The following is a 54,822-nucleotide window of genomic DNA, read 5'->3' as shown; positions in this document are numbered from 1 at the left end:
GGAGAGAGCGGCCCGTTCGCTTGAATGGAATTATTCCCTGGGCAACGCCCCTTATCCCAAACCGACGGGCAAATTGATAATCCTCAACCCCCAGGTCGCCTTGCCAACCGATCCTGGGGTCTATGCCCTTGGTTATGTAACGGAACCACGCCCATTGGCTGACAACGTCGGTGGATTTCCGAACGACCAGTTTCTTGTCGGCCACTGGGCATTCGCGGTTGGTGGGGTCAGCTAGCTCAAGTGTTTGTCGTGTCCAAGCCGCCGCTTTGCCTTGGGCTTTATCGGGTATATGCAATTGAAGATGGGTGTGGAGCCGTGTGTTAGGTGGCCGCTCCCAAACGTAGACGTAAACACAGGGGATTTGTTGATAGTCGCACCAGGCGCGGTATCGCGCCAGAAACAGCCGAAAGGCGTTTTGGCTACGGGCGTCCGATCCACCAAAGCTGATCGTAAGTTCGGCGTTCATCAGCCAACCGTATGAGTTGGCCAATTGCACAGCGTCATAAAGCCGGAAGAATTCAGCGGCTGATATGTAGCGGGTGCCTTTGGACCTGATTGGCATCCCGCTGAATGGAATGTACAGGTTGTCGGGGCCACCCCGCAGTTCCGCCCACTCGGCAGGGGCGGGACGGTCATTGAATTTGCTGGCCTTAGTTTTGGCTGACACGCCGGTCTCCTATTGCTCACGCACCGAAGGCCGGTGCGTGAGGTATAGGGTTCAGCCTGGGGGGTAGATAACCGACATCTGTGAATTTGTGCCTTAGAACCGCGTATCCTTTTCGTCATGTGGCAAAAAGGATACGAAATGCTCCCTTACCAGCAGCCGAGCCTCCCCATTCCACCTCGCGACGTCCTTGAGCGCTTCGACGTTCACGAGCCCTTGGACACACGTTTCCAATCATGTGCGCGCTTGCTCCAAGCCGTTTGGCGTGAGCGAAAGGGCTTTGATGTTGGGAGTTATACGCGAGCGGACGCAGTTCCCCGCGTACTCGGGAGTCGCCTCCACACCTCTGCTGCAAGAGCCGGCGTCAACTATCTCCGGCCCGACATCGCCAAACTGGTGCGCCGTGAAATGGCTTATCGTGAGCGCGGCGCCCTCATCGATGAAGCCAGAGTTTTGGAAAACCTGCTCAGCAGTTCGGCGCTCGTGTTCAACCTGTTCGGCCCGATGAAGCTCGACTTGGCTTTGGCCAAAAAGGTTTTGGGGACGGCCTTTGGCGTCAAGGCCAAGCAGGTTGACGGGGTCTACTTCGAGACTTCGCCAGGGCGAGGGAACCATGCATACATCGGCGACTATACAGCCCTCGACGTGCTCATCGCGTACACCGGCGAAGATGGCAAATCCTGCTTCCTCGGCGTTGAGGTCAAATACTCGGAGTGCCGGCCCGGCACGTCAACCCCGGTAAAGGATAGACACTTGGAGGTAGCACGCCGGTCGAACCTCTTTGTCGATCCGGACGACGGCTCACTCCACCAGGCCCCACTGCGCCAGTTCTTCGCTGAGCATGCACTTTGCTACACGATGGTTCACGAGCGGCCTCACTTCGAGCGCGGAACGTTCGTAGTGGTGTCCCCCTCGCTCAATCATGAGATGGCGGCGACCATAGAGGCCTACAAACGGCATTTGAGTCCGTCGGGCGCTGACGTGTTGCCGTTCGGCGTAGTAAGCCTTGAGGCGATGGTCGCCGCCATATTCGACGCTGGTGAGGCCGAGCTAGGCCGCAGGCTGGACGAGCGATATCTCGACTTCCGCCCGATTTTCGACTTGATCGAGGAATGGGAACCCCAATTCGACGGGGCAGTGTAAGAGTCCGATGTGCGGTCGGGAATAATTCGACCGCACATCACTGCTAAATGGGGAACGCAGTGGGGAATGCGCCGACAACTCAATAATTATCTAGCGATTTCCTATGGTTAGCGGATGACTTTGGCGGAGAGGGAGGGATTCGAACCCCCGATGGGCTTGCACCCATGCCGCATTTCGAGTGCGGTGCATTCGACCACTCTGCCACCTCTCCGCGGTCATGGTCGGCCGTTGCCGGCGCGGCGCACTAGATAACGGCTGAACGGGCAGGTTACAAGGCCAAATCCGCCGGAAACTCAGCTTGCGTCACGGGCTGGCCCGGAGTGATGCGGTCCCGACCACGGTGGACGATGCCAGCCACTTCGCCGGCCATCAATCCGGCCAAGATTTCGAAGTCGGGTTAACGAGGCGTGGGGACGCCAGTCCGGCAGTGCCGGCGACCTCCTGATAGGAATTTTTTCTTGACGGGGTGAAGGCAACTATGGTAGATATCTGGTTATGGTGCTGAGTTGCGCCAGGGACCCGCCGCACAGGCGGGTTTTTCCGTTCAAGGCTCCATCACCAGCGCCCCGACGAAGGCTCCGAAGGAACCCGTTAGCCCGGATTCGTTGCCCTGAGAATCTGGCCGTTTGCCTTGACTCGCAACAAACCTTCGGTTAGGGACAGCGCGCAATCGGCGTGGAGGGTTCTTCCGCGCCGCTTGTTTTTTGAACCCGCAGACTGACAAAAAGACGGCCGAACCGCCACAGGCGGTTCATCGAGGCCGACCGAACAGCGAAAGGCAAAAAATGTTCGCAGTCATCAAAACGGGCGGCAAGCAGTATCGCGTCGCCGCCAACGATCTCCTGAAGATCGAAAAAGTCGAAGCCAATGTCGGCGACATCGTCGAGATCGGCCACGTGCTCGCGCATGGCGAGGGCGAGAATGTCACGTTCGGCGCGCCGTTCGTCGACGGCGCGGTCGTCACCGCCGAAGTCGTCGAGCAGGGCAAGAACCGCACGGTCATCGCTTTCAAGAAGCGCCGCCGCCAGAATTCGCGCCGCAAGATCGGCCATCGCCAGTTGCTGACCACGGTCAGGATCTCCGAGATCCTGCTGGGTGGCGCCAAGCCGGCCAAGAAGGCCGCTGCCAAGGCGGAAGCCAAGGCCGAGGTAGCCGCCGACGCGGCGCCGAAGGAAGCCAAGGCCAAGAAGGACGCCCCGAAGGAAGAGGCAAAGGCCGAGACCGCGGCAGCGCCGCTGTTCAAGGCGCCGAAGGGCGAGCCGGACGATCTGACCGTGATCAAGGGCATCGGCCCGGTCGCCGCCAAGGATCTCAACGAACAGGGCATCATCACCTTCGCGCAGCTCGCCAAGCTGACCGAGAAGGATGTGGCCAAGATCGACGAGAACATGCCGTTCAGCGCCGACCAGATCAAGGACTGGCGCGAGCAGGCCAAGGAACTGGCGAAGAAGTAAGGCCAACCGGCGCGAAACGTCGCCGGATCGGACTTGAAACGGAACGCGAACGCGTTCATAAGACCATTCAAGCGCCCCTGGGCGCATCGGAGTTAGTTAGATGGCACACAAGAAAGCTGGCGGCTCGTCGCGCAACGGTCGCGACTCGCATTCCAAGCGTCTGGGCGTGAAGAAGTTCGGCGGCGAAGCCGTCATCCCGGGCAACATCATCATTCGTCAACGCGGCACCACCTGGCATCCCGGCGTCAACGTCGGCATGGGTACGGATCACACGCTTTTCGCGCTTGAAGCCGGCGCCGTGACGTTCAACAAAAAAGCCAACGGCCGAACCTACGTATCGGTCAACCCGATTACCAAAGCAGCGGAGTAGCCGGTTCCGCGCCACAACACCGGCAGCCCATCTCGGGAACCGGTGTCTGGAAGCCAGAAGGTTTGGCAAAGCCAGGAAAAGGATCAAGGGAGATGGGTTTCCATCTCCCTTTTTTCTTGTGCCTGGAGGACTTTGACATGGTTGCCGAAGCGGAAGACTCAGAAGACGAAAGTTATGCGATCGATTGCCCAGTGCTGGTCACCGAGCGGCTGGTGATGCGGGCTCCGCGCGAAAGCGACATCGCGCAACTGGTCGAGCTCGCCGACAACCGTCATGTCGCCGAGATGCTGGCGCGCATGCCGCATCCCTATGGCGAGGCCGAGGCACGCGCTTTCCTGGCCATGGCCAAGTCGCGCCGCGCCGGTATCGCCTATGCGCTGACGCTGGCGGGCACCGAAACCTTCGTTGGCTGCGCCGGATTGAATACCACCGACCGCGGACTGGAGCTCGGCTACTGGATCGGTGAGCCCTATTGGAAGCGCGGCTTCGCCACCGAGGCGTCGCACGCCCTGGTCGATCTCGCGTTCCAGCGGACAAACATCCAGGTGCTTCATGCCTCGACGCGGGTCATCAATCCGGCCTCGCGCCGGGTGATCCACAAATGCGGCTTCCAGTATGCGGGCCAGGGCATGCTGAACTCGATCGTCGCCGGCCAGGTGCCCGTCGAGCGTTACCGCCTCGACCGGAAGACATGGACCAGCCTGCGCAACTGGGTACATTTTTGATGTGTGCCGATATTCAGGTGAGGCCGGCCTGCAAACGCTGATTTTCTGCGCTTCCGGTGCTCGCGTACCTTAAGTACGCTCCGCTCCGGTTCTCGAAAACCAACGTTTTCGGCTCGGCCTGACCTGAATCTCAGCACACATCGGCGCTGGGCCTCTGGTCAAAGGTTCGGAAAGAAACGTGCATCGATTTGGGCTCAGCCCAGTTCGGCCCATACCGGCAGATGGTCCGAGCCAACAGCCTTTCGGTCGACCCACAGGCGCTTCAGCGACCGGGCAAGCGAGGCGCTGGTGAAGACATAGTCGATGCGCTTGCGGCGGTCGGTATTGCCGGGGTCCTTGGGGTCGACCCAGCTGACGAGATCGTCGCCGGCGACATTGAGGCGCACGGCGGCATCGACGGCGAAGTCGGCGGTCAGCGGCATGCCGAATTCGTGGTCCGGCCGGCCGGCGAGTTCGACATATTCGGGCGATCCGGCCAGCATGTTGAAGTCGCCCATGCCGACGAAGGCCTCGGGGTGCGGCAGTTCCGGCAGGCCGATCTCGGCGACGCCGGACAGCGCGCCGCCTTCAAGCGCATAGTTCAACAGGCGCCGGCGCAGGAACTGGATCTGGCTGGCGCGCTCGACCGGGCTGCGGTGATCGAGATGGATGGAATAGAAGCGGATGAAACCAAGCGGCGTCTCGATCAGCGCCTCCAGCGCGCCGCGCTGGAAGTTCATCATCTCGAAGCTGCGGCTTCGCGGCAGGAGCAGGTTGCGCGACAGATGAATGGGCGTCTTCGAAAGCACCATGTTGCCGAGTTGGAAGGTGGTGGTGATGGCGCGGCCGTTTTCGATGCGCGAGCCGATATTGGCCTCGAAATTGCTGCCATAGACGGCGAAATAGTCGGGCAGCGCCTCGCCGATCTCGGCGACCATGTCGCGTCCGCCGTTCCTGGGATTGTTGCGGGTGACCTCCTGCAGCGCGATCACGTCGGCACCGCGCACCGCGTCGGCAATGCGCGCGACATCGTACTGCCCGTCAAGACCGATGCCGTACTGGATGTTGTAGGTTACAAGCTTCATCCGTCATCTCCGGCCAACCCCGCGCGGCCACTGTCACAAAACGGCCTCGCCCTTCGCCGCGCCTTGGTTTAGAGCAAGGCGCAAGGTTTAGAGCAATGCCGCAAGGCCAATAAAGAAACTGCTGTCCGATGAAATTTCTCGATCAAGCCAAGGTCTATGTCCGCTCCGGCGACGGGGGCGCGGGTTCCGTGTCGTTCCGGCGCGAGAAGTTCATCGAGTTCGGCGGACCGGACGGCGGCGATGGCGGCCGCGGCGGCGACGTCTGGCTGGAAGCGGTCGACGGGCTGAACACGCTGATCGACTACCGCTACCAGCAGCATTTCAAGGCCAAGACCGGCACTCATGGCATGGGCCGCAACATGACCGGCGCCAAGGGCGCCGACGTCACGCTGAAAGTGCCGGCTGGAACGCAGGTGTTCGAAGAGGACAACGAGACGCTGATCTGCGACCTCACCGTGGTCGGCCAGCGCTTCCTGCTGGCCAAGGGCGGCAATGGCGGCTTCGGCAACCAGCACTTCAAGACCTCGACCAACCAGGCGCCGCGCCGCGCCAATCCGGGTCAGCCCGGCGAGGAGCTCAACATCTGGCTCAGGCTGAAGCTGATCGCCGATGCCGGGCTGGTCGGGCTGCCCAATGCCGGCAAATCGACCTTTCTCGCCTCCGTCACCGCCGCCAAGCCGAAGATCGCCGACTATCCCTTCACCACGCTGCATCCCGGCCTGGGGGTGGCACGCATCGATGCGCGCGAATTCGTCATCGCCGACATTCCCGGCCTCATCGAAGGCGCGCATGAGGGCGTCGGCATCGGCGATCGCTTCCTTGGCCATGTCGAGCGCACGCGCGTGCTGCTGCACCTGGTGTCGGCGCAGGAGGAGAACCCCGGCAAGGCCTACAAGACCGTGCGCGCCGAACTCGAAGCCTATGGCCACGGCCTGACCGACAAGGCCGAGATATTGGCCCTTTCACAGGTCGATACGCTCGATGCGGATGAGCGCAAGAAAAAGATCGCCTCGCTGAAGCGCGCCGCCGGCCGTGCGCCGATGCTTCTGTCGGCGGTCACCGGCGAAGGGGTCGAAGCGGTGCTGCGCGCGCTGATGGCGGTGGTGGCCGAAGCGCGCGACGCGATCGCGGCGCCGGTCGACACGCGCTGGGAAAAATAGCATGACCGTGCAGTCGCTGAAGAAATACCGGCGCATCACCGTCAAGATCGGCTCGGCGCTTCTGGTCGACCGCACGGCCGGGCTGAAGCGCGACTGGCTGGCCTCGCTGGCCGACGACATCGCCGTGCTGGCTCAAGGCGGCGCGGAAATCCTGGTCGTCTCGTCGGGCGCCATCGCGCTTGGCCGTACCATTCTTGACCTGGGAAAAAGGGCGCTGAAGCTCGAGGAGAGCCAGGCGGCCGCAGCCGTCGGCCAGATCGCGCTGGCCGGCGCCTGGTCGGATGCGCTCGGCAAGGGCGGGTTGAAATCGGGCCAGATCCTGCTCACGCTTGGCGACACCGAGGAGCGCCGCCGCTACCTCAACGCCCGGGCGACGATCTCGACGCTCTTGAAGATGAAGGCGGTGCCGGTCATCAACGAGAACGACACCGTGGCGACCTCCGAGATCCGCTATGGCGACAATGACCGGCTGGCCGCGCGGGTGGCGACGATGATGGGCGCCGACCTTTTGGTGCTGCTCTCGGATATAGACGGTCTCTACACCGCGCCGCCGGCGCGTGACCCGGAGGCCAAATTCGTCGCGGTGGTCGATCGCATCACGCCTGAGATCGAAGCGATGGCGGGTGCCGCGGCTTCCGAACTGTCGCGCGGCGGCATGCGCACGAAGCTCGACGCCGGCAAGATCGCCACCGCGGCCGGCACCGCCATGATCATTACCTCTGGCACGCGGCTTTCGCCGCTGATGGCGATCGAGCGCGGCGAGCGCGCCACCTTCTTCCGGCCGAGCGCCAACCCGGTGAAAGGCTACAAGAGCTGGATCGCCGGCCAGCTCGAACCGGCGGGAAGGCTCACCGTCGATGCCGGCGCCGTCGGGGCGCTGACATCGGGCAAGTCGCTGCTGCCGGCCGGTGTGAAGCTGGTCAGCGGCAATTTCTCGCGCGGCGATACGGTGGCGATCCTGTCGCCCGAGGGTCGCGAGATCGCCCGCGGGCTGGTTGCCTATGATGCCGCGGATGCCGTAAGGATCGCAGGCCTGAAGACAACCGAAATCGAGACCGTGCTCGGCTACGAGGCGCGTTCGGCGATGATCCACCGCGACGACCTTGTGGTCAGCCTCGCGGGCGACCAAGTAACGAGCGGAGGATGAGCCATGCTGAAGCTGCATGAAAAATCCCGGAACGATACAGTGGCGACCATGGCCGACCTCGGCCGCCGTGCCCGCGCCGCCGCACGACCGCTGGCCATCGCCACGACAGCCGCCAAGAACGCGGCACTTGCCGCCATGGCGCAGGCGATCATCGCCCGCGAGCGAGCCATACTCGACGCCAACGCCAACGACATCGCGAACGGGCATGAAGCCGGCCTCTCGGCGTCCTCCATGGACCGGCTGAAACTCAATCCCGCCCGCATCCGCGCCATGGCCGAAGGCATTCGCGAAATTGCCGAACTCGGCGATCCGGTCGGTGACGTGATCGCCAGTTGGGAGCGGCCGAACGGCCTCAGGATCGAACGCGTGCGCACGCCGCTCGGCGTCATCGGCGTCATCTACGAGAGCCGGCCGAACGTCACGGCGGATGCCGGCGCGCTCTGCCTCAAGGCCGGCAACCCGGTGATCCTGCGCGGCGGCTCGGATTCGCTGAACTCGTCGTCGGTGATCCACGCTTGCCTGGTCGACGGCTTGAAGGCAGCCGGCCTGCCGCAGGACGCCATCCAGCTTGTGCCGACCGCCGACCGCGCCGCCGTCGGCGAAATGCTGAAAGGCCTCGGCGGCAATCTCGACGTCATCATCCCGCGCGGCGGCAAGAGCCTGGTCGAGCGGGTGCAGACCGAGGCCCGGGTGCCGGTCTTCGCGCATCTCGAAGGCATCTGCCATCTCTATGTCGACCGCTCGGCCAAGCTCGACAGGGCAGTCGGCATCGCCGTCAACGCCAAGATGCGGCGCACCGGTGTCTGCGGCGCGGCCGAAACGCTGCTGGTCGACCGTGCGGTTGCCTCCACCCACCTGGTGCCGATCCTCGACGCCTTGCGCGCCGCCGGCTGCGAGATCCATGCCGATGCCGAGGTGCTGAAGCTGTTCTTCGACGCCAAGCCGGCGACCGATGCCGACTGGGTCACCGAATATCTCGACGCCGTCATCGCGGTGAAGCTGGTCGACGGTGTCGCTGGCGCAATCGAGCATATCGAGACTTTCTCCTCCCATCACACCGAGGCGATCGTCGCCGAGGACGCGCAGGCGGTGGAACGGTTCTTCAACGAGATCGACTCGGCGATCCTGCTGCACAATGCCTCAACGCAGTTCGCCGATGGCGGCGAGTTCGGCATGGGCGCCGAGATCGGCATCGCCACCGGCAAGATGCACGCGCGCGGGCCCGTTGGCGTCGAGCAACTGACCTCGTTCAAATACCGCGTGCGCGGCTCGGGACAGGTGAGGCCTTGACGCTTTTCGTCCAAAGGGCCTGAAGCTTGCGCCCAGCCACCCCCCTCTGTCCTGCCGGACATCTCCCCCGCAAGGGGGGAGATCGGCTGACATTTTTGGTTTCGCCGATCTTCAATGCTCCAAGATTTGTGCCTTCACCGAAGCTGCTAATCTCCCCCCTTGCGGGGGAGATGTCCGGCAGGACAGAGGGGGGTGCCTAGCGAATGCTTTCCCTGCCTGAGCAACCTATCTCGTCCAGCTACCTCAAAATGCCGCATGCCGGCAAAGGCCTTGCCGTCGGCCTGTTCGGCGGCTCGTTCAATCCGCCGCATGCCGGCCACGCGCTGGTCGCCGAGATCGCGCTCAGGCGGCTGGCGCTCGATCAGTTGTGGTGGATGGTCACCCCGGGCAATCCGCTGAAGAACACGCACGAGCTGGCGCCGCTGGCCGAACGGCTGTGCCTGTCCGAGAAGATCGCCAAGAACCCGAAGATCAAGGTCACCGCCTTCGAAGCGGCGCATCATGTGCGCTACACCGCCGACGCGCTGGCGCTGGTCAAGGCGCGCAATCCCGGCGTCGACTTCGTCTGGATCATGGGCGCCGACAGCTTGCGCGATTTCCACCGCTGGCAGCGCTGGCGCGAAATCGTCATGACCTTCCCGATCGCGGTCATCGATCGTCCGGGCGCGACGCTGTCGTTCCTGTCGTCGGTCGTGGCCAAGACCTTCGACTATGCCCGCATCGACGAAGGCGATGCGCCAAGGCTCGCCCGCATGAAGGCGCCCGCGTGGACCTTCATCCACGGCCCGCGCTCGTCGCTGTCGTCGACGGCTATCCGCGAGCAGGCGAAGGGCTGATCGGCACAGCGCCCTTTCTTCGCAAGGAGGAAGGCAAGTCCGGCAATGTCGCTTTTGCGGCGGCCTTTCGTCATCGAATGGATGATCTTGCGCTGATATGACCACTCTCGTGAAAAGCCAAACCGAAACGGAACCGAGGCACGGCGACACGCCCACGCCGCTGATCGCGATTGCCAGCGTCGTGGTGTCGATGGCGCTGATCGCCATCGGCAACGGGCTGATGTTCGCCTACATTCCTGTCCGGCTAGGCGTGGAAGGCTTCGATCCGACCTGGGCCGGTCTGATCGTCACCGGTCTGTCGGCGGGTGGTCTCGCCGGCTGCATCCTGACCGGACCGCTGGTGCGCAGGGTTGGCCATGCCCGCGCCTTCATGGTGCTGTCGGCGCTGATCGCGCTGTCGAATGCCGCAATCGGCGCCGGGCCGCACCCCCTGTTGTGGATCGCGGCGCGCGCGCTCTACGGCTTTGCAATATGCGGGCTTTTCATCGTCGCGCAGAGCTGGCTCAACGATGCCGTGGCCAATGCCATACGCGGCAGGGTAATGGCCGTCTTCTACGTCGCCTATGTCGGCGGGCTCGGCATCGGCTATGCGACGCTGGCGCTGGTCGACATCAGGACGGCGGATGCATCGCTGATCGGCATAGCCTTCACCGCGCTATCCATCCTGCCCGTCGGGATGACCCGGCTGGCCCAGCCGCCGGCGCCTCAGGCGGCATCGGTGGCGCTGCGCCGGGCCTGGCGGATTTCGCCGGTCGGCGTCGCCGGCATGCTGGCGGTCGGCGGCCTGTCGATGTCGATTTCCGGCTTCGCGCCGATCCACGCCACCGCGAAGGGGTACAGCCAGGCCGACGTGGCGCTGCTGCTTTCGGTGATGCCGCTCGGCACGCTGATCCTGCAGGTTCCGCTCGGCTGGATTTCCGACCGCACCGATCGCCGCTATGTGCTGGTCGCGGCATCCGCGATCGCCGCGGCGGCAGGGATGTTTGCGCTCGGCTTCGACGGCGGTACGCTGGCGGTGCTGCTGGTGATTTATGTGATGTGGGACGGCGCCTCGGAATCGATCTACTCGTTGGCCAGTGCCCACGCCGCCGACCGCGCCGGCAAGGACGACATGGTGGCGCTGTCGAGTTCGCTGTTATTTGCCTGGTCGCTGTCCGGCTTCATCGTGCCGGGCATCGTGACCGCGTTGTCGGCCGTCTTCGGCACGCAGGCCTTCATCTATGTAACAGTGGTCATCGCCTGCGTCTTCTGCCTGTTCGTGCTTTTGCGCGTGTTCACCACGCGGCCGGTGCCGGCAACCGAAACCGGCAGCTTCGCGCCGATGACGGCGCAAGCGCCACTGCCGGTGGAACTGGCCTTCGCGCCGGACGAACAGCACCGGCACGGGAGCGATTGACTATTGCCGGCGGGTTTCCGGGGCCGGAGCCTGCGGTGGCGGCAGCGGGATCGATATGCGTTCGCGGTCGAATTCCTGCTTGGCCCGCTTGGTGAGATCGGCCTGGGTGGCGAAGAAATCCGCCGATGATGTCCAGTAACGCAAGGTGATCGAGACGGTGCTTTCGCCCAATGCCGCGACAAAGGCGGTCGGCGCCGGCTCACGCCTGATGCGGCGCTCGGCGGCGGCGATCGCAAGCAGCGTCTTCTGGGCGCGGTCGATGTCGTTCCAGGAGCCGATCGAGAGGGTGATGTCGCCACGCCGCACGCCGTTGCGCGAAAAATTGCGCACCGGCTGGTTCCACAGCGTCGAGTTGGGCGCCAGGATGTAGACGCCTTCGGCGCTCCGGAGCTTGGTGGCGAAAAGGCCGATTTCCTCGATCGAGCCGGCAATGGACCCGACTTCGACGGATTCGCCGATGCGGAACGGCCGCAATGCCAAAAGCATGATCCCGGCGGCAATGTTCTGCAGCGTGCCTTGCAGCGCCAGGCCGATGGCCAGGCCGATGGCGCCGATCGCGGCGATGATCGAGGCCGTCTGCACGCCGAACTGGCCGAGCACCATGATGACGACCAGGACGAGGATGGCATAGCGGACGATCTTGGAAAAGAAGTGCCGCAGCGTCTGGTCAAAGCCATGGATGTGGCCCAGGCCGGCAAAAATCGAACGCTCGGCAAAGCCGGCGACGATGTAGCCGACAACCAGAAGGATGACGGCGCCGACCGCCGAAAGGGAATAGGAGACAATGAGCGCGCTGAGCTGAGAGAGCCCCGCCTGCACGGTCAGGAGGGCATTTTGCGGGTCGATCGGCATAATGGGATTCCGGTTGATCAATCAGCCGATAACCCCTGCGGAACGCCTGGGTTCCGATCTTTTGCGTGTCGCGCGGAACAAGCGGAGCCTCAATGAGTTCGCATGGAAGCGGGGCTCCGTCTTGAAACTGCAACGGAACTCTGCCTATCTAAGCGGTGTCACCCGCTTTCAGGGGTGATTTGGTTGTTCTTGCTGCGAAAGGAAATACACTGAGAACAGCACTGCGGAAGAAGGCCGACATCGTGCCTTCGCCGGCCGGGATCAGCGTAAACGACGCCGTGTCCCGCGCCATCAAGACAGTCCTTGCCAGTCTGGAAGACTCCAAGGCCGAAAACATAGTCTCAATCGACATCCAGGGAAAATCGAGCCTCGGCGACTACATGGTCGTCGCGTCGGGCCGATCGCACCGTCATGTCTCGGCTGTTGCCGATCATCTCCTCAAGGCGTTGAAGGATGCCGGCCTCGGCACGGCGCGCGTCGAGGGGCTGTCCGGCGCCGACTGGGTCCTGATCGATTCAGGCGACATCATCGTCCATGTCTTCCGCCCCGAAGTCCGCGAATTCTACAATCTCGAAAAGATGTGGCAGGCGCCGGACCTCGAGGAAGAGACCTTGCACTGAGCCGGTTGGTTGGATGCGTGCCGTGGTTCCAGGCCCAATGACGATTTGCGGGCGACACGCATCGGCGGCCCTCTGAGGCGAGGATGAAGATTACCGTTCATGCCGTGGGCCGGATGAAAAGCGGCCCCGAGAGAGAACTCGCCGACCGCTATTTCGAGCGTTTCTCCAAGAGCGGCCCGGCTGTCGGCCTCGAATTCTCCGGCATCGCCGAGATCGCCGAAGGCCGCGCCCAGAACGCCGATGAACGCCGGCGCGATGAAGGCGCAAGGCTGCAGGCGCAGTTGCAGCCCGGCTCGGCGCTGATCCTGCTCGACGAGCGCGGCAAGAACCTGTCCTCGGAAGATTTCGCCGGCCGCATCGGCCAATTGCGCGACGCCGGCCGCAAGGCGCTGGCGCTGGCCATAGGCGGCGCCGACGGCCACGATCCATCGTTGCGCGCCCAGGCCGAGCTGGTGATGTCTTTCGGTGCGCTGACATGGCCGCACCAATTGGTGCGGGTGATGCTGGCAGAGCAGCTCTACAGGGTCTCGACGATCCTGTCCGGCCACCCCTATCACAGAGCCTGAAGGTCGCATCGCACCGAATTCCGCCCCAATGCCGCGCAAGATCACCGCTTCGGGCCGGCTTTCCCTATTTTGCTCACCGGTGTGCGAAACCGCTGCACAGTTTTGGGCGATGCGCATTAATATGGTTGATGGTTCGTTAACGAAGCCGCAGATAGAGTCCATCCCGCATGGCTGAAGGCTGGAAATCGACGACGGGCTCATCGACAGCGGGCTCCTGGCGCGCGCGCTGCGGCATCGCGGCGGCGGTGGTCATCCTGTCGCTCAATGCCGCGTGGGCCGAGAACACGCTCGACACGGCCCCCGATCCGGACCAGAGCCGCGCCGAATACGAACAGATCTCCAAGGAGATAAGCCTGTCGTCCGAGCGGCTGGCCAAGCTGGCCGCCGACATCGCCGCAGTCAAGAAGGACCACGCCTCGATCACCGCCGCGCTGATCCAGTCGGCAATGACCGAGCAAAAGCTTGGGCAGGACATCGAGGACATCGGCGCCAAGCTGGAGGGGCTGAAGACCCAGCAGCAGAAGATCCGCGCCTCGCTGATGGCGCGGCGCGACGTGCTGGCGGAGGTGCTGGGCGCATTGCAGCGCATGGGGCTGAACCCGCCGCCGGCGATCCTGGTCAAGCCGGAGGACGCGCTGTCGTCGGTGCGCAGCGCCATCTTGCTTGGCGCCGTGGTGCCTGAATTGCGCCAGCAGACCGACAGGCTCCTGGCCGACCTCAAGGAGCAGACAAGAGTGACGGCCTCGATCGAGGCCGAGCGGGCACGGCTGACGGCGGCAGTCGGCGAGCAGACTGCGGAAAAGAAGCGGCTCGGCATGCTGCTGGAAGCCAAGCAGAAGCTCGAAGCCGACACGCAGGCGCAGTTGTCGGCCGAGCGACAGCATTCCGAGGAGCTCGCGGCCAAGGCCAGCAGCCTGAAGGAATTGATCGCCTCGCTCGAAGCCCAGGCCGAACGCAACCGCAAGGCCGCGGATGCCGCAAAGGCCGCGGAGGCCGGCCAAGCCGGCGGCGACAAGGCGGGCGGCGACAAGGCGGGCAGGGATAAGGCGGGCGGCGATATGACGGCGTCGCTGCCGGTTCCCGAGGCCAACCGGCTTGCCGCTGCGGCACCCTTCTCGGCGCTGCAAGGACAGATCGCGCTGCCGGTCATCGGCCGCATCAAACGCCGGTTCGGCGCCGAAGACGGTAACGGCGCGGTGATGCTTGGGGACATGGTTGCGACACAATCGGGCGCCATCGTCACCGCACCGGCGGATGGGAATGTGCTTTATGCGGGGCCGTTTCGCTCCTACGGTCAACTCTTGATCCTGAATGCCGGCGACGGTTATCATGTCGTCCTGGCGGGGATGAGCAGAATCAGCGTCGCAACCGGCCAATCAGTGCTCGCAGGAGAGCCGGTCGGTGCGATGGGAGAGGCCCGGGTGGCAAGCACCTCGGCTTCGAAGAATGGAAATGCCACGCCGGAGCTCTATGTCGAGTTCCGCAAGGATGGAAAACCCGTCGATCCGACCCCATGGTGGGCGGACCGTTTTTCTGGAAGGACGTGAAATGATGCGGAAACTGTCGCTTCTGTTTGCCGGTGCGCTGATGGGCGCGTCCGCCATGAGCCTGGTCTATGGCGCGCCCGGCTCGGCAGCGAACGCTGCGGGGTCGGAGACCTACAAGCAACTGGCGATCTTCGGCGATATCTTCGAGCGGGTGCGGGCGCAGTATGTGACACCGCCCGACGACAAATCGCTGGTCGAGAACGCCATCAACGGCATGCTTGCCTCGCTCGACCCGCACTCCTCGTACATGAACGCCGAGCAGGCGCAGGACATGCGCGTGCAGACCAAGGGTGAATTCGGCGGCCTCGGCATCGAGGTCACCATGGAGAACGACCTGGTCAAGGTGATCACGCCGATCGACGATACGCCGGCCGCCAAGGCGGGCGTGCTGGCAGGCGATTACATCGCCAAGATCGATGGCGAGGAGGTTCGCGGCCTGACCCTGAACGACGCGGTCGACAAGATGCGCGGCCTGGTCAACACGCCGATCAAGCTCACCATCCTGCGCCAGGGCGCCGACAAGCCGATCGAGCTGACGGTCGTGCGCGACATCATCAAGGTCAAGGCGGTCAAGTTTCGGGTCGAGAACGACATCGGCTACATGAAGATCACCTCCTTCACCGAAAAGACCTATGACGACCTCGAGAATGCCATCGACACCATCAAGAAGCAGGTGCCGAACGACAAGCTCAAGGGCTATGTGCTCGATCTGCGCCTCAATCCCGGCGGTCTGCTCGATCAGGCGGTGAGCGTATCGGATGCCTTCCTCAACCGTGGCGAGATCGTTTCGACGCGGGGCCGCGATCCGAAGGACGTTACCCGCTTCGACGCCAAGTCCAAGCAGGTCGACGATATCGGCGGCAAGCCGCTGATCGTGCTGGTCAATGGCGGATCGGCGAGCGCGTCCGAAATCGTCGCCGGCGCGCTGCAGGACCTACGCCGCGCCACGGTGGTCGGAACGCAGTCCTTCGGCAAGGGTTCGGTGCAGACCATCATCCCGCTTGGCGAGAACGGCGCGCTCAGGCTGACGACGGCGCTCTATTACACGCCGTCCGGCAAGTCGATCCAGGGCAAGGGCATCACGCCCGACATCAAGGTCGACCAGCCGCTGCCGCCGGAACTGCAGGGCAGGGACCTGACGCGCGGCGAATCCGACCTCAAGGGCCACATCAAGGGTGCCGACGAGAGCTCGACCGGTTCGGGCTCGGCAGCCTATGTGCCGCCGGATCCGAAGAACGACCTCCAGCTCATCTATGCCGAGCAGCTTCTGCGCGGCCAGAAGACCGATCCGTCCTTCCCGCCCAATCCGCAGAAGGCTGTCCTCAACCAGTAACAGGTGGCGGCCAACAACGGGTCTGGCCGCCCGATGGAAGCAATGCGATGCTGCCGGGACCGAAAGGTTCCGGCAGTTTGATTCGGGGGTAACGCGAATCCCTCGATACAGGGCGCCAGGGGTGCGCCGGGGTTGAAGAATTCGCGCATGTCTCTTCGAAAGGTTCCATGTTCGAAGCCATGCGGACGGGGACAGGGCTTGGCTGATATCGGCAAGGACATCGAACGACCGCTCGGACTGACTGTCCGTCCGCCGCGCGCCGCCGGCAAGGTCAGCGTGGGTGCGCTCGTGGCTGCGTTCGTCGTGCTGGCCGTTGTCGGCGTCTCCGGCGCGATCGCGCTCAGGGACAAGCCGTTTCGCAAGCCGCAGGAAGTCGCGGTTTCGACGCCGAAAGTGGTGCCGGAGCCGACCGCTGCGCCGTCCGCTCTAGCGCCGGTCACGACGCCAAAGGCGGAAATGCCGGCCAAGGCTGGAGGCCCGCAGATCATCCATGTGCAGACAGAGGAAGGCGATGGTCCGCCCAAGGCGGCAATCGTCATCCGCGATCCGTCGACCATCGGCCAAAACCTGAAGATCGCGCATATTCCCGACAGGGCGCTGATCGAGGCCAGCGATGCCGGCCCCTTGCCGGTACGCGCCGCAGACGGCCGGCGGCCCTTCGATGTCTATGCGCGGCCGTGGTCAGGCGCGCGCGGCGCCCGCGTGGCGATCGTCATCGGCGGGCTCGCGGTCTCACAGACCGGCACCCAGGCGGCCATCGCCAAGCTGCCGGCGGAAGTGACGCTGGCGTTCGCGCCGCAAGGCAACAGCATCGGCCGCTGGATGCAGGCCGCCCGGCAGAGCGGCCACGAGATCGTCATGCAGGTGCCGCTCGAACCGTTCGACTATCCCAATGTCAACCCTGGGCGCAACACGCTGACGGTGGCGGCGAGCGCGGAAGAGAACCTGAAGAACCTGCGCTGGGCACTGTCGCGGACGACGAACTATACCGGTGTCATGAACTATATGGGCGCGCGGTTTTCCGCCGACCCGGCGGCAATGGAACCCTTCATGGCCGAGCTCGGCAAGCGCGGGCTCGCCTATATCGACGACGGCTCGTCGGCGCGCAGCCTGGCGCCGGATCTGGCGCTGAAGGACGGCGTGCCCTTCGTCGCCGGCGACACGGCGATCGACGCCGTGCAGGATCGCGGCGCCATCCTGAAGAAACTGGACAGCCTGGAGGCGACCGCCCGTGCCAAGGGCACTGCGGTCGGCATCGGCTCCGCTTTCGACCTGACGGTCGACACGGTGTCGTCATGGGCGGCCGAGGCCAAGAAACGCGGCATCGAGATCGTGCCGATTTCAGCGGTGGCGATCGATCCGCAAAAGGGCTAGCCACCGGGAAACAGCTTGAAAGACTGAATGATGCCGAAGACGAAGAAGGTCGACCGCGAGACGCTGCCCTACCGTCCCTGTGTCGGGCTGATGATCCTCAACGCCGAGGGCCTGGTCTGGGTCGGCCATCGTATCGCCGAGCCGGACAGCGAATTCGCCGGCACCACGCAGCTCTGGCAGATGCCGCAAGGCGGCATCGACAAGGGCGAGGAGCCGCTGCAGGCGGCGGAGCGGGAGCTCTATGAGGAGACCGGCATGCGCAGCGTCTCGCTGCTCGCCGAGGCGCCGGACTGGATCAACTATGATCTGCCGGACCACCTCGTCGGCGTCGCCTTCAAGGGGCGCTATCGGGGTCAGACGCAGCGATGGTTCGCCTTCCGCTTCCATGGCGATACCAGCGAGATCCAGATCAATCCGCCGCCCGGCGGCCACACCGCCGAATTCGACAAATGGTCGTGGCGGCCGATGCAGGAGCTGCCCGACCTGATCGTGCCGTTCAAGCGCAAGGTCTATGAAGACGTGGTGACGGCGTTCCGTCACCTTGTGCCATAGCCGGACGGGCCGCGGCCGCGGTTCAAACGCCCGCGGTTGCCGCGCCGGTTCGACCGCCTTATTGATGTCCATCCGCCACAAGAAGGGCCGCCATGCACGACGCCCCCAAAAGATCGCTGCCCGAGGAAGCCGACGCCACAAGCGAGGCTGCTGCCGGGGCCATCCTCACCATCGACCTTGGCGCGATCCGCGAAAATTACCGGCGGCTGAAGGCGCGGCTGGGCGGCGTGCGCTGCGCGGGCGTGGTCAAGGCCGACGGCTACGGTCTCGGCGCCGCGCAAGTGGCATCGGCGCTGATGAAGGAAGGCTGCGACATCTTCTTCGTCGCGCTGCTGTCCGAAGGCATCGCGCTGCGCAAGGCGGTGGGGGCCGGACCGGACATCTACGTGCTGAACGGGCTGCCGCCGGGTTCCGAGCCGGAAGCGGTGGCGGCTGGCTTGTGCGCCGTCATCAACAGTGGCGCACAGTTGCAAGCCTGGCGCGCAGCGGCACACCGCGCCGGGCGCCGGCTCCCGGCTGCCGTCCAGGTCGACAGCGGCATGTCGCGGCTTGGAATGGCGCCAGCCGAGGTCGAGGCGGTGGCCGGGGACGTCGGCGCTTTCGATGGCATCGACGTCAGATATGTGATGAGCCACCTGGCCTGCGCCGATGAACCGCGCCACCCGGCCAATGAACAGCAGAGGCTGGCATTCGAGCGGTTGCGTGCCATGCTACCCGTGGCGCCGGCCTCGCTTGCCAACTCCTCCGGCATCTTTCTAGGCCCGCTTTATCATTGCGATCTCGCCCGGCCCGGTGCCGCCCTCTACGGCATCAACCCGACGCCTGGCCAAGCCAACCCGATGCTGCCCGTGGTCGGGCTGCAGGCCAAGGTGGCGCAGACGCGCAGTGTCCAAAAGGGCACTGGCGTCGGCTATGGCCACAGCTACCATGCGCAGGGCCCGCTCAGCCTGGCGACGATTTCATTCGGCTATGCGGACGGCTGGCTGCGCCGCTCCGCTTCGGCCGCATGGTTCGAGGCGGTGCGCCTGCCTTTCCTCGGGCGCGTGTCGATGGATTCGATCATTCTCGACATTTCCGCCTTGCCGCCCGGCCGGCTCGGAGAGGGCGACCTGGTGGAGTTGCTAGGGCCCTCACAGAGCGTCGACGATGCTGCCGACCATGCCGGCACCATCGGGTATGAAATCCTGGCCAGCCTCGGAACGCGTTTTCACCGGCGCTATCTGGGCGGTTGAGCGGTTTGGCCGCGCTTGACAAGCGGGCGCCATTCGGCAAGCTTTGGCACATGAGCAAGCTCGCTTATATCAAAACCTTCTTCAGGGTCTGCCCGATCGCGGGATCGTAGCCCCGGCGCGGCCGCCTTCCGGCGTCCGTCCGTACCGGGGCATCCATACATCCACAATCGCCATCAAGCCGAACAGCCCTTCGCGGCTGCCGGCCTTTCATCACGCCGCCGCCAGCGCGCCGGCAGGCGCGCATCCGCTCGATGCGCCGGTCCATGAGGTTTGCCATGCAACACGCGAAAGAACTGCGTCCAAACAGCCATCTTCTGATCAGCGACGCCGACCATGACAGGCTGACGGGCTTGGCCAGGGCTTTGCTCGATCGCGCGCCCGAGACGGCCGAGGAGCTGCTTTCGGAAATGGACAGGGCCGTCGTCACGAACGCGGCGGCGATGCCGGCCGGTGTGGTGCGAATGGGTTCGACGGTGATCGTGCGCGGCGAAAGCGGCGACGCCCAGCGCATCATGCTGGTCTACCCGGGTGAGGCCGACATAGCCGAGAACCGCATCTCGGTGCTGACGCCGATGGGAACCGCGCTCATTGGCGCGAGTGTTGGGCAGGCGGTTTGCTGGAACGGTCGTGGCGGTCGGGAACTGTCAGTGACCGTCGAGGCCGTCGATGCGCCGGCTTCCGGCCCGCAACGAGCTTGATGGCGAGGCGGTGATGACGAGCACGAATTGTTGCCTGACGACGAAGGACTTCGCCGTTCTCGAAGTCATGCTGGAGCGCCGACGGGCGTTCGCGGATCCGATCGTGCGCATGCTCGAACACAAGCTTTCAGGCGCCGATGTCGTGCCGATCGATTCGGTCGGCCCCGACATCGTTACGCTGAACAGCAGGGTGGTGTTCGGCGTCGATGCCGGTCCCGCCGAAACGCGAACCCTGGTGCAGCACGAGGTGCGCGGGCCGGTCGGCTCGAGCCTGTCGGTCGCAACGAGGCGCGGGCTCTGCATGCTTGGCATGGCGCAAGGCCAGACGGCAACGGTCGAACACGCCGACGGCAGGCGGGAGTCGATCCTGATCAAGGCCGTGCTTTACCAGCCTGAAGCTGCCCGGCGCACGATCAAGCAGAAAGACCAGGCTGACGCGCGGCGACCGCACGGGCCCAGGCTCGTCTACAGTGCCGCAGCCGATTGGCGGCCTCTTGGCGAGACGGCCGGAATGCGGCAGACAGAAGAAGACGACCCCGGTCCCTCGGCGGCGTGAATAGGCAACGGCGCGTGGTCTCGAAGATCGACATCGATTTTCGCTCGGGATCATGCGCAAATCGAAAATACGGCCGCGTCCACGGGCGTCCTGAGGACGCTCGGCGCGGCAAGGAGTGAATGAATGAAAATCATGGTGCTGGGCAGTGGCGTGATCGGGGTGACCACGGCCTATTATCTCGCCGAGGCTGGCCACGAGGTGACCGTGATCGACCGCCAGAAAGGGCCGGGACTGGAAACCAGCTTCGCCAATGCCGGCGAGATTTCGCCCGGCTATGCCTCGCCTTGGGCCGGGCCCGGTATCCCCCTCAAGGCGATCAAATGGCTGCTGATGAAGCATGGTCCGCTGGTGGTGCGGCCGGCCTTCGATCCACATATGTGGACGTGGCTGGTCAAAATGCTGCGCAACTGCACCGCCGAACGCTACGCGGTCAACAAATCGCGCATGGTGCCGCTGGCCGAATACAGCCGCGACACGCTGAAGGCGCTGCGCGAGGCAACCGGCATAGCCTATGACGAGCGGACGCAGGGCACGCTGCAGCTGTTTCGCACGCAAAAGCAGCTCGACGGCACATCAGGCGATGTCGAGGTGCTGAAGAGATATGGCGTGCCCTACGAAATCCTCGACCAGGACGGCTGCATCGCGGCGGAACCGGCTCTGGCCGCGGTGCGCGAAAAATTCGTCGGCGGCCTGAGGCTGCCGGGCGACGAGACCGGTGACTGCAAGATGTTCACCGACAGGCTGGCCGAGCTTTGCGTGGCACGCGGGGTCAAGTTCGAATACGACACGACGATATGGCGCGTCATCCGCAGCCGCAACCGCGTCAACAATATGAGCACCAGCAAGGGCTGGCTGACCGCCGACGCCTATGTGATGGCGCTGGGCAGTTATTCGTCGGACTTCATGCGCCGGATGAAGCGGCCGATCCCGGTCTATCCGGTCAAGGGCTATTCGATCACGGTGCCGATCAAGGATGCCGCCGCCGCGCCGGTGTCGACGGTGATGGACGAAACCTACAAGGTCGCGATCACGAGGCTCGGCGACCGCATCCGCGTCGGCGGCACGGCCGAGATTTCCGGGTTCGACCTCCGGCTGCACGAATCGCGACGGCGCACGCTCGAACACTCGGTCGGCGACCTGTTCCCGGGAGCCGGCGCCATGCGGGAGGCGACGTTCTGGTGCGGCCTGCGGCCGATGACGCCGGACGGGCCGCCGCTGATCGGGCGCACGGAGCTTTCCAATCTCTACCTCAACACCGGCCATGGAACGCTCGGCTGGACCATGGCCTGCGGCTCGGCCAAGGTGCTGGCCGACATCATCTCGAACAAAGTGCCCGATATCGACGCCCGCGCGCTGGCGCAGGAGCGCTATCTGAAATAGACGCCGCCCGCTCGCCATCGGCGGGCGCGGCCGGGGAATATCGCGTCAGAACGCCTGTTTCACCCAGCCCTCGTCGAACAGCAGCCGGTAAGCCCACCGGATGGTCACTTCGGTGGCGACCGATTGGAATGGGCGAGATACTCGTCATCTGGCGAAGAAGGCGGGGTCGAGCACCATCATGCCGTTCTCCGTGTCGTGGAAGAAGCTGCGATGGCCGACATGCGTCAGACGAAAAGATTTCTCTCCCGCTCCACCGCCTTTGTGATGAAGGAGGCAACGATCTGGACGCGGCGCAGCGGCCTGACCGATTCGTGATAGACCAGCCAGTAGGCACGGCGGATGGGCGCCACCACGTCGACGGCCACCAGTTCCGGCATCGAGCGGGCGACGAAAGTGTGCAGGATGCCGATGCCGGCGCCCGACCGAACCGCTTCGGCCTGCCCGAGCGCGGAGGAAATGGCGAAGCTGGTGCGCCAGTCCGCGCTGAATTCGGCGGCGTAGTCGAGCGATGGGCTGACGATGAGGTCCGGCACATAGCCGATCAATGTGTGCCGTCCCAGCTCGGCAGCGGTCTGGGGCAGGCCGTGGGCTTCAGCATAGGCACGTGAGGCAAACAGGCCGAGCGAGTAGTCGACCAGCTTGCCCGCTACCAGCCGGCCCTCGGTCGGGCGCTCGACGGTGATGGCAATGTCGGCCTCGCGGCGAGACAGGGAGAAGGAGCGCGGCACTGGTACGAGCTGAATCGTCAATTCACGGTGCAGCGCGGTCAGTGCGCCGAGGCGCCGGGCGAGGAACGCGACGCCAAACCCGTCCGGCGCGCCGATCCGCACCGTGCCCGAAACGTCGTCGCCTTCGCCTGATATTGTCGAGCGGGCGGCGATCATGTCGCCCTCCATGCGCTCGGCGATATCGAGGAAACGCTCGCCGGCGGGCGTCAGCTCGCTGCCGGTGGTCAGCCGGCGAAAGAGTTTCGTGCGCAGCGCGTCTTCAAGTGCGGCGATGCGGCGCGAGACGGTGGCGTGGTTGAGTTCCAGCCGCCTGGCGGCGCCAAGGATTTGCCCGGCGCGCGCCACGGCGAGAAAGATGCGGACGTCATCCCAGTTCATTTTACCCTCCCTTTGTGGGAGGTCGATCCGCGTAGCGGAGCGGGGTAGGGGCGACGCCGGCGCTTGATCCCCACCCCGTCGAACGATCTCCGCTCCGCTCCGACCGCTCGCCGACCTCCCCACAAGGGGGAGGGTGAAGGCAGGGGAGATGTCCGGCAGGACAGAGGGGCGTGAAGGAACTCAATCTATCAATCCGTGAACGTCGTCTTCGTGATCCTTCCCATTTGCGAGAATTGATGCTCTCCCGTCAACCGGTGTCTATTTTCCGCACAACGGTTGCGTTCTCCCTCGCGTTGCCATCGGCGTGCCAAAGGCGGACAATGCACCATCACAAACCCAGGGAGAGACATCATGATCGAATACGGTCATTTCATCGGCGGCAAGCGTGTCGCCGGCACCAGCGGTCGCAAGCAGGACGTGATGCAGCCGATGGACGGCTCTGTGCGCGGCACGGTGGCGCTGGCCTCGCAGGCGGAACTGCGCGCGGCGGTCGAGAACGCCAAGGCGGCGCAGCCGAAATGGGCCGCGACCAACCCGCAGCGCCGCGTGCGCGTCCTTATGAAGTTCCTTGAACTGGTCGCCCGCGACTATGACGAACTGGCCGACATCCTGGCGCGCGAGCACGGCAAGACCATCGCCGATGCCAGGGGCGACATCCAGCGCGGCCTCGAAGTGGTCGAGGTCTGCATCGGCGCGCCGCACATGATGAAGGGCGAATTCACCGACGGTGCCGGCCCCGGCATCGACGTCTATTCGATGCGCCAGCCGCTCGGCGTCGTCGCCGGCATCACGCCGTTCAACTTTCCGGCGATGATCCCGCTGTGGAAGATCGCGCCGGCGATCGCCTGCGGCAACGCCTTCATCCTGAAGCCTTCCGAGCGCGACCCGGGCGTGCCGATCCGCATCGCCGAACTGTTCATCGAGGCGGGCCTGCCTGCCGGTATCCTCAATGTCGTCAACGGCGACAAGGAAGTCGTCGACGCCATCCTTGACGACCCCGATATCAAGGCTATCGGCTTCGTCGGCTCGACGCCGATCGCTCATTACATCTATTCGCGCGGCACTGCGTCAGGCAAGCGCGTGCAGTGCTTCGGCGGCGCCAAGAACCACATGATCATCATGCCCGACGCCGACATGGACCAGACCGTCGATGCACTGATCGGCGCCGGCTACGGCTCGGCCGGCGAGCGCTGCATGGCGATCTCGGTGGCGGTCCCGGTCGGCAACGACACCGCCAACCGGCTGATGGAAAAACTGGTGCCGCGCGTCGAAAGCCTGAAGGTCGGCCCCTCGACGGATTCCGCCGCCGATTTTGGCCCGCTGGTCACCGCTCAGGCGCTGGAGCGGGTGAAGGGCTATGTCGATATCGGCGTCAAGGAAGGCGCCAAGCTGGTCGTCGACGGTCGCGGCTTCAAGATGCAGGGCTACGAGAACGGCTACTATATGGGCGGCTGCCTGTTCGACAACGTCACGTCGGACATGCGCATCTACAAGGAAGAGATCTTCGGGCCGGTGCTGTCGGTGGTGCGCGCGCCGACCTACGAGAACGCCATCAAGCTCGCCAATGACCACGAGATGGGCAATGGCGTCGCCATCTACACGCGCGACGGCGACGCCGCGCGAGACTTTGCTTCCAGGGTTCAGGTCGGCATGGTCGGCGTCAACGTGCCGATCCCGGTGCCGATCGCCTACTACACGTTCGGTGGCTGGAAGGCGTCGTCCTTCGGCGACCTCAACCAGCACGGTCCGGACGCGTTCCGCTTCTACACCAAGACCAAGACGGTCACCTCGCGCTGGCCGTCCGGCATCAAGGACGGAGCCGATTTCGTCATCCCGACGATGAACTAGCCGGACGCTTGTCTGCTTGCGCGTCCTCGCCTTCGGCTGCGGGGCGCGCGGGCCGGCATCAAGGACGGGGCCGATTTCGTCATCCCGACGATGAACTAGCCGGACACTTGTCCGCTTGCGCGTCCTCGCCTTCGGCTGCGGGCGCGCGGGCCGGCATCAAGGGCGGCGCCGATTTCGTCATCCCGACGATGAACTAGCCGGACGCTTGTCCGCTTGCGCGTCCTCGCCTTCGGCTGCGGCCGCGCGGGCCGGCAGGACCACCCAAAAATCTACGGCCCGAGTCCCCTGGCTCGGGCCGTTTATTTTGCAAACGCTAATGTGATGGAACCGGCGAGGGCGCCAGGACTTAGAGCTACGATCCTGCCCTGGAGGAGGCATGGCAGGCAACCAGAGCGCCGACGGCTGACCGTTAGCATCGCATCGTCGGGCGCAAGGAGGTGTCCGATGGCACAACGTCTTATGTCCATGCTGCTATGCGCCGCGGCGGCGCTATCGATAGGGCCGGCGAATGCAGCCGGCCAATGTGCGGCACGCGCCGACATCGTCAAGGCGCTCGGCGAGAATTTCCACGAAAGCGAGGCCGGGCGTGGCCTGATCAATCCCAACGTGGTGCTTGAGGTGTTCGTTTCCGAACAGGGCAGTTGGACCGTCCTCGCCTCCGACACCAAGGGCCAGAGTTGCATCCTGTCCGTCGGCGAGGGCTGGGACAGCCCGACGATCAAGGCGGCCTTGCCAGGAGCCTGAGCCTCATCGCGTCGAAGCGGTTCAGGCGACGCGTAGTCTTGGGCATGCACTGTCCTGAACCGAGGTCGGTGTCGGGCGGTATGCTTCAACGTGTGGCGGCCGCCTCGGCATGGGCGCGCAGCAATGCCATCAGCCGCTTGGCATCCTTCGCGGCGGCTTCCTCGTCACCGTCGACAATCGAGCGGATCAGCGCGACGTGATGCTCGGCCGATTCCGCCAGGCCGGTATCGGCCTTGTAGCGGAACCAGAAGCGGCGGCTATGGGTCTGCAGCGGGGCAGCCAGCCTGGCCGCGAACGGGTTGTCGGCAGCCCGCGCCAGCGCCTCGTCCAGCGTCTTGTCGGCCTGGATGAAGGCAAGCACGTTGCCGGAGATGACAGCCTTCTGCATGGCAAGCGCGGCATCGTGGAAGAGGTCGGCTGCGTCGCGGGTGACGAAGCGCGCCGCGGAGCGGGCCAGCACCACCTCGACGCCGCGGCGCGCGTCGAGGACGCGCAGCCAGTCGCCGGGGTGCAGCGGCGCGATGGCGATGCCTGCGCGCGGCCGCACGTCGAGCAGTCCTTCCCAGGCCAGCCTCTGGATCGCCTCGCGCACCGGCGTACGGCCGAGCGCCAGCTTCTCGATCAGGCCGCCTTCAGTGACGAAACTCGCCGGCGCCAGTTCGAGCGTGACAATCATATGCTCGAGCATGCGGTAGGCCTTGGTCGCAGCCGGCTCGAACGCAGCGCTCATTTGCATGGATATCAAAGGCGGTCTCCTGATATATTTTGCATATATCATAGGAGAATCCGTGTTGACAGCGGCTTTCTTAATAGATATACGGCTGATATATCAGAGGAGCGATGACCATGTGGACCGGAGTTTTCCCAGCCGTCACGACTAAATTCACCACGGACGACCGCCTCGACCATGCCGAGATGGAGCGCTGCTTCGGCTTGCAGATGGAGGCCGGCTGCGACGGCATCATCGTCTGCGGATCGCTCGGCGAAGGGCCGATGCTGTCCCATGACGAAAAGATTGAAGTGCTGAAAACCGCGCAGAAGGTGGCTGGCAAGAAACCGGTGCTGCTGACGGTGAACGAGGCCGGGACACGCGAGGCCGCCAGCATCGCCCGCCGCGCCGCCAAGGAAGGCGCCAACGGCCTGATGGTGGTGCCCAGCCCGATCTACCATACCAATGCGGAAGAGACGGTGGCGGCGCTGCGCGCCGTCGCGGAGGCCGGCGACTTGCCGGTCATGATCTATTCCAACCGGCTCGCCTACCGCGTCGATGTCACCGTCGACCAGATGGAGGAGCTGGCGTCGGACGAGCGCTTCGTCGCCATCAAGGAATCCTCCGACGACATCAGGCGCTCGACCGAGATCATCAATCGCCTGGGCAGCCGCTACGACCTGTTTACCGGCGTCGACAATCTCGCTTTCGAGGCGCTGTCGGTGGGCGCCATCGGCTGGGTGGCCGGTCTCGTCACCGCCTTCCCGCGCGAGACGGTGGCGATCTACCAGCTGATGCAGCGGGGCCGCCGCGAAGAGGCGCTCGCCATCTATCGCTGGTTCCGGCCGCTGCTTGATCTCGACGTCTCGACCTATCTGGTGCAGAACATCAAGCTTGCCGAGGTGTTCGCCATTCAAACCAACGACCGCGTCCGCATGCCGCGCCAGCCGCTGTCGGGCGAGCGCCGCAAGGCGGTCGAGAAGATCGTCAAGGACGCACTGGCGGTGCGGCCGACACTACCGGCGTTCTGAGGCTTTCTTCCGAGAGGCGGCGCCCAGGTGACAGGAAGTTCCAAATCGATGGAAGCGCGGCGGCGCCCCGCCCTGCGGGCGTCTTCTCCCCGTGAACAGGGAGAAGAAATAGATATCGCCATCGTCGGCGGCGGCATCATCGGCATCTGCGCGGCGGCGTTTCTTGCCGAGGCGGGGCGAAACGTCACGGTCTACGACCGCACCGGCATCTGCGAGGAGACGAGCTCCGGCAATGCCGCCGCCTTCGCCTTTTCCGACGTGCTGCCACTGGCGCACAAGGGCATGCTCCGGCAATTGCCGAAATGGCTGGCCGATCCGCTCGGCCCACTCGCCATCCCGCCCGCCTACCTGCCGAAGCTGCTGCCCTGGCTGATCCGCTTCTGGCGTGCCGGCTCGGCGAAGCACTACGAGGCTGGCCTGGTGGCGCAGGCCGCAATGATGGCGCTCGCCGAGGCCGAATGGATGGGCCTGCTCGACCGCTCCGGCACGAGGCGGATGCTGCGCGAGGATGGCTCGCTCGAACTCTACGAAAGCGAGGCCGAATTCCAGGCCTCGCTGTCCGGCTGGGCGGCGCGCCAGCGCTTCGGCATCGGCTTCCGCCATGTCGGCGGCGAGGAGCTGGCGGAGCTGCAGCCCGGCCTGTCGCCGCGCTTCGGCAAAGGCACGTTCGTGCCGGGCTGGAAGACAATCGCCGATCCAAAACTGCTAGGCAAGGCGATCTGGGACTATGCGCAATCCAAGGGCGCGCGGTTCGAGAAGGCCCGCATCGCCGGCGTCGCCGCGGACGGGAACGGCGCGACGTTGACCCTGGCCGACGGCACGACGCGGCAAGCCCGGCACCTGGTCGTCACCGCCGGCGCCTGGTCGCATCTGCTGGCGCGGCAGCTCGGCGACCGCATTCCGCTCGAAACCGAGCGCGGCTACAACACGACGTTGCCAAAGGCCGCCTTCGACGTGAAGCGGATGCTGATCTTCTCCGGCCAAGGCTTCGTGATCACGCCGCTCGACACGGGCCTGCGCATCGGCGGCGCGGTTGAGCTCGGCGGCATCGAGCGGCCGCCCAACTACGCGCGCTCGAAGGCGCTGCTGCGCAAGGCGCAAGACTTCCTGCCGGGCCTCGATCCTTCGGGCGGACGCGAATGGATGGGGTTTCGTCCCTCGCTGCCGGATTCATTGCCTGTCGTCGGCCGCGCATCGGGAAGCCGGCCGGTGGTCTACGCTTTCGGCCACGGCCATCTTGGCCTGACCCAGGCTGCTGCGACGGGACGGTTGATCCGCGAGCTTGTCCTGGGGCAGACTCCGCCGATCGACGTGGCCCCCTTCAGTCCACAACGGTTTTGATTTTTCGAGGAGCGTCATGGCCAGGAAATCCTTCTTCTGCATCGACGGCCACACCTGCGGCAACCCGGTGCGGCTGGTCGCCGGCGGCGGCCCGCTGCTCCAGGGTTCGACGATGATGGAGCGGCGCGCACATTTCCTGGCCGAATATGACTGGATCCGCACCGGCCTGATGTTCGAGCCGCGCGGCCACGATGTCATGTCCGGCTCGATCCTCTACCCGCCGACGCGTGAGGATTGCGACATCGCCATCCTGTTCATCGAGACCTCGGGCTGCCTGCCAATGTGCGGCCACGGCACCATCGGCACGGTGACGATGGCCATCGAGCACGGGCTGATCAAGCCGACGACGCCCGGCGTGCTCAGGCTCGACACACCGGCCGGCCTGGTCATCGCCGAATACAAACAGGTCGGCGAATATGTCGAAGAGGTGCGCATCACCAACGTGCCCTCCTTCCTCCATGCCGAGGGCCTGACGGTCGAATGCCCCGGGCTCGGCGAGATCGTCGTCGACGTCGCCTATGGCGGCAATTTCTACGCCATCGTCGAGCCGCAGAAAAACTATCGCGACATGGCAGACCATTCGGCGGGCGACCTCATCGCCTGGAGCCCGGTGGTGCGGCAGCGGCTGAACGAGAAATACTCTTTCGTGCATCCGGAGAATCCGGGCATCAACCGGCTGTCGCACATGCTGTGGACCGGCGAGCCGACGGTGTCGGGTGCGGACGCGCGCAACGCGGTCTTCTACGGCGACAAGGCGATCGACCGCTCACCGTGCGGCACGGGCACCTCGGCACGCATGGCGCAGCTCCATGCCAAGGGCAAGCTCAAGGCCGGCGATGCGTTCGTCCATGAATCGATCATCGGCTCGCTGTTCAAGGGCAAGGTTGAAAAAGACGTCACGGTCGCAGGCAAGCCGGCGATCATTCCCTCGATCGGCGGCTGGGCGCGCATGACCGGGCTCAACACGATCTTCATCGATGACCGCGATCCGTTCGCGCACGGCTTCGTCGTCAAATAGGCGATTCATCACGCTGCGGAAGGTCGGGAAGGACAAAAAGGATTGCTGTCACGAGCGCAACGAATCGTCTCATCAACTTATTTTGACGGCGATTTCTTCGAAATGGAGCGCATGATGACGCTTAATCGTCAAAGACATTGCGTTATGCCAATGATAGGGTCCGCGATAGTCCAGGGGGCGGGTGCGAAAAAACGGGCAATCGAACGGCGTGCAGTCGGAAACACGCATGACGATCAAAAAATGACGTTGCAATCCCGTCTCGAAACCTTACGACTAGGGGAAATACGAAAAGGAATGCGTCTGCATGGGCGACATTCCAGGGGAGCCATGTACACATGCAGTATTTTGTCCAGCAGCTTATCAATGGGCTGACGCTGGGATCGATCTATGGGCTGATCGCGATCGGCTACACGATGGTCTACGGCATCATCGGCATGATCAACTTTGCTCATGGCGATATCTTCATGGTGGGCGCTTTCACGGCGCTGATCGTTTTCCTCATCCTGGGCGCCCTGTTCTATTCGGTTCCCGTGGTCATCGCGCTGTTGGTGATGATGATCGTGGCGATGCTGCTGACCAGCCTCTACAACTGGACGATCGAGAAGGTGGCCTACCGGCCGCTGCGCGGCTCGTTCCGGCTGGCGCCGCTGATCACCGCCATCGGCATGTCGATCGCGCTGTCGAATTTCGTGCAGGTGACGCAAGGCCCGCGCAACAAGCCGATCCCGCCGATGGTGTCGAAGGTCTACAACATCGAAGGCATCAGCGTGTCGCTGAAGCAGATCATCATCGTCGTCGTCACCGCGTTGCTCTTGGTGTTGTTCTGGTACCTGGTCAACAAGACCTCGCTTGGCCGGGCGCAGCGCGCCTGCGAGCAGGACCGCAAGATGGCGGCGCTGCTCGGCATCGATGTCGACCGCACCATCTCGATCACCTTCATCATGGGCGCGGCACTTGCCGCCGTCGCCGGCACGCTGTTCCTGATGTATTACGGCGTCATCGCCTTCTCGGACGGTTTCGTGCCCGGCGTGAAGGCATTCACCGCAGCGGTGCTGGGCGGCATCGGTTCGTTGCCGGGCGCGGTGCTGGGCGGTCTTTTGATCGGCTTCATCGAGAGCATGTGGTCGGCCTATTTCTCGATCGACTACAAGGATGTCGCCGCCTTCTCGATCCTGGCTATCGTGCTGATCTTCCTGCCTTCCGGCATTCTCGGCCGGCCAGAAGTCGAAAAGGTCTGAGATCATGGCCGTCACCGTATCTCCCGAGCGCGACACCGTCGCAGCCACGCCCATGCAGCGCGCCTTGCGCGAGGCCTTCTATGCCGGTGCCATCGCGCTCGGCCTGTTCGTGCTGTTTATCGGGCTCAAGACCGACCAGAACATCTCAAACGAGCTGATCCTGGTGCAGCGCTGGGGCCTGCTCGCCGCAGTGGTCATCACCACGGCCGTCGGACGCTTCCTCTATGTCGCCTACGGCCAGCCCTTTTTGGCCAACCAGAAGATCGCCGACGTCGCCACCGGCTTGCTGCCGGCCAGCGTGGCGTCGCGCTTCTTCCTCTTTCCAGCCTTCATCGTGGCCGTCATCGTCGCGGCGCTGCTGTTCGTCTTCAGCAGGTCTCTCGCCGGCTGGGTAGGGGCGGAGCCGGCCGGCTATCTGCAATTCCTGCGCGCCCTTGCGGTCATCTACGCGCTGGCTTGCGTGATCTACTATTTCCGCGGCTTCATCCATGCCAACTTCACAAAACTCGGCATCGCCGCACTGGTGCTCTATCCGATCATTGTCGTGGGCATGCTGTCGCTGATGTCGTGGTCGCTCGTCGGCGGGCTGCAAGGGTCGCTGAAATGGGTCGATAATTTCGGCATCCAGATCCTGATCTATGTCATGCTGGCCTGGGGGCTGAACATCGTCGTCGGTCTGGCCGGCCTGCTCGACCTCGGCTATGTCGCCTTCTATGCCGTCGGCGCCTATGCCTATGCGCTGCTCGGCACGCATTACGGCCTCTCCTTCTGGATCCTCCTGCCGGCCGCAGGCGCCATGGCCGCCTTCTGGGGCGTGCTGCTCGGCTTTCCGGTGCTGCGCCTGCGCGGCGACTACCTGGCCATCGTGACGCTTGCCTTCGGCGAGATCATCCGGCTGGTGATCATCAACTGGCGCGAGGTGACCAATGGCTCGGCCGGCATTTCCGGCATCCCGAAGGTCACCTTCTTCGGCCTGATGAGCTTCAACGTCTCGGATCCGAACTATATCGGCAAGGTGCTGAACATCGCCACATCAAGCGCCTATTACAAGATCTTCCTCTATTACCTCATCCTGGGGCTGGCGCTGCTCACCGCCTTCGTCACGGTCAGGCTGAGGCGCATGCCGGTTGGCCGCGCCTGGGAAGCCTTGCGCGAGGACGAGATCGCCTGCCGCTCGCTCGGCATCAACACCACGACCACCAAGCTGACCGCCTTTGCCACCGGTGCCATGTTCGGCGGTTTTGCCGGCTCGTTCTTCGCCGCCCGGCAAGGCTTCGTCAGCCCCGAATCCTTCGTCTTCCTGGAATCGGCGATCATCCTGGCCATCGTCGTGCTTGGCGGTATGGGATCACTGGTCGGCATTGCCGTCGCGGCTCTGGTCATGATCGGCGGCACCGAGGTGCTGCGCGAACTCGACTTCCTCAAGCAGGTCTTCGGACCCGACTTCACGCCGGAACTCTACCGTATGCTGCTGTTCGGCATGGCCATGGTGATCGTCATGCTGTGGAAGCCGCGCGGCTTTGTCGGCAGCCGTGAGCCGACCGCCTTCCTCAAGGTGCGAAGGGCTGTCTCAAGTTCCTTCACCAAGGAGGGTCACGGCTGATGAACGCGAACCCCTCCATGAACGACGCCATCCTGAACGTCGAACACCTGTCGATGAAGTTCGGCGGCCTGGTCGCGATCGGCGACCTGTCCTTCACCGCCAGGCGCGGCGAGATCACCGCGCTGATCGGGCCCAACGGCGCCGGCAAGACCACCGTGTTCAACTGCATCACCGGCTTCTACAAGCCGTCGGAAGGCATGATCACTCTCACCCGGCAGGACGGCTCGATCTACCTGCTCGAACGGCTGCCCAACCATGAGATCCCGGCGCGCGCCAAGGTGGCGCGCACCTTCCAGAACATCCGCCTGTTCTCGGGCATGACGGTGCTCGAGAACCTGCTCGTTGCCCAGCACAACAAGCTGATGAAGGCTTCGGGCTATACGGTGCTCGGCCTGTTCGGCTTCAGCGGTTACCGCAAGGCCTCGGCCGAATCCGTCGAACTTGCCAAGCACTGGCTTGAGAAAGCCGATCTGGTCGACCGCGCCGACGATCCGGCCGGCGACCTGCCCTATGGCGCGCAGCGGCGCCTCGAGATCGCGCGCGCCATGTGCACCGGCCCGGAGCTTTTGTGCCTCGACGAGCCCGCCGCCGGTCTCAATCCAAAGGAATCGGCCGCGCTCAACGACCTGCTGATGGACATCAAGAACAACACCGGCACCTCGATCCTGCTGATCGAGCACGACATGTCGGTGGTCATGCAGATCTCCGATCACGTCGTGGTGCTGGAATACGGCCGCAAGATCTCCGACGGCAATCCGCAGTCGGTGCGCACCGATCCGCGCGTCATCGCGGCCTATCTCGGCGTCGACGATGAGGAGGTCGAGACCGTGCTGACCGAAGTCGGCGACGAGGACGTCATCGAGCAACTCGATACCGGTCCCGATGCCGCGCATGGTCCGGGAACATCGTCGTCCTATCTCGCCGGCCCGGTGAGCGACACGGTCGGCCACAGCGAAGGCGAGCGCATCACGGTGTCGAAGGGCGCCTCGAAGGCGGCGCAGGTCGATGCGCGGGCGGCGAGCGTTGCGGCCAAGGCTGTCGCGCCAGCACCTGCTTCGCGGACCAAGCCGGTGGCGAAGCCGGCCACCAAGGCGAGTGTCAAGACAGGGGCCAAGACGCCGGCCGCGAAGGCCGCGGGCATCTCGAACCGCCTGGCGGCGCCCCGCGGCGGCAAAGCCGACAATCTCACCCGCATCAAGGGGATCGGCGCGGTCAACGAGAAGAAGCTCAACGAACACGGCATCTTCCACTTCGACCAGATCGGCGCTTGGAAGAAGGCCGATGTCGAGGCCGTCGAAGCGTATCTCGCCTTTGACGGACGCATCGCCCGCGAAGAATGGGTCAAGCAGGCCAGGCTGCTTAGCCAGGGCAAGGACACGGAATTCTCGCGCCGCGTCGACGCCGGCAAGGTGGCGACGAGCCATGCTTCCGGTAAGCAGGCAGCAAAGCCCGCGACAGGAGCGGGCAAGCCCGTTCGGGCCAAGCGCGGAGGGGGCAAGTGATGGCCGGGAAGACGCTGCTCGATATCAAGGGCGTGCAGACCTATTACGGCAACATCCGTGCGCTGAACGGCGTCGACGTCACCGTCAACGAGGGCGAGATCGTGGCGCTGATCGGCGCCAACGGCGCCGGCAAATCGACGCTGATGATGACCATTTTTGGAGCGCCGCGCGCCCGCGCGGGCACCATCACCTTCGCCGGCGCCGACATCACCCAATTGCCAACGCACGAGATCGCGCGCTTGCGCATTGCCCAGTCGCCGGAAGGCCGGCGCATCTTCCCGCGCATGACGGTGATGGAAAATCTGCAGATGGGCGCCAGCCTCGACAACCTCAAGCACTATGACGAGGACGTCGAGAAGGTGTTCGCACTGTTCCCGCGCCTGAAGGAGCGCATCGCCCAGCGCGGCGGCACGCTGTCGGGCGGCGAGCAGCAGATGCTGTCGATCGGGCGCGCGCTGATGGCGCGGCCGAAGCTGCTTCTGCTCGACGAGCCGTCGCTCGGTCTTGCGCCGCTGATCGTCAAACAGATCTTCGATGCCATTCGCGAGCTGAACCGCACGCAGGGGCTGACCGTGTTCCTGGTCGAGCAGAACGCCTTCGGCGCGCTGAAGCTGGCGACGCGCGGCTATGTCATGGTCAACGGCAATGTGACCATGAGCGGCACCGGCAAGGAACTGCTCGCCAACCCGGAAGTGCGCGCCGCCTATCTCGAAGGCGGCCATCACTGAGTTCAGGAGTCCTTACCATGCAAGGCATTCTCTACGAGGAACCGTCCATCTGGCAGTTCTTCTTCGTCACCTGCCTGCTCGGCGGCTGGGCGGCATGGATGACCGGCAAGGCCAGTGCCCAGACCTGGCGCAGCTTCGTCCAGCTGTTCGCTTATCTGCTGGGTCTCGGCATCGGCATCCGCTTCATCCATCACGCGCTGTTCAACGGCACGATGTTCTCGCTGCATTACTATGTCGTCGACACCATCGTACTGATGATCCTCGGCTTCGTCGGCTATCAATACACACGAACCAACCAGATGGTGACGCAGTATAATTGGCTATACGAAAGAGCTTCAATCTTGAGCTGGAAACCGAAAGGTTGACGTTCATCATTAACGCCGTTTCGGGGATGAATCGGCGTGACAAGTGCCTGAAAATCGGCAAACTATGCTTTCTGCGATAAGGGTGGGCATCGCATGAAAGCTTCATCCACGCCCACTCCGTTAATGGGAGCGTTTAAATGAAAAAATCACTTTTGTCCGCCGTCGCCCTGACCGCGCTGATCGCGTTCAGCGGCAATGCGTGGGCTGATCTAATGGTCGGCGTTGCTGGCCCGATCACGGGTCCGAATGCCGCCTTCGGCGCACAGTTGCAGAAGGGCGCGGAGCAGGCGGTCGCCGACATCAATGCGGCGGGCGGCATCAACGGCGAGCAGATCAAGCTCGAAGTCGGCGACGACGTCTCCGATCCGAAGCAAGGCATCTCGGTCGCCAACAAGTTCGTCGGCGACGGCGTCAAGTTCGTGGTCGGCCACTTCAACTCGGGCGTCTCCATTCCGGCGTCGGAAGTCTACGCGGAAAACGGCATCGTCGAGATCACGCCTGCCGCGACCAACCCCCAGTTCACCGAGCGCGGCCTGTGGAACGTGTTCCGCACCTGCGGACGCGATGACCAGCAGGGCGGCATCGCCGGCGGTTATCTGGCGGCTAATTTCAAGGACGCCAAGATCGCCGTCGTGCACGACAAGACCACCTACGGCCAGGGCCTTGCCGACGAGACCAAGAAGGCTATGAACGCCAAGGGCGTGAAGGAAGTCATGTATGAAGGCGTCAATGTCGGCGACAAGGACTTCTCGGCGCTGATCGCCAAGATGAAGGAAGCCGGCGTCTCCATCATCTACTGGGGCGGCCTGCACACTGAAGCCGGCCTGATCATCCGCCAGGCGGCCGACCAGGGCCTCAAGGCGACGCTGGTTTCCGGCGACGGCATCGTGTCGAACGAACTGGCTTCGATCGCTGGCGACGCGGTCGCGGGCACACTCAACACGTTCGGCCCGGACCCTCGCCTGATCCCGGCCAACAAGGAACTGGTCGAGAAGTTCCGCGCGCAGGGCTTCGAGCCGGAGGCCTACACGCTCTACGCCTACGCGGCCATGCAGGCGATCGCCGAGGCAGCCACCTCTGCCAAGTCCAACGACCCGCAGGAAGTTGCCAAGGCGCTGCATGAGAAGGGTCCGTTCAAGACCGTGCTCGGCGACCTCTCCTACGACGCCAAGGGTGACCCGACGCTGCCCGGCTACGTCATGTACGAGTGGAAGAAGGGCGACGACGGCAAGTACACCTACGTCCAGAAGATGTAAGCCTGTCCGAATTGACTTCACGGAATGCCCGGCGCCTCGCGCCGGGCATTTTCTTTTGCGGAAGCAGCGATCGCGCGTTTATTGTCTGGCAAAGATCCTCGTTTTGAGGACAGCGGCGGCTTTCCACTGATGTTCAGCCGTTTGGGGCCACGCTCAAGGCGAAGACTCGGGTTTAAATCGGTTTAAACGCGCGTCAAATTTTGTTTGCACTGCAGCATTTTCACGCTAATCATGGCGCCGCTTGCTCTTCCCTTCCGCTGCTGGAGCCCAATCCTTGGCCATCACGAAGATCCTCGTCGCCAACCGGTCCGAAATCGCCATCCGCGTGTTTCGCGCGGCCAATGAACTCGGCCTCAAAACGGTGGCGATCTGGGCCGAGGAGGACAAATATTCGCTGCACCGCTTCAAGGCCGACGAGAGCTACCAGGTCGGGCGCGGACCGCATCTCGCCAAGGACATGGGGCCGATCGAAAGCTATCTCTCGATCGAGGAGGTGATCCGCGTCGCCAGGCTGTCGGGCGCCGATGCGATCCACCCCGGCTATGGACTGCTTTCGGAAAGCCCCGAATTCGCCGAGGCCTGTGCCGAAGCCGGGATCACCTTCATCGGGCCCAAGCCGGAGACGATGCGCCGGCTTGGCAACAAGGTCGCGGCGCGCAATCTGGCCATCGAGGTCGGCGTGCCTGTCATTCCCGCCACCGATCCGTTGCCGGACGACATGGAGGCGTTCAAGAAACTTGCCACGGAGATCGGCTATCCCCTGATGCTGAAGGCTTCGTGGGGCGGCGGCGGCCGCGGCATGCGCGCCATCCGAGCCGAGGCCGATCTCGCCCGCGAGGTCACGGAGGGCAAGCGCGAGGCGAAAGCCGCCTTCGGCAAGGACGAGGTCTATCTCGAAAAGCTGATCGAGCGCGCCCGCCATGTCGAAGTGCAGATCCTGGGCGATACCAGTGGCAATGCGGTGCATCTGTTCGAGCGCGACTGCTCGATCCAGCGCCGCAACCAGAAGGTCGTCGAGCGGGCGCCCGCGCCCTATCTCAGCGAGGAGCTGCGCCAGGAGCTGTGCGGCCATGCGCTGAAGATCGCGCGCGAAACCAGCTATATCGGCGCCGGCACGGTCGAGTTCCTGCAGGACGCCGACACCGGCAAGTTCTATTTCATCGAGGTCAATCCGCGCATCCAGGTCGAGCACACCGTCACCGAACAGGTGACGGGCATCGACATCGTCAAGGCGCAGATCCACATTCTCGACGGCTTCGCCATCGGCACGCCGGAATCGGGCGTTCCGGCACAAAAGGACATCAGGCTGAACGGCCACGCGCTGCAGTGCCGCATCACCACCGAGGATCCCGAGCACAATTTCATCCCGGACTATGGCCGCATCACTGCCTATCGCGGCGCCACCGGCTTCGGTATCCGCCTCGATGGCGGCACCGCCTATTCGGGCGCGGTCATTACCCGCTTCTATGACCCGTTGCTGGAAAAGGTGACCGCATGGGCGCCGACGCCGGCCGAGACCATCGCACGCATGAACCGGGCGCTGCGCGAATTCCGCATCCGCGGCGTGGCCACAAACCTGACTTTCCTCGAAGCGATCATCAATCACCCGAACTTCGCCGACAATTCCTACACGACCAAGTTCATCGACACGACGCCGGAGCTGTTCGAGCAGGTCAAGCGCCAGGACCGCGCCACGAAGCTGCTCAACTATCTTGCCGACGTCAGCGTCAACGGCCATCCCGAGACGCGCGGCCGGCCGCAGCCGAAAGCCGATGCCGCCGCACCCGTGGTGCCCTACCTCAACGGCAATGTGCCCGGCGGCAGCAAGCAGAAGCTTGACGTGCTCGGTCCGGAAAAATTCGCCGCCTGGATGCGCACGCAAAAAGAGGTGCTGGTCACCGACACGACGATGCGCGACGGCCATCAATCCCTGCTGGCGACGCGTGTGCGCACGCACGACATCGCCGGCATAGCGGGCACCTATGCGCGTGCCCTGCCGCAGTTGCTTTCGCTTGAATGCTGGGGCGGCGCCACTTTCGACGTCGCCATGCGCTTTCTCACCGAGGATCCCTGGGAGCGGCTCTCGCTGGTACGCGAGGCGGCGCCCAACCTCCTGCTGCAGATGCTTCTGCGGGGCGCCAACGGCGTCGGCTACACCAACTATCCCGACAATGTCGTGCAGCATTTCGTCAAACAGGCGGCATCAGGCGGCATCGACCTGTTCCGGGTGTTCGACTGCCTGAACTGGGTCGAGAACATGCGCGTCGCCATGGACGCGGTCGGCGCCGAGGGGAAGCTGATCGAGGCCGCGATCTGCTACACCGGCGATATTCTCGATCCCACGCGGGCGAAGTACGACCTGAAATATTATGTCGGGCTGGCGAAAGAGCTCGAGGCGGCCGGCGCCCATATCATAGCGGTCAAGGACATGGCCGGGCTGTTGAAGCCGAGCGCCGCGCGCGTGCTGTTCAAGGCGCTGCGCGAAGCGACAGACCTGCCCATCCATTTCCACACACACGATACATCGGGGCTCTCAGCGGCAACGGTTCTGGCGGCGGTAGAGAGCGGCGTCGACGCCATCGACGCGGCGATGGATGCGTTCTCCGGCAACACCTCGCAGCCCTGCCTCGGCTCTATCGTCGAGGCGCTGAAGGGCACCGAGCGCGATCCCGGGCTCGACCCGCAATGGATCCGGAGGATCTCCTTCTATTGGGAAGCGGTGCGCAACCAGTATGCCGCCTTCGAAAGCGACCTCAAGGGGCCGGCGTCGGAAGTCTACCTGCACGAGATGCCGGGCGGACAGTTCACGAACCTCAAGGAACAGGCGCGTTCGCTTGGGCTGGAGACGCGCTGGCACGAGGTGGCGCAGACCTATCATGACGTCAATCTGATGTTCGGCGACATCGTCAAGGTGACCCCGTCGTCCAAGGTGGTCGGCGACATGGCGCTTATGATGGTCAGCCAGGACCTCACCGTCGCCGACGTCGAGAACCCGGCGAGGGACATCGCCTTCCCGGACTCGGTCGTCTCGATGCTGCGCGGCGATCTCGGCCAGTCGCCTGGCGGCTGGCCGCAGGCGCTGCAGAAGAAAGTGCTGAAGGGCGACAGGCCGATCACGGCGCGGCCGGGCTCGCTGCTCAAGCCGGCAGACCTCAAGGCCAGCCGCAAGGAGATCGAACGGAAGCTCGAGCGCAAGCTCAGCGAATACGAGTTCGCTTCCTGGCTGATGTATCCGAAGGTCTTCTCGGACTTCGCGGCCGCGCAGGAAACCTACGGTCCCGTCAGCGTGCTGCCGACGCCGACCTATTTCTACGGCATGAAGCCCGAAGACGAGGTGTTCGTGGACATCGAGAAGGGCAAGACGCTGGTCGTGCGCTGCCAAGCGATCGGCGACGTGGACGACAAGGGCATGGTCACCGTGTTTTTCGAACTCAACGGCCAGCCGCGCCGCGTCAAGGTGCCCGACCGGGCGCATGGCGCGTCCGCCGCCAAGGCAAGGCGCAAGGCCGAACCCGGCAACGAGGCGCATGTCGGAGCGCCGATGCCGGGCGTCGTCTCGGCGCTCGCTGTGGCCGCCGGCCAGGCCGTCAAGGCCGGCGACGTGCTGCTTTCCATCGAAGCAATGAAGATGGAAACGGCGCTGCATGCCGAGCGTGACGGCACGGTCGCCGAGGTGCTGGTCAAGGCCGGCGACCAGATCGATGCCAAGGACCTGCTGATCGCCTTCAGTTGAGAGCTCGCAAGAGAGAGCCACAGACTGTCGGCTTCTGTCGGCAGCCCTGCCAGCCTGTTCGATAACCGCTTGACCCGCCGTCCCCGGTCGGGCATCGAACCGCAGAAATTTGCGGCGGCACGGTTGCCGAGTCGCGGCGAAGCATCGATTTTTTTGGAGAAAAACATGGCCGACGATATCACAGAGACCAGCCAGACTGTTGCCGCCGGCCAGTTGCGTGCCTTCATCGAGCGCATCGAGCGGCTCGAGGAGGAGAAGAAGACCATTTCCGACGACATCAAGGAAGTGTTCGCCGAGGCCAAGGGCACCGGCTTCGACACCAAGGCGATGCGCGCGATCATCCGGCTGCGCAAGAAGGACCAGGCCGAGCGCCAGGAGGAGGAGTCCATCCTGGACCTCTACAAGGCCGCCCTCGGCATGGTGTAAGGCGAGGCATCTCGTGACGTCCGGGGTCGGCGATGAGTGAGTTCGACTTCGGCGGCCGAAGGGCCTCGGAGTTCCGCCAACGCGGCTTCTGGACGCTGTTTGCCGAGCGTCACCCGGAAGAAAGAACCCGGCTGGCGAGGCGAGGGCCCTGGTTCTGGCAGCGCGGGCTGCCGGAATTTGCGCTGGTGCTCTCCATGTACGTGGCGCCGAGCGAGAATGTGGTCGGCGTCTTCTTCGGCCGTAACGAGAAGCTTGGCGCAACCGACGTCTGGGTGCGCCTCAAGCCGTTTCAGCCGGCGATCGAGGAACGGCTGAAGCTCAGGCCGGAGCAGAGCGCACAAAACCTCGGCATCAATTCACAGTGGCGGGTCAACTGCTTTGCCGAGGACAATTGGCCGGCCATGACGGACTGGCTGGTGACCGAATGCTCGCGGTTCGAGTGCGCTGTCACCGAAGTTCTGGGACAGGGATAGGCCGCCGATGCTCGCGGATTTCTTCCGCTCGCGTTGGGATGGCCAGGTGCGGCTCGACCGGCTGTTCTGGCGCGATATGGTGCTCGTCGGCACGGCGATCAACATTGCATCGTCCGTGGCGGCGCTCATTCTGCTGGGGGTGAAGACGCCGCTCGGTCTTGTGCTGGCTGTGCATTTCGCGCCGGTGCCCTACAACATCTTCCTGACCTCGGCCGTCTGGCGGACGGCGGAGCGAACCGGGGGCGCCAAGGCCTCCCTTGCTATGCTGGGTTCGGCGCTCTGGCTGATCGCAACAGTCGTCGTCTGACAATGCTGCACGAAAAAGGCGGCCGAGGCCGCCCTTCGCAGGAAGCGTTGGCGAGGCCGCGCTCAGGCCGCCGGCTCGAATCTCAGCGCCACGCCGTTGATGCAGTAGCGCAGCCCGGTCGGCGGCGGGCCGTCCTCGAAGACGTGGCCGAGATGGCTGCCGCAGCGAGCGCAATGGCATTCCGTGCGGACCATGCCGTAGCTGCGGTCGGTCGTGGTCTCGATGGAACCGGGAACGGGGTCGTTGAAGCTCGGCCAGCCGGTGCCGCTCTCGAACTTCAGCTTGGATTCGAACAGCGGCTGGTCGCAGCCGACGCAAAAGAAGGTGCCGGCGCGCTTTTCGTGAAGCAGCGCACAGCTGCCCGGGCGTTCGGTGCCATGGTTGCGCATGACGGCATATTGCTCAGGCGTCAGCCGGGCGCGCCATTCGGCGTCGGTGCGGGTGACGGGATAGGCGTGGGTGTCCATGCAGAAAACTCCTCGGCCTTGACGGCTCATTGTTGATCGCAATGTCTATTCGCAACAAGATAGGCGTTTGTTACGAGATTTGCCCGCATTTTCGAGCGTGCCTTCTGCAATCCTCATGCGATCGCCGTGAGATAGCGCGCAACGGAGGCCGCCAGCGCCTGTTTCGCGCCACCGATAATGTTCTGGTTCCACCACGCGCCGTAGATGTCATCGAATGTGAAAGGCTCCAGCGCGGCCGCGATGCGGCGCACGGCGGCCGCATTGAGCGGGATGTAGTTGGGATAGCTGTACATGAAGCTGACGTGGCGGCGGGTCGGCGTCACCTGCAAGATATCGCCGGCCAGGAGAGCATTGCCGCCTTCGCGCTTCCAGTGCAGCACCTGGCCGCCGGCAAAGTGGCCGCCGCAGCGGATGAGCGTCAACGCCGGGTTCAGGTCCAGTGTCTCGCCTTGCCAGCTGACGATCGACGGGTGTGGCCGCATGATCCACTGCCGGTCGTCGTCATGGAGATAGATCGGCACGCCGCCAAACGCCTCGCTCCATTCGACCATCACCGAATAGTAGTGGCAGTGCGAGATGGCGATCCCGGCAAGGCCGCCGCGGCGATTGATCTCGGCCACCGCCTCGTCGGTCACCATCGAGATGCAGTCCCACAGAACGTTGCCGTGCGGCGTCTGCGTCAGCAGCGCCCGCTGACCGATGGCGAAGCGCGGCTCGATGCCGAAGGCGAGAACGCCGGCATCGCCCTTCATCACAAGCCGATGCCCGGCCGCGAGCTCTTCCGGTGTGGTCCAGGCCTGGCCTTCCCAGCGCACATATTGCCGCTCGTCCTCGCAGATCGGACAGTGCTGTGGGGGCGCTTCGCTCTGCGCGAACTGGACACCGCATTGCAGGCAGAGGAAACAGGTCATGGAACCTCCCGTCATTTTCCCGGCTCAATGCTTGCGCGACAATTGCTTGGTGGCGCTTTCCAGTCCGGCGAGCGTCAGCGGAAACATGCGGCCGCCGAACATGTCGCGGATCATAGCGATCGAATGGGTGAACCCCCAGTTCTTCTGGCTCTCGGGGTTCAGCCATACCGCGTTCGGCCACTGCCGCAGCAGACGGCCGAGCCAGACGGCGCCCGCCTCCGGGTTCCAGTGCTCGACCGAGCCACCGGGATGCGCGATCTCGTAAGGGCTCATCGAGGCATCGCCGACCACGATCACCTTGTAGTCAGGCCCATATTTGTGGAGGAGATCGAAGGTCGGGATCGTCTCGGCATGGCGGCGGCGATTGTCCTTCCACACGCCCTCGTAGAGGCAGTTGTGGAAATAAAAATATTCGAGCTGGCGGAATTCGGCGCGGGCGGCCGAGAACAATTCCTCGACGCTTCTGATGTGGTCGTCCATCGAGCCGCCGACATCGAAGAACATCAAAAGCTTCACCGCGTTGCGCCGCTCTGGCCGCGTCTTGACGTCGAGATAACCGTGCTCGGCGGTGGCGTGGATGGTGCCGGGCAGGTCGAACTCCTCCTCGGCGCCTTCACGCACCCAGCGGCGCAGCCGCTTCAGCGCGATCTTGATGTTGCGGGTGCCGAGCTCGACGGCGTCGTCGAAATTCCCGAACTCGCGCCTGTCCCAGACCTTCACGGCCCGGCGGTTGCGGCTCTCATGCTGGCCGATGCGCACGCCTTCGGGATTGTAGCCATAAGCGCCGAAAGGCGAGGTGCCGCCAGTGCCGATCCATTTCGAGCCGCCTTGGTGGCGGCCTTTCTGTTCCTCGAGCCGCTGCTTCAGCGTCTCCATCAGCTTCTCGAAACCGCCGAGCGCCGCGACCAGCTTTTTCTCCTCCTCGGTCAGGTGCTTTTCGGCCAGCCGGCGCAGCCATTCCTCGGGGATATCAGCGACGTTGACGGCATTCGGACCGCTGAGCGCCTCCACACCCTTGAAGATATGCGCGAACACCTGGTCGAAGCGGTCGATATGGCGTTCGTCCTTCACCAGCGCGGCGCGAGCGAGGTAGTAAAAACCTTCGACGTCGTAGTCGACCAGCCCGGCTTCCAACCCCTCCAGCAGCAACAGGTATTCCCTGAGCGAAACGGGAACGCGCGCTGCCTTCAGTTCGAGGAACAAGGGGATGAACATTTTCTATCTATAGAAGATCATATTCGATGAAGCCGGTGCGGCGCGCGACATAGTCATAGAGCTTGCGCGCCGTGGTGTTGGTTTCGTGCGTCATCCAGTAGACGTTCCTGACGCCGATCTTGCCGGCTTCCTGCTTCACGGCTTCGATCAGCGCAGCGCCAATCCCCTTGCCGCGCACTTCGGGGTCGGCGAACAGATCCTGCAAGTAGCAGTTGTTCTTCTCGGACCAGCAAGAGCGATGGTACAGGTAATGGGTGAGGCCGACAGCCTTGCCGTCGAGGACGGCGATAAAGCCCTTCGGTTCGAACTCGCCTTGCGTGAACAGGCGCTTCCAGGTGACCTCGTAGACCTCTTGGGGCAGCTTCGTCTCGTAGAAAGCAAGGTAAGCGGTCCAAAGCCGGCGCCAGTCGGCGTGGTCGGATTCTGTGAGCGGGCGGATAGTGATCTCGGCCATTTCGTTCCCTCTGAAGTCTGGAACCCAATCCATACCAACAGAATCGGGATCAGGAACACCCTTGGCTATCCCGCCGGCGAATTATACTCGCGAAAAGCGGTCGCGAGCATGTGCAGCGCCTCTCGTGCCCTTGGCGCCAAGCCGTGCGAATGCAAAACGATCTCGGAAGGGGGAATTGGCGGCAGGCCGAGTTTGCGGCCCACCTCGACCAGGCCGGGCGGCGCGACACGGTAGGCGAGCGCAGCGACGGCGAAGCCGGCCGACACCGCGATATTGACGGCTGCGCCGCCGCCGCCCACGAAAGCCTCGTTCCAGGCAATGCCTGCCTTATCCAGCGTCTCGACAGCTCTCACGCGGTCAGGGCAATTGCATACGGTGCTTAGCAGCGCCAGGCGCAATGGCGTTCCCGGCCGCCATTCGAAGGCCGGGGCGGCGAACCAGCCATATTGAGTGCGCGACAAGGCTTCGCCGCGGCGGCTGTCGTCTTCCTGATGGACAATCACCGCATCGAGCTCACCGCGATCGAAAGCCTCCTCCAGCATGGAGCTCGTATCGATCCTGATGTTGAGCGCGAGCGACGGATCATGGGCATGCAACTGGGCTATCAATATGGACAGCTCAGGCCCGGCGACGTGATCGACAAAGCCGAGAGCAAGCCGACACGGCGCGTCGGAAAATTCCGTAACGGCTCGTTCGTGGGCGGCAAGGAATTCACGCGCCGCCGGGAGAAAAGCCGCTCCCCTTGCCGAGAGGGCCACGCGGCGCGGCGTTCGTTCGATCAGACGCGCGCCGAGCTTCTCTTCCAGCCGACGCAGCTTAACGCTGATCGTCGCCTGGGTGCTGCCCAGCGCGGCAGCCGCACGCGTGAAGCTCTGCAGGTCGGCCACCATGACGAAGGTCCGCACGGCATCGACGTCAAGACTGGTCATCTCTAATCATTCCATTTTGTCATTTCTGAAATAGAAACGCATAGTCTTTTTTCATGATGGGGGGTCATTTAAGTCATGTCGACCGCTGTGTGAAGAGCGACGCTCGCAGCCACTTCCGAATGCTCCGACTGAAAGTGACCGACATGACGTTTCCAATCGACCGAAACACCGTTGCTCTTGCGGGGGTCTGCCTCGCCTCGCTGCTGTTCGGCCTCGAAATCTCCAGCGTCCCGGTGATCCTGCCGAAACTGGAAACCGTGCTTGGCGCTGATTTCAAGGATCTGCAATGGATCATGAATGCCTACACCATTGCCTGCACCACGGTGTTGATGGCGACGGGGACATTGGCCGACCGTCTCGGCCGCAAACGCGTGATGGTGGGCACCACCGTCGCCTTTGGCCTCGCCTCCCTGCTATGCGGTCTCGCAACGAGCGCTCCGCTGCTGATCATCGCCCGGTTTCTTCAGGGCCTGGCGGGCGGAGCGATGTTTACCTGCAGCGTGGCGGTGTTGTCCCACCAGTTTCAAGACGGCAGTGAACGCGGCAAGGCCTTCGTCGCCTGGAGCGTCGTCTCGGGCATCGGCCTTGGCTTCGGCCCCGCCATTGGCGGATTGATTGTGACGCTGTCGAGTTGGCAATGGGTGTTCCTCATCCATGTGCCGCTTGGCGTTCTTGCCTTGGCTTTCATCGGCGCCGGTGTCACCGAATCGCGCGATCGCAACGCGCAGAAGCTTGACCGGGCCGGCATACTGACACTGTCGTTCGCGGTGTTCGGCTTCTCCTATCTGATCACGCAAGGGGCCGATCTGGGCGCTGGCGCGCGCATCGGCGTGGCAAGCGCGGCCGTGCTGGCCTTCGTCGCGTTCCTCGTAGCCGAGAAGATCAATCCCTATCCGATGTTCGATTTCTCCGTTTTCCGCATCCGCCAATTCTCGGGAGCGATCATGGGCGGCATCGGCATGAATTTCAGCTACTGGCCGTTCATCATCTATCTGCCGATCTATTTTTCGGGGGTCCTTGGTTACGACAGCACCACGACCGGGCTGTTGCTGCTCGTCTACACGCTCCCTTTCATGCTGATGCCGTCGATCGCCGAGCGCCTGCGGGCACGCTATCAGGCGCGGGTGGCGATCCCGCTCGGCTTGTTGACATTGGGGGTCGGTTTCATCGCCATGTGGATAGGTTCCGGGCTCGAGGGCAACTGGCTGGCCATGCTGCCCGGCACGCTGATCGCCGGCATCGGCATCGGCCTGACCAATTCGCCGACCACCAACACCACGACCGGCTCGGTGTCACCCGATCGTGCCGGCATGGCGTCCGGCATCGATATCAGTGCGCGGCTGATCACCCTTGCCATCAACATCGCGGTGCTGGGACTGCTGCTGACGCAAGGGATCGTTTCTTATCTGCGCAACGCATTCGGCACGGCTATCGACCCGAACGAACTGCGCGCCCTGGCGGAGAAGATCGCAGCCGGCAATCTCGACGGCCTGGCGCAATACTCGCCCAAGCTTGCGACCCTCGACCCGACGGGCGCCATCGTTCATGCCTCCCTGGTCAACGGTTTTGGCTGGGTCATGCTCTATAGCGGGATCGGCGTTCTGGCTCTTGCCGTCATCAGCTTTGCTATCTTCGGTCCAAAACATGTCGCGCCGCAGCAGCGAAGCGGGCGTCCTGCGCAGGGTGCTGGCAAGGTGCGCTCCTAGCAATGCCTTGCGGCTCGGCCTCAGGACGCCGAGCCGCTCGTCACCCTTGCCGTCTCGCCATGAAGGCCAGCCGTTCGAACAGATGCACGTCCTGCTCGTTCTTCAGCAGTGCGCCATGCAGCTTGGGCAGCGCGTTCTTCGGGTCGGCGCGCAGATCCTCGGGCGCGATGTCGTCGGCGACCAGCAGCCTTATCCAGTCGAGCGCCTCGGAGGTCGACGGCTTCTTCTTCAGTCCCGGCACGTCGCGGATTTCGTAGAACTGAGTGAGCGCCGCCCGCACCAGATTCTGCTTGATGCCGGGATAATGCACATCGACGATCCTGTGCAGCGTCTCGACGTCGGGAAAGCGGATGTAGTGGAAAAAGCAGCGACGCAGGAAGGCGTCGGGCAGTTCCTTCTCGTTGTTGGAGGTGATGATGACGATCGGCCTCACCGCGGCGCGGATCGTCTCGCCGGTCTCGTAGACGAAGAACTCCATCCGGTCGAGTTCCTGCAAGAGGTCGTTGGGAAATTCGATATCGGCCTTGTCGATCTCGTCGATCAGAAGCACAACCTTCTTGCCGGCGGCGAAGGCTTCCCACAATTTGCCGCGCTTGATGTAGTTCTTGATATCGTTGAACCTGGTATCGCCAAGTTGGCTGTCGCGCAGCCGCGACACTGCATCGTACTCGTAGAGGCCTTGCTGCGCCCGCGTCGTCGATTTGACGTGCCATTCCATGAGTTCCAGCCCGAGTGCCGCCGCCACTTGCCTGGCAAGCTCCGTCTTGCCGGTGCCGGGCTCACCTTTGACCAGCAAGGGCCGTTCCAGCGCGATCGCCGCGTTGACCGCCACCATCAGATCCTTGTCGGCGACGTAGGCCGCCGTGCCTTCGAAACGCATTTTTGCTCCTTGGTTCAGTACGGACGACCGTAAGGAGACGGCTTGGCCCATGCAAGGGTGGGTTGGCGGCGGCGAAGTGTGAAGCCGGCAGGGCAAGAGCGCCAACTCTCTGGCGCCAAGTCTCTGGCGCTTGGGAGGGCATCGGCCTATATTGGGGCTGACGGTCTGCGCTTCCCGGCAGGAGACACTTTTCCCCGGGGCCTTAACGATCCTTAGGGAGCTGTCCCTGGGAAGACCCGTGGGTTTTCTCACACGGCGCCCACCTACTTTGTAGGCACCCGGGATCGACTTCTCCACCGGTTGTGTGGATCGTCACTTATTCGCCACATCCACGTATTTCGTGGATCATGCGATGGAAAACGTCGCTCCCAAAACGTCCATTCAGGTCTGGCTTTTTCTAGCGTCTGCGCATGGCATCCTCAAAAGACCTGAAAAAACAGCTGCGCAAGGAAGCACTTGGCCGCCGCGACGCGCTCGATGAATTCTGGCGGGTGGAAGTCGCGCTCGATATGGCCGAAACCGCGCGCGACCAGCTTGCCATCGAGCCAGGCCAAATCGTGTCCGGCTTCTGGCCAATGCGCTCGGAAGTCGATGTCCGGCCGCTGATGTTCGCCTTGCGCGAAAAGGGCGCACGGCTCTGCCTTCCGGCGATCCTCGACAAGACGACCATCGTCTTTCGCGAATTGGTACGCGGCGCGCCGATGATCGATATGGGATTTGGCACCGTCGGGCCGCATGAGGAGGCCGAAGTTCTTGACCCCTCCGTCATGCTGGTGCCGCTCGCCGGCTTCGACGCGCGCGGCCACCGCATCGGTTACGGCGCGGGCTATTATGACCGTGCGATCGCCAAGCTTGTCGACAAGGGGCATGCGCCCCGGCTGATCGGCATTGCTTTCGACTGCCAGGAAGTGACGATGGTTCCCAATGAGGACCATGACGTCATCATCCCGGAAATACTCACCGAGAGCGGGTTGCGCCGGTTCGAGCCAGAATTGTAGATAGTTCTTTGGAACGCATGATCTTTGCCGAAAGTCATGCCACTTTTCGGGGTCAAGCGTGATGAGACTTCTCTTCCTCGGCGACATGGTCGGCAAGACAGGCCGCACGGCGGTGTGGGAGCAATTGCCGGGCCTGATCTCGGACTTCAAGCTCGATTTCGTCATCGTCAACGGCGAAAACGCGGCCGGCGGCTTCGGCATCACCGAGGAGATTTTTCGCGAGACCATCGCGGCCGGCGCCGATGTCGTCACCACCGGCAACCATGTCTGGGACCAGCGCGATGCGCTCGCCTTCGCGCCGCGCGAAGAGCGCTTCCTGCGCCCCTCCAATTTTCCCAAGGGTACGCCAGGGCGCGGCTCGGGCGTCTACATCGCCAGGAGCGGCGCGCGCGTGCTGGTCGCCAACATCATGGGCCGGGTGTTCATGCATCCCGAGCTCGACGATCCCTTCCAGGCTGGCGAGCGCGAGCTTGCCGCCTGTCCGCTCGGCGAGCAGGCGGATGCCGTGGTCATCGACTTCCACGCCGAGGCGACCTCCGAAAAAATGTGCTTCGCGCATTTCGTCGACGGTCGCGCCAGCCTCGTGGTCGGCACTCACACCCACCAGCCGACCGCCGATCACCATATCCTCAATGGCGGCACCGGCTACATTTCCGACGCGGGCATGTGCGGCGATTATGATTCGTCGCTCGGCATGGACAAGGAGGAGCCGCTCAACCGGTTCCTGTCGAAAGTGCCGAAGGGGCGTTTCGAGGCGGCGACCGGACCCGCGACCTTGTGCGGCGTCGGCGTTGATATTTCCGACCGCACGGGGCTGACCGAGAAGATCGCGCCGTTTCGCCGCGGGCCGCGGCTCGAGGAAACGGCGCCGTCCTTCTGGACGTGACATTGATATAGGGGCTCTCAATACCTAACTGCCGGCGACACTGCTCTAGATCGTAGAGGGGACGACCTCCATGCAGCTTATCGAGTTCCTGGCGCCGCACTTCGCCTTCGTGTCCGATCCCACCGCCTGGGTCGCGCTGTTGACCCTGGTGGTGCTCGAGATCGTGCTCGGCATCGACAACCTGATCTTCATCTCGATCCTGACCAACAAGCTGCCGGAAGCACAGCGAGCCCGCGCCCGCCGGCTCGGCATCTCGGCGGCGCTCGTCATGCGGCTGGTGCTGCTCGCCACCATCTCGATTATCGTCCAACTGACGGCGCCGGTCTTCACCGCCCTTGGCCACGGCTTTTCCTGGCGCGACCTGATCCTGATCGCCGGTGGCCTGTTCCTGGTGTGGAAGGCGACCAAGGAGATCCATCACACGGTCGACCCCGACGACCACCAGGACACGATGCTGGGCGAGACCGTGCAGATGAGCCTTGCCGGCGCCATTTTCCAGATCCTGCTGCTCGACCTTGTCTTCTCCATCGATTCCATCATTACCGCCGTCGGCATGACCGACGAGATCGCCATCATGTACATCGCCGTCATCGTGGCGGTCACGGCGATGATGCTGGCGGCTACGCCGCTGGCGAACTTCATCGCCAAGAACCCGAGCATCGTCATGCTGGCGCTGGGCTTCCTGTTGATGATCGGCATGACGCTGATCGCCGACGGCATGGGCTACCATGTGCCCAAGGGTTATATCTACGCGGCGATGGGTTTTTCGGCGCTCGTCGAAGGCCTCAACATGCTGGCGCGGAACCGCAAGAAGGCGAAGTCCGGCGGCGGGCATTGAGCCTGACGACATGGCCAATGCCGAGTTCGGGTTGACTTTTACGAAATTGTACGTACATTGTCGTAATCGATGGTGCTGCTTTGCGATTCGAATGGGATGCTGAAAAGCCAGGCGCAACCTTGCCAAGCACGGCATCGGATTCGATCTCGCGCAGAAGGTGTTCGATGATCCGCTTTATCTCATCGTGCTCGACGGGTTTGAAGATGGTGAGCAGCGTTGGCACGCTATCGGGACGATCGATGCCGTAGTGGTCATGCTGGTTGTCCACACATATCCTGATCGCGAAGATGAAGGACGAGTTAGGATTGTTGGAGCCCGGAAAGCGACAGCGCATGAAAGGAGGCGCTATGAGCAAGAAGGACCTTGGTCAGGAGCAGCGCAATCAGCTCGCCAAGCTGGCTGGTTTGCCTGACAGCGAGATTGATACTTCCGACATTCCAGAAGTTCCGGCGGAGAATTGGATTCACGCTCGTCGTGGACATCTTTACAGACCACTCAAGCAGCCAGTGACAATCAGACTCGATGCCGACGTGCTATCGTGGTTCAAGGAACACGTCGGGGGTGGTTACCAGACCGAAATCAATCGTGTGCTCCGCCATCACGTGATCGAGCAGGAAAAGCGTAGAACCTGAGCCGGTTCAACTCCCCGGCGCGCCCTTCGGGTGACGGTCGCCGATCAGGCCTAGTGTCAGGCCTTGTTCGAGCCAGGCCTTGGCGCCGGCCAGAACGAGCGTGAAGCCGCCGGTTGAATCGACCGCCTGTTTCGCCTGTTCGTCGCCATTGCCGGCAAAGCCGAAATTGTGGACCTCCAGGAAGGTCGCGTCACCTGGCATTTCGGTGAAGGTCCAGATCACCGTGGTCGGCGGATCGCTCCATTGCATGACGATCTTTTCGTTGACGACGATCTCGCTGGCGACCACCGTCGTCGAGACGCCATACATGCGCCACTCCCATTGAACCGGCTTGCCGCCGTCCAGCCTGCCGCTGGAATGGGTGAACCAGAATTTCGTGGTGATCTCCGGGTCGACGATGGCCTCGAAAACGTCGGAGACCGGCCGCCGGATCAACATGGCGGCTTCGGCCGTCGGTGTCTCGCGGATTTCCATAGCGTTCTCCCCTGCCGAACACGCCTTCACCAGGCGTCGGGCTCCCGCACCATGTGAACGATGTTGGCGGGGCTGGTGATCCAGAAACCACGGAAGCCCTCTCCCAGCGGCTCGATGACGTCGCATCGCTCGACGCCGGCCTTGGCGAGATGATCGGCGGCGCCCGGGAAATCCCCGGTGAACAGTCCCAGCCAGGATCTCGGCCTGGCCCGGTCCTGCTACGGTAGATTGATCTGCCAGGAAACGCCGAACCTGTCGTTCAGCCAGGCGAAACGGCGGCTGAAGCCGTAATTGCCGGTCGGCATCAGAAACGTGCCGTTTTTGGACAGGGCCTCGACGATGCGTTCCAGCTCTTCTTCGGTGGAACAGTCGACGAAGAGCGAGACCGACGGCGTGAAGGTGAAGGCGTGGTGCACAGGGCTGTTGAAGATCATGACCTCCGTGCCGCCGATGGATGCGCGGGCCAGCTTGACTGCCCCTTCGAGTCCGTCCTCGCCTGCACCGTAGCGCGTGAGGTCGAGGACACGGCTCTCCGGGATGGTTTCGCAATAGAAGGCCATGGCCTCCTCGGCCTTGCCTTCGAACATCAGGAACGGAGTTACTTTCACGGCAGGCCTCCCTTCGCTCAAATGTTGGTCTCGTTGGCAGGCTCGCCCTTCATCTCGCTGCGGTAGTAGCCTTCGCGCAAATTGATGCCGTGTTCGACATAGGCCTTCATGCAGGCCAGCATCTGCGACCAGCCCTCGCAATTGAGATAGGACTTCTTCAGGCCGACCGCGTCCTCGTGCCAGCCGGCCTCGGCGATGGTGACGAAGGTGCCGCCGTCGTCGAGCGGCTCGAAATTCATCTCGATGCGGGTCTTGTAGGCCGGCTTTCCCTCTTCGTCGGTGGCATCCCAGCGCAGCACGATGCGGCTGTCCCTGACGATTTCGTCTACTTCGACCGGCACCTTGCCCCACCACACGACATTGGCGCCCGGCACCAAGGGCGCGCTGGCACCGCCGATGGTGGTGAAATAGGAGCTGAGCTTCTTCGGATTGACGACCGCGTCGAAGACGTCGGCGACCGGTTTGCCGATGCGTCCTGAAACCCTGAAACCAAGAGACATATCCACAGTTCCTTCCTTGATTGATAGGAGCTTATGTTATAAAAAAATAACATGTCAAGCCGATCGCAAGACGACAATGTTTTCAAGGCGCTGGCGCATCCGCGCCGGCGCGAGATGCTGGATCTGCTGAAGGACGCGCCAAAGACGACCGGCATGCTGTGCGAGGCGTTTTCCGACATCGACCGCTGCACCGTCATGCTGCATCTCAAAGTGCTGGAAGAGGCCGATCTCATCGTGGCGCGGCGCGAGGGGCGCGAGCGCTGGAACAATCTCAATGCGCTGCCGATCAAGCAGATACACGACCGCTGGATCAGCCAGTACGCCGGCCATGCGCTTAGTATCATCGACCGGCTGAAGTCGGATCTGGAGGGGTGAACAGCCGTCACGGCTTTTGCCGTGCGTGGCAAAGCGCGGCGCGGCTGGACGAATTGAGCCGATTTATCTATAAGCCGGCCATTCCGACAAAGAGCGCCATACGTCCATTCGGACGCAGCAGGGACGTTCTGACATTTTGAATTCGAGCATTGCGGAAGGCGGGTCATGCATCTCGCCGCGCGATGCTCTAGCCGAACACGACAGGGGTGCCATGGCTGGCCATTCACAGTTCAAGAACATCATGCACCGCAAGGGCCGTCAGGACGCGGTGCGGTCGAAAATGTTTTCCAAGCTGGCGCGCGAAATCACCGTCGCGGCCAAGAGCGGGACCCCCGATCCGTCGATGAATCCGCGCCTGCGCCTTGCCGTGCAGAACGCCAAGGCGGTGTCGATGCCGAAGGACAACATCCAGCGCGCCATCAACAAGGCGTCGATGGGCGACGCCGAAAATTACGAAGCCGTGCGTTACGAGGGCTACGGTCCCGGCGGCGTCGCCGTAATCGTCGAGGCGCTGACCGACAATCGCAACCGCTCGGCTTCGAATGTGCGCGCCGCCTTCACCAAGGCCGGTGGGGCGATGGGCGAAACCGGCTCGGTGTCGTTCATGTGGGATCGGGTCGGCGAGATCTATTATCCAGCATCGGCCGGCAGCGCCGACAAGGTCATGGACGCGGCAATCGAAGCCGGCGCCGATGACGTGGAGTCGGATGAGGAAGGCCACACCATCTATTGCGCCTTCGAAAACCTCGGCGAGGTGTCGAAGGCACTCGAAGCCTCTCTCGGCGAGGCGGAATCGGTGAAGCCGATCTGGAAACCGCAGAACAATATTCCGGTCGATGAAGAACGCGCCCAGTCGCTGATGAAGCTGGTCGCCACGCTCGAGGACGACGATGACGTTCAAAGCGTCTACGCCAATTTCGAGGTCGACGAGGAGACCATGGCCAAGCTCAGCGCTGCGTGAGCAAAGCCTGACATGATCGAAAAACCGCTGCCCACCATCCGCATCACCTATTGCACGCAGTGCCAGTGGCTGCTGCGTGCCGGCTGGATGGCGCAGGAACTGCTATCGACATTCGGCACCGATCTGGGCGAGGTGACGCTGGTGCCCGGCACCGGCGGCGTCTTCACCATATCGTGCAACGAGGTGCTGGTCTGGGACCGCAAGCGCGACGGCGGCTTTCCGGATGCGGCAAAACTCAAGCAACTGGTGCGCGACGTCATCGACCCGGACCGCGATCTCGGTCATTCCGACCGCAAGGCGAAGAGCTGAGACTTCCGCAGAAGCCGGACGTCATTTTCCTCGCCTCTGCCCGAAAATCGCGCCGATCCCCGCGGCAATGCCCAAGGCCATGGTGGAATACGGGTCGTTCACGGCGCTTCTCCCGATAAACACGCCTCGGTCGCCGCGATGCCGAACGCGGCGGACCGAGACACGTCAACGCGCGGCGAACCAGAAGGATGCCAGCGCGGCGATGGCGGTGATGGCGCGCACGTGGTTCCACATCACCCAGTCCCTGAGATAGGTGGTCCATACAGCAGCGCCGTTGCTGCTCGCCGGATCG

59 protein-coding genes, 1 tRNA gene and 1 other RNA gene (2 of these 61 running past the window's edge) are annotated in these 54,822 nt (G+C 63.6%); 44 read left to right on the top strand and 17 right to left on the bottom strand.

The annotated features are described in order from the left end of the window. Positions 1-667, bottom strand: partial view of a hypothetical protein gene (locus tag FJ942_RS26320; RefSeq protein WP_140899415.1) — the 5' portion only. Its footprint begins 170 nt before the window's first position; 667 of the gene's 837 nt are visible here — the first part of the coding sequence; the start codon lies at positions 665-667; its stop codon lies off the left edge, out of view. 117 nt (positions 668-784) lie between these two features. Between FJ942_RS26320 and FJ942_RS26315 the strand changes: the two genes are divergently transcribed. After that, positions 785-1,807, top strand: a complete 1,023-nt coding sequence (locus tag FJ942_RS26315; RefSeq protein ID WP_348642158.1) for a hypothetical protein — start codon at positions 785-787, stop codon at positions 1,805-1,807. A 121-nt stretch (positions 1,808-1,928) separates the two neighbouring features. Here the strand turns inward: FJ942_RS26315 and FJ942_RS26310 are convergent. Further along, positions 1,929-2,018 (bottom strand) — tRNA-Ser (locus FJ942_RS26310). Between the two features lie 574 nt (positions 2,019-2,592). Here FJ942_RS26310 and FJ942_RS26305 point away from each other — a divergent pair. The 3 genes from FJ942_RS26305 to FJ942_RS26295 all read left to right on the top strand — a co-directional run bounded on the left by FJ942_RS26305 (position 2,593) and on the right by FJ942_RS26295 (position 4,356). Beyond that, positions 2,593-3,261, top strand: a complete 669-nt coding sequence (locus FJ942_RS26305) for a 50S ribosomal protein L21 (RefSeq protein ID WP_140517511.1) — start codon at positions 2,593-2,595, stop codon at positions 3,259-3,261. A gap of 100 nt (positions 3,262-3,361) precedes the next feature. Beyond that, positions 3,362-3,631 (top strand): 50S ribosomal protein L27, encoded by a 270-nt coding sequence (rpmA, locus tag FJ942_RS26300; protein WP_140493012.1) that lies wholly within the window; start codon positions 3,362-3,364, stop codon positions 3,629-3,631. 137 nt (positions 3,632-3,768) lie between these two features. Next, positions 3,769-4,356 (top strand): GNAT family protein, encoded by a 588-nt coding sequence (locus tag FJ942_RS26295; protein ID WP_181167602.1) that lies wholly within the window; start codon positions 3,769-3,771, stop codon positions 4,354-4,356. A gap of 194 nt (positions 4,357-4,550) precedes the next feature. Here FJ942_RS26295 and FJ942_RS26290 read toward each other — a convergent pair whose 3' ends face one another. Next, positions 4,551-5,420, bottom strand: coding sequence for an endonuclease/exonuclease/phosphatase family protein (locus tag FJ942_RS26290; RefSeq protein ID WP_140816308.1), 870 nt, complete (start codon positions 5,418-5,420; stop codon positions 4,551-4,553). A 128-nt stretch (positions 5,421-5,548) separates the two neighbouring features. Between FJ942_RS26290 and obgE the strand changes: the two genes are divergently transcribed. The 5 genes from obgE to FJ942_RS26260 all read left to right on the top strand — a co-directional run bounded on the left by obgE (position 5,549) and on the right by FJ942_RS26260 (position 11,249). Beyond that, entirely contained in the window at positions 5,549-6,580 is a 1,032-nt protein-coding gene (gene obgE, locus FJ942_RS26285; RefSeq protein ID WP_140566777.1) for a GTPase ObgE, read from the top strand. 7 nt (positions 6,581-6,587) lie between these two features. Further along, positions 6,588-7,727, top strand: a complete 1,140-nt coding sequence (gene proB, locus FJ942_RS26280) for a glutamate 5-kinase (RefSeq protein ID WP_140566918.1) — start codon at positions 6,588-6,590, stop codon at positions 7,725-7,727. A gap of 3 nt (positions 7,728-7,730) precedes the next feature. After that, positions 7,731-9,017 carry a glutamate-5-semialdehyde dehydrogenase gene (locus FJ942_RS26275; protein ID WP_140899411.1) on the top strand — a complete coding sequence of 429 codons (1,287 nt, stop codon included), beginning with the start codon at positions 7,731-7,733 and terminating at the stop codon, positions 9,015-9,017. 248 nt (positions 9,018-9,265) lie between these two features. Next, entirely contained in the window at positions 9,266-9,853 is a 588-nt protein-coding gene (locus FJ942_RS26265; protein ID WP_140560819.1) for a nicotinate-nucleotide adenylyltransferase, read from the top strand. Positions 9,854-9,950: 97 nt separating this feature from the next. Continuing rightward, positions 9,951-11,249 carry an MFS transporter gene (locus FJ942_RS26260; RefSeq protein ID WP_140560769.1) on the top strand — a complete coding sequence of 433 codons (1,299 nt, stop codon included), beginning with the start codon at positions 9,951-9,953 and terminating at the stop codon, positions 11,247-11,249. Here the strand turns inward: FJ942_RS26260 and FJ942_RS26255 are convergent, their stop codons facing one another. Beyond that, on the bottom strand, positions 11,250-12,101 hold the full coding sequence (locus tag FJ942_RS26255; RefSeq protein WP_140560770.1) for a mechanosensitive ion channel domain-containing protein: 852 nt from the start codon (positions 12,099-12,101) through the stop codon (positions 11,250-11,252). A gap of 242 nt (positions 12,102-12,343) precedes the next feature. Between FJ942_RS26255 and rsfS the strand changes: the two genes are divergently transcribed. The 10 genes from rsfS (at position 12,344) to FJ942_RS26205 (ending at position 21,959) form a co-directional block, all read left to right on the top strand. After that, on the top strand, positions 12,344-12,721 hold the full coding sequence (gene rsfS, locus FJ942_RS26250; protein WP_135902362.1) for a ribosome silencing factor: 378 nt from the start codon (positions 12,344-12,346) through the stop codon (positions 12,719-12,721). Positions 12,722-12,804: 83 nt separating this feature from the next. Next, positions 12,805-13,287: a 23S rRNA (pseudouridine(1915)-N(3))-methyltransferase RlmH gene (gene rlmH, locus FJ942_RS26245; protein WP_140525017.1), complete on the top strand. Its 483-nt coding sequence runs from the start codon at positions 12,805-12,807 to the stop codon at positions 13,285-13,287. 167 nt (positions 13,288-13,454) lie between these two features. Further along, positions 13,455-14,834, top strand: a complete 1,380-nt coding sequence (locus FJ942_RS26240; protein WP_140554893.1) for a murein hydrolase activator EnvC — start codon at positions 13,455-13,457, stop codon at positions 14,832-14,834. A 1-nt stretch (position 14,835) separates the two neighbouring features. Beyond that, a complete protein-coding gene (locus FJ942_RS26235) occupies positions 14,836-16,167 on the top strand; it encodes a S41 family peptidase (RefSeq protein ID WP_181165202.1) in 1,332 nt (443 codons plus the stop codon). Positions 16,168-16,365: 198 nt separating this feature from the next. After that, entirely contained in the window at positions 16,366-17,541 is a 1,176-nt protein-coding gene (locus FJ942_RS26230) for a divergent polysaccharide deacetylase family protein (protein WP_140662833.1), read from the top strand. A gap of 30 nt (positions 17,542-17,571) precedes the next feature. Beyond that, positions 17,572-18,093 (top strand): RNA pyrophosphohydrolase, encoded by a 522-nt coding sequence (locus FJ942_RS26225; RefSeq protein ID WP_140493512.1) that lies wholly within the window; start codon positions 17,572-17,574, stop codon positions 18,091-18,093. 92 nt (positions 18,094-18,185) lie between these two features. After that, positions 18,186-19,325 (top strand): alanine racemase, encoded by a 1,140-nt coding sequence (gene alr / locus FJ942_RS26220; RefSeq protein WP_140899409.1) that lies wholly within the window; start codon positions 18,186-18,188, stop codon positions 19,323-19,325. A gap of 275 nt (positions 19,326-19,600) precedes the next feature. Then, positions 19,601-20,023: a nucleoside diphosphate kinase regulator gene (rnk, locus tag FJ942_RS26215; RefSeq protein WP_140493045.1), complete on the top strand. Its 423-nt coding sequence runs from the start codon at positions 19,601-19,603 to the stop codon at positions 20,021-20,023. Continuing rightward, entirely contained in the window at positions 19,992-20,579 is a 588-nt protein-coding gene (locus FJ942_RS26210) for a nucleoside-diphosphate kinase (RefSeq protein WP_224646535.1), read from the top strand. Before rnk ends, FJ942_RS26210 begins: the two co-directional genes overlap by 32 nt. A gap of 123 nt (positions 20,580-20,702) precedes the next feature. Further along, positions 20,703-21,959, top strand: a complete 1,257-nt coding sequence (locus FJ942_RS26205; protein ID WP_140493047.1) for a D-amino acid dehydrogenase — start codon at positions 20,703-20,705, stop codon at positions 21,957-21,959. Between the two features lie 224 nt (positions 21,960-22,183). Here FJ942_RS26205 and FJ942_RS26200 read toward each other — a convergent pair whose 3' ends face one another. Continuing rightward, the gene (locus FJ942_RS26200) at positions 22,184-23,065 is read right to left on the bottom strand and encodes a LysR family transcriptional regulator (protein WP_140517524.1); all 882 of its coding nucleotides are present in this window, start codon (positions 23,063-23,065) and stop codon (positions 22,184-22,186) included. A gap of 351 nt (positions 23,066-23,416) precedes the next feature. Here FJ942_RS26200 and FJ942_RS26195 point away from each other — a divergent pair, with 351 nt between their 5' ends. Next, positions 23,417-24,913 carry a CoA-acylating methylmalonate-semialdehyde dehydrogenase gene (locus FJ942_RS26195; protein ID WP_140493051.1) on the top strand — a complete coding sequence of 499 codons (1,497 nt, stop codon included), beginning with the start codon at positions 23,417-23,419 and terminating at the stop codon, positions 24,911-24,913. A 444-nt stretch (positions 24,914-25,357) separates the two neighbouring features. Beyond that, on the top strand, positions 25,358-25,657 hold the full coding sequence (locus tag FJ942_RS26190) for a hypothetical protein (protein WP_140517526.1): 300 nt from the start codon (positions 25,358-25,360) through the stop codon (positions 25,655-25,657). An 85-nt stretch (positions 25,658-25,742) separates the two neighbouring features. Here the strand turns inward: FJ942_RS26190 and FJ942_RS26185 are convergent, their stop codons facing one another. Then, positions 25,743-26,387 (bottom strand): GntR family transcriptional regulator, encoded by a 645-nt coding sequence (locus FJ942_RS26185; RefSeq protein ID WP_224518934.1) that lies wholly within the window; start codon positions 26,385-26,387, stop codon positions 25,743-25,745. A 116-nt stretch (positions 26,388-26,503) separates the two neighbouring features. Here FJ942_RS26185 and FJ942_RS26180 point away from each other — a divergent pair, with 116 nt between their 5' ends. From FJ942_RS26180 to FJ942_RS26120, 13 genes are all read left to right on the top strand, one after another. Further along, a complete protein-coding gene (locus FJ942_RS26180) occupies positions 26,504-27,397 on the top strand; it encodes a dihydrodipicolinate synthase family protein (RefSeq protein WP_140517527.1) in 894 nt (297 codons plus the stop codon). A gap of 27 nt (positions 27,398-27,424) precedes the next feature. Continuing rightward, complete coding sequence (locus FJ942_RS26175; RefSeq protein WP_224681120.1) at positions 27,425-28,738, top strand: FAD-binding oxidoreductase; 1,314 nt, start codon at positions 27,425-27,427, stop codon at positions 28,736-28,738. Positions 28,739-28,754: 16 nt separating this feature from the next. Next, complete coding sequence (locus FJ942_RS26170) at positions 28,755-29,756, top strand: 4-hydroxyproline epimerase (RefSeq protein WP_140554899.1); 1,002 nt, start codon at positions 28,755-28,757, stop codon at positions 29,754-29,756. Positions 29,757-30,091: 335 nt separating this feature from the next. After that, complete coding sequence (locus FJ942_RS26165; RefSeq protein WP_140493067.1) at positions 30,092-30,994, top strand: branched-chain amino acid ABC transporter permease LivH; 903 nt, start codon at positions 30,092-30,094, stop codon at positions 30,992-30,994. Positions 30,995-30,998: 4 nt separating this feature from the next. Beyond that, positions 30,999-32,597 (top strand): high-affinity branched-chain amino acid ABC transporter permease LivM, encoded by a 1,599-nt coding sequence (livM, locus tag FJ942_RS26160; RefSeq protein WP_140899407.1) that lies wholly within the window; start codon positions 30,999-31,001, stop codon positions 32,595-32,597. Beyond that, positions 32,597-34,099, top strand: coding sequence for an ATP-binding cassette domain-containing protein (locus FJ942_RS26155; RefSeq protein WP_140580111.1), 1,503 nt, complete (start codon positions 32,597-32,599; stop codon positions 34,097-34,099). Before livM ends, FJ942_RS26155 begins: the two co-directional genes overlap by 1 nt. Beyond that, positions 34,099-34,827, top strand: a complete 729-nt coding sequence (locus FJ942_RS26150; protein WP_140493077.1) for an ABC transporter ATP-binding protein — start codon at positions 34,099-34,101, stop codon at positions 34,825-34,827. Before FJ942_RS26155 ends, FJ942_RS26150 begins: the two co-directional genes overlap by 1 nt. A gap of 17 nt (positions 34,828-34,844) precedes the next feature. Then, a complete protein-coding gene (locus tag FJ942_RS26145) occupies positions 34,845-35,192 on the top strand; it encodes a DUF6867 family protein (RefSeq protein WP_140493080.1) in 348 nt (115 codons plus the stop codon). A gap of 137 nt (positions 35,193-35,329) precedes the next feature. Next, complete coding sequence (locus FJ942_RS26140; protein WP_140493083.1) at positions 35,330-36,448, top strand: branched-chain amino acid ABC transporter substrate-binding protein; 1,119 nt, start codon at positions 35,330-35,332, stop codon at positions 36,446-36,448. A 274-nt stretch (positions 36,449-36,722) separates the two neighbouring features. Further along, a complete protein-coding gene (pyc, locus tag FJ942_RS26135) occupies positions 36,723-40,181 on the top strand; it encodes a pyruvate carboxylase (protein WP_140899404.1) in 3,459 nt (1,152 codons plus the stop codon). A 165-nt stretch (positions 40,182-40,346) separates the two neighbouring features. Then, positions 40,347-40,607, top strand: coding sequence for a DUF2312 domain-containing protein (locus tag FJ942_RS26130; protein WP_140493089.1), 261 nt, complete (start codon positions 40,347-40,349; stop codon positions 40,605-40,607). Between the two features lie 32 nt (positions 40,608-40,639). Then, on the top strand, positions 40,640-41,080 hold the full coding sequence (locus FJ942_RS26125; protein ID WP_140517533.1) for a hypothetical protein: 441 nt from the start codon (positions 40,640-40,642) through the stop codon (positions 41,078-41,080). A gap of 7 nt (positions 41,081-41,087) precedes the next feature. Next, a complete protein-coding gene (locus FJ942_RS26120) occupies positions 41,088-41,387 on the top strand; it encodes a hypothetical protein (protein WP_140517534.1) in 300 nt (99 codons plus the stop codon). Positions 41,388-41,449: 62 nt separating this feature from the next. Here FJ942_RS26120 and msrB read toward each other — a convergent pair whose 3' ends face one another. From msrB to FJ942_RS26095, 5 genes are all read right to left on the bottom strand, one after another. Continuing rightward, complete coding sequence (gene msrB / locus FJ942_RS26115; RefSeq protein WP_140493098.1) at positions 41,450-41,854, bottom strand: peptide-methionine (R)-S-oxide reductase MsrB; 405 nt, start codon at positions 41,852-41,854, stop codon at positions 41,450-41,452. 113 nt (positions 41,855-41,967) lie between these two features. Next, a complete protein-coding gene (locus FJ942_RS26110; protein ID WP_140493101.1) occupies positions 41,968-42,765 on the bottom strand; it encodes an MBL fold metallo-hydrolase in 798 nt (265 codons plus the stop codon). Between the two features lie 24 nt (positions 42,766-42,789). Continuing rightward, entirely contained in the window at positions 42,790-43,980 is a 1,191-nt protein-coding gene (locus FJ942_RS26105) for a VWA domain-containing protein (protein WP_140517535.1), read from the bottom strand. Positions 43,981-43,987: 7 nt separating this feature from the next. Beyond that, complete coding sequence (locus tag FJ942_RS26100) at positions 43,988-44,434, bottom strand: GNAT family N-acetyltransferase (RefSeq protein WP_140517536.1); 447 nt, start codon at positions 44,432-44,434, stop codon at positions 43,988-43,990. 65 nt (positions 44,435-44,499) lie between these two features. After that, positions 44,500-45,363, bottom strand: coding sequence for a LysR family transcriptional regulator (locus FJ942_RS26095; RefSeq protein WP_140517537.1), 864 nt, complete (start codon positions 45,361-45,363; stop codon positions 44,500-44,502). A gap of 143 nt (positions 45,364-45,506) precedes the next feature. On the opposite strand from FJ942_RS26095, the gene FJ942_RS26090 reads away from it, so the two are divergent. After that, entirely contained in the window at positions 45,507-47,069 is a 1,563-nt protein-coding gene (locus FJ942_RS26090) for an MFS transporter (protein WP_246679897.1), read from the top strand. A 40-nt stretch (positions 47,070-47,109) separates the two neighbouring features. On the opposite strand, the gene FJ942_RS26085 is transcribed toward FJ942_RS26090, so the two are convergent. Beyond that, positions 47,110-47,949, bottom strand: coding sequence for a MoxR family ATPase (locus FJ942_RS26085; RefSeq protein WP_140517539.1), 840 nt, complete (start codon positions 47,947-47,949; stop codon positions 47,110-47,112). A gap of 159 nt (positions 47,950-48,108) precedes the next feature. Between FJ942_RS26085 and ssrS the strand changes: the two genes are divergently transcribed. The 4 genes from ssrS to FJ942_RS26065 all read left to right on the top strand — a co-directional run bounded on the left by ssrS (position 48,109) and on the right by FJ942_RS26065 (position 50,671). After that, a non-coding RNA gene (gene ssrS, locus FJ942_RS26080) (6S RNA) lies at positions 48,109-48,264 on the top strand. A gap of 95 nt (positions 48,265-48,359) precedes the next feature. Next, positions 48,360-48,947, top strand: coding sequence for a 5-formyltetrahydrofolate cyclo-ligase (locus tag FJ942_RS26075; protein ID WP_140517540.1), 588 nt, complete (start codon positions 48,360-48,362; stop codon positions 48,945-48,947). Positions 48,948-49,008: 61 nt separating this feature from the next. Then, positions 49,009-49,833 carry a YmdB family metallophosphoesterase gene (locus FJ942_RS26070; protein WP_140493122.1) on the top strand — a complete coding sequence of 275 codons (825 nt, stop codon included), beginning with the start codon at positions 49,009-49,011 and terminating at the stop codon, positions 49,831-49,833. A gap of 70 nt (positions 49,834-49,903) precedes the next feature. Beyond that, positions 49,904-50,671 (top strand): TerC family protein, encoded by a 768-nt coding sequence (locus FJ942_RS26065; protein ID WP_140899400.1) that lies wholly within the window; start codon positions 49,904-49,906, stop codon positions 50,669-50,671. On the opposite strand, the gene FJ942_RS28960 is transcribed toward FJ942_RS26065, so the two are convergent. Beyond that, positions 50,619-50,939 carry a hypothetical protein gene (locus FJ942_RS28960; protein ID WP_246679898.1) on the bottom strand — a complete coding sequence of 107 codons (321 nt, stop codon included), beginning with the start codon at positions 50,937-50,939 and terminating at the stop codon, positions 50,619-50,621. The two genes, FJ942_RS26065 and FJ942_RS28960, sit on opposite strands and share 53 nt — an antisense overlap. On the opposite strand from FJ942_RS28960, the gene FJ942_RS26060 reads away from it, so the two are divergent. Both FJ942_RS26060 and FJ942_RS26055 read left to right on the top strand, forming a co-directional pair. Beyond that, positions 50,829-51,083 carry a BrnT family toxin gene (locus FJ942_RS26060; RefSeq protein ID WP_246679896.1) on the top strand — a complete coding sequence of 85 codons (255 nt, stop codon included), beginning with the start codon at positions 50,829-50,831 and terminating at the stop codon, positions 51,081-51,083. The two genes, FJ942_RS28960 and FJ942_RS26060, sit on opposite strands and share 111 nt — an antisense overlap. Then, positions 51,019-51,303, top strand: coding sequence for a BrnA antitoxin family protein (locus FJ942_RS26055; protein WP_140899398.1), 285 nt, complete (start codon positions 51,019-51,021; stop codon positions 51,301-51,303). Before FJ942_RS26060 ends, FJ942_RS26055 begins: the two co-directional genes overlap by 65 nt. 6 nt (positions 51,304-51,309) lie before the next feature. Here FJ942_RS26055 and FJ942_RS26050 read toward each other — a convergent pair whose 3' ends face one another. The 3 genes from FJ942_RS26050 to FJ942_RS26040 all read right to left on the bottom strand — a co-directional run bounded on the left by FJ942_RS26050 (position 51,310) and on the right by FJ942_RS26040 (position 52,885). After that, positions 51,310-51,777, bottom strand: a complete 468-nt coding sequence (locus tag FJ942_RS26050; protein ID WP_140554908.1) for an SRPBCC family protein — start codon at positions 51,775-51,777, stop codon at positions 51,310-51,312. 218 nt (positions 51,778-51,995) lie between these two features. Further along, positions 51,996-52,385 (bottom strand): VOC family protein, encoded by a 390-nt coding sequence (locus FJ942_RS26045; RefSeq protein ID WP_224618075.1) that lies wholly within the window; start codon positions 52,383-52,385, stop codon positions 51,996-51,998. Positions 52,386-52,402: 17 nt separating this feature from the next. Next, positions 52,403-52,885, bottom strand: a complete 483-nt coding sequence (locus FJ942_RS26040) for an SRPBCC domain-containing protein (RefSeq protein WP_140493137.1) — start codon at positions 52,883-52,885, stop codon at positions 52,403-52,405. 51 nt (positions 52,886-52,936) lie between these two features. Here FJ942_RS26040 and FJ942_RS26035 point away from each other — a divergent pair, with 51 nt between their 5' ends. The 3 genes from FJ942_RS26035 to FJ942_RS26025 all read left to right on the top strand — a co-directional run bounded on the left by FJ942_RS26035 (position 52,937) and on the right by FJ942_RS26025 (position 54,530). Continuing rightward, positions 52,937-53,260, top strand: a complete 324-nt coding sequence (locus FJ942_RS26035) for a helix-turn-helix domain-containing protein (RefSeq protein WP_140525038.1) — start codon at positions 52,937-52,939, stop codon at positions 53,258-53,260. 211 nt (positions 53,261-53,471) lie between these two features. Beyond that, a complete protein-coding gene (locus FJ942_RS26030; protein WP_140525039.1) occupies positions 53,472-54,221 on the top strand; it encodes a YebC/PmpR family DNA-binding transcriptional regulator in 750 nt (249 codons plus the stop codon). Positions 54,222-54,233: 12 nt separating this feature from the next. Continuing rightward, a complete protein-coding gene (locus FJ942_RS26025) occupies positions 54,234-54,530 on the top strand; it encodes a SelT/SelW/SelH family protein (RefSeq protein ID WP_140493146.1) in 297 nt (98 codons plus the stop codon). A gap of 165 nt (positions 54,531-54,695) precedes the next feature. Here FJ942_RS26025 and FJ942_RS26020 read toward each other — a convergent pair whose 3' ends face one another. Continuing rightward, positions 54,696-54,822, bottom strand: the final stretch of a protein-coding gene (locus FJ942_RS26020; protein ID WP_140676277.1) for a DUF1772 domain-containing protein. 353 nt of this gene lie beyond the right edge of the window; the window shows 127 of its 480 coding nt (coding positions 354-480); the start codon falls outside the window, past its right edge; it ends in the stop codon at positions 54,696-54,698.

It is taken from the genome of Mesorhizobium sp. B2-4-2 (assembly GCF_006442845.1).
In the GTDB taxonomy this organism is placed as follows: Bacteria; Pseudomonadota; Alphaproteobacteria; order Rhizobiales; family Rhizobiaceae; genus Mesorhizobium.
This window is presented reverse-complemented; position numbering and strand designations above follow the sequence as displayed.

Excerpts from the sequence above, each read along its gene's own strand:
- FJ942_RS26205 (WP_140493047.1), top strand. The coding sequence starts at position 20,703 with ATGAAAATCATGGTGCTGGGCAGTGGCGTGATCGGGGTGACCACGGCC.
- FJ942_RS26140 (WP_140493083.1), top strand. The coding sequence starts at position 35,330 with ATGAAAAAATCACTTTTGTCCGCCGTCGCCCTGACCGCGCTGATCGCG.
- FJ942_RS26090 (WP_246679897.1), top strand. The coding sequence starts at position 45,507 with ATGACGTTTCCAATCGACCGAAACACCGTTGCTCTTGCGGGGGTCTGC.
- alr (WP_140899409.1), top strand. The coding sequence starts at position 18,186 with ATGCACGACGCCCCCAAAAGATCGCTGCCCGAGGAAGCCGACGCCACA.
- FJ942_RS26315 (WP_348642158.1), top strand. The coding sequence starts at position 785 with ATGTGGCAAAAAGGATACGAAATGCTCCCTTACCAGCAGCCGAGCCTC.
- FJ942_RS26235 (WP_181165202.1), top strand. The coding sequence starts at position 14,836 with ATGATGCGGAAACTGTCGCTTCTGTTTGCCGGTGCGCTGATGGGCGCG.
- FJ942_RS26075 (WP_140517540.1), top strand. The coding sequence starts at position 48,360 with ATGGCATCCTCAAAAGACCTGAAAAAACAGCTGCGCAAGGAAGCACTT.
- FJ942_RS26040 (WP_140493137.1), bottom strand. The coding sequence starts at position 52,885 with ATGTCTCTTGGTTTCAGGGTTTCAGGACGCATCGGCAAACCGGTCGCC.
- FJ942_RS26165 (WP_140493067.1), top strand. The coding sequence starts at position 30,092 with ATGCAGTATTTTGTCCAGCAGCTTATCAATGGGCTGACGCTGGGATCG.
- FJ942_RS26050 (WP_140554908.1), bottom strand. The coding sequence starts at position 51,777 with ATGGAAATCCGCGAGACACCGACGGCCGAAGCCGCCATGTTGATCCGG.
- FJ942_RS26130 (WP_140493089.1), top strand. The coding sequence starts at position 40,347 with ATGGCCGACGATATCACAGAGACCAGCCAGACTGTTGCCGCCGGCCAG.
- FJ942_RS26190 (WP_140517526.1), top strand. The coding sequence starts at position 25,358 with ATGGCACAACGTCTTATGTCCATGCTGCTATGCGCCGCGGCGGCGCTA.
- FJ942_RS26125 (WP_140517533.1), top strand. The coding sequence starts at position 40,640 with ATGAGTGAGTTCGACTTCGGCGGCCGAAGGGCCTCGGAGTTCCGCCAA.
- FJ942_RS26275 (WP_140899411.1), top strand. The coding sequence starts at position 7,731 with ATGCTGAAGCTGCATGAAAAATCCCGGAACGATACAGTGGCGACCATG.
- FJ942_RS26070 (WP_140493122.1), top strand. The coding sequence starts at position 49,009 with ATGAGACTTCTCTTCCTCGGCGACATGGTCGGCAAGACAGGCCGCACG.
- FJ942_RS26150 (WP_140493077.1), top strand. The coding sequence starts at position 34,099 with ATGGCCGGGAAGACGCTGCTCGATATCAAGGGCGTGCAGACCTATTAC.
- rpmA (WP_140493012.1), top strand. The coding sequence starts at position 3,362 with ATGGCACACAAGAAAGCTGGCGGCTCGTCGCGCAACGGTCGCGACTCG.
- FJ942_RS26055 (WP_140899398.1), top strand. The coding sequence starts at position 51,019 with ATGAGCAAGAAGGACCTTGGTCAGGAGCAGCGCAATCAGCTCGCCAAG.
- FJ942_RS26195 (WP_140493051.1), top strand. The coding sequence starts at position 23,417 with ATGATCGAATACGGTCATTTCATCGGCGGCAAGCGTGTCGCCGGCACC.
- FJ942_RS26030 (WP_140525039.1), top strand. The coding sequence starts at position 53,472 with ATGGCTGGCCATTCACAGTTCAAGAACATCATGCACCGCAAGGGCCGT.
- FJ942_RS26145 (WP_140493080.1), top strand. The coding sequence starts at position 34,845 with ATGCAAGGCATTCTCTACGAGGAACCGTCCATCTGGCAGTTCTTCTTC.
- rnk (WP_140493045.1), top strand. The coding sequence starts at position 19,601 with ATGCAACACGCGAAAGAACTGCGTCCAAACAGCCATCTTCTGATCAGC.
- FJ942_RS26210 (WP_224646535.1), top strand. The coding sequence starts at position 19,992 with ATGCGCCGGCTTCCGGCCCGCAACGAGCTTGATGGCGAGGCGGTGATG.
- FJ942_RS26035 (WP_140525038.1), top strand. The coding sequence starts at position 52,937 with ATGTCAAGCCGATCGCAAGACGACAATGTTTTCAAGGCGCTGGCGCAT.
- FJ942_RS26085 (WP_140517539.1), bottom strand. The coding sequence starts at position 47,949 with ATGCGTTTCGAAGGCACGGCGGCCTACGTCGCCGACAAGGATCTGATG.
- FJ942_RS26290 (WP_140816308.1), bottom strand. The coding sequence starts at position 5,420 with ATGAAGCTTGTAACCTACAACATCCAGTACGGCATCGGTCTTGACGGG.
- FJ942_RS26295 (WP_181167602.1), top strand. The coding sequence starts at position 3,769 with ATGGTTGCCGAAGCGGAAGACTCAGAAGACGAAAGTTATGCGATCGAT.
- FJ942_RS26200 (WP_140517524.1), bottom strand. The coding sequence starts at position 23,065 with ATGAACTGGGATGACGTCCGCATCTTTCTCGCCGTGGCGCGCGCCGGG.
- livM (WP_140899407.1), top strand. The coding sequence starts at position 30,999 with ATGGCCGTCACCGTATCTCCCGAGCGCGACACCGTCGCAGCCACGCCC.
- FJ942_RS26120 (WP_140517534.1), top strand. The coding sequence starts at position 41,088 with ATGCTCGCGGATTTCTTCCGCTCGCGTTGGGATGGCCAGGTGCGGCTC.
- FJ942_RS26255 (WP_140560770.1), bottom strand. The coding sequence starts at position 12,101 with ATGCCGATCGACCCGCAAAATGCCCTCCTGACCGTGCAGGCGGGGCTC.
- obgE (WP_140566777.1), top strand. The coding sequence starts at position 5,549 with ATGAAATTTCTCGATCAAGCCAAGGTCTATGTCCGCTCCGGCGACGGG.
- FJ942_RS26110 (WP_140493101.1), bottom strand. The coding sequence starts at position 42,765 with ATGACCTGTTTCCTCTGCCTGCAATGCGGTGTCCAGTTCGCGCAGAGC.
- FJ942_RS26155 (WP_140580111.1), top strand. The coding sequence starts at position 32,597 with ATGAACGCGAACCCCTCCATGAACGACGCCATCCTGAACGTCGAACAC.
- FJ942_RS26065 (WP_140899400.1), top strand. The coding sequence starts at position 49,904 with ATGCAGCTTATCGAGTTCCTGGCGCCGCACTTCGCCTTCGTGTCCGAT.
- rlmH (WP_140525017.1), top strand. The coding sequence starts at position 12,805 with ATGAAGATTACCGTTCATGCCGTGGGCCGGATGAAAAGCGGCCCCGAG.
- FJ942_RS26260 (WP_140560769.1), top strand. The coding sequence starts at position 9,951 with ATGACCACTCTCGTGAAAAGCCAAACCGAAACGGAACCGAGGCACGGC.
- FJ942_RS26305 (WP_140517511.1), top strand. The coding sequence starts at position 2,593 with ATGTTCGCAGTCATCAAAACGGGCGGCAAGCAGTATCGCGTCGCCGCC.
- FJ942_RS26185 (WP_224518934.1), bottom strand. The coding sequence starts at position 26,387 with ATGAGCGCTGCGTTCGAGCCGGCTGCGACCAAGGCCTACCGCATGCTC.
- msrB (WP_140493098.1), bottom strand. The coding sequence starts at position 41,854 with ATGGACACCCACGCCTATCCCGTCACCCGCACCGACGCCGAATGGCGC.
- FJ942_RS26025 (WP_140493146.1), top strand. The coding sequence starts at position 54,234 with ATGATCGAAAAACCGCTGCCCACCATCCGCATCACCTATTGCACGCAG.
- FJ942_RS26225 (WP_140493512.1), top strand. The coding sequence starts at position 17,572 with ATGCCGAAGACGAAGAAGGTCGACCGCGAGACGCTGCCCTACCGTCCC.
- FJ942_RS26105 (WP_140517535.1), bottom strand. The coding sequence starts at position 43,980 with ATGTTCATCCCCTTGTTCCTCGAACTGAAGGCAGCGCGCGTTCCCGTT.
- FJ942_RS26170 (WP_140554899.1), top strand. The coding sequence starts at position 28,755 with ATGGCCAGGAAATCCTTCTTCTGCATCGACGGCCACACCTGCGGCAAC.
- FJ942_RS26100 (WP_140517536.1), bottom strand. The coding sequence starts at position 44,434 with ATGGCCGAGATCACTATCCGCCCGCTCACAGAATCCGACCACGCCGAC.
- FJ942_RS26180 (WP_140517527.1), top strand. The coding sequence starts at position 26,504 with ATGTGGACCGGAGTTTTCCCAGCCGTCACGACTAAATTCACCACGGAC.
- FJ942_RS26095 (WP_140517537.1), bottom strand. The coding sequence starts at position 45,363 with ATGACCAGTCTTGACGTCGATGCCGTGCGGACCTTCGTCATGGTGGCC.
- FJ942_RS26265 (WP_140560819.1), top strand. The coding sequence starts at position 9,266 with ATGCCGCATGCCGGCAAAGGCCTTGCCGTCGGCCTGTTCGGCGGCTCG.
- FJ942_RS26240 (WP_140554893.1), top strand. The coding sequence starts at position 13,455 with ATGGCTGAAGGCTGGAAATCGACGACGGGCTCATCGACAGCGGGCTCC.